Genomic DNA, 57,671 nt, shown 5'->3' with positions numbered 1-57,671 from the left:
TGTTAATCCTCGAGAAATGGTTATTGAAGTAGATTTTGATGACTCGATTGACGTAGATTGGGGAGATGAAGAAGAAAGAGAAAAAGACGCCGAGGAAGAACTTGATTGGCGCGAAAGTACAACCATTTTTAAAGAGAGTTTCAAGCCAAACTTATTGGATCAGGGTCGAAAAGGAAGGAATTCAGAGTACTTTCTCGAAGTGATAGAAGGACCCGATATTGGTCAATCATTTGCGCTGAAGGATACGGAAGTTTTCATTGGTCGCCATGGGCAATGTGAGTTGGTACTTCATGATCCTGAGGTTTCGCGGCGGCATCTTAAGATTTCGCCTGGAGAGAATGGTTGGTGGTTGGATGATTTGGGAAGCACAAATGGTTCACTTGTGAATGGACAAAGAATTAAGCATCAGTTGGCAGCTCCTGGGGACCGTATTCAAATCGGACAAAGTGTACTGGTCATACAAAGATCACCTCGGGGGGCGTGAATTTAAACTGGGAGTTTGTGAGTTTAAGTCGCTGACTTCTGGCTTCCGACTTCCGACTTCCGATTTCCGGCTAGGAGGGTTGTATGCAATTAGTATTTGTCATTGGACGGCTGGCTTTTGTCGCCCTTATCTATCTTTTTATATTCCGCATCTTTACAGCACTGATGGCTGATCTCCAAATGAAGGGGATTTTTCAACGTCCGCTTAATGAATATGGACGGCTAGAGGTACTGACCGGGGCAGAAGGGCTTTCTCGAGGGAGTGTTTTCCGTGTGGATGGCAAAGGGTTGCGTTTAGGGCGTGGCAAGCACAATGACATTGTTTTACCGGATCATTTTGCTTCTATTGACCATGCTGTTTTTAGGTTGCAAAAAGGACAAACCATTGTGGAAGACCTAGGAAGTACGAATGGAACCTGGGTTAATGGAGAGCAAATTCATTCTCCAGTTCAATTGGTTGCAGGAGATTATGTGAAAATTGGAAGTATTACATTCCAATACTCGAGGTGGCAAAATGAGAGTACTAAGCTTTAGTGAAAAAGGGTGTATTCGAAAAAATAATGAAGATTCTTTTTTGGTGTCGCCTGCACAAGGCCTATATGCTGTGGCCGATGGCATGGGGGGGCACCGTGCGGGAGAAGTGGCCTCTTCGACCGCTTTGCAAGAGTTGGAAAAAAGGGCACCTCGTTTTGTTGAGTTCGAGGACCAGGCGCTAGAAAGCGAGTTGACTGAGGCCTTTGTTCAAGCGAATCGTGTCGTTTATGAATCTTCAACAACTGAGCCGGAAAATGCTGGGATGGGAACGACTCTGACAGTTTTGCTGGTGCGCAGCAAGACAGTCGTTATTGCTCATGTTGGCGACAGTCGCGCTTATTTATGGCGCGATGAGGTGTTAACTTCCTTAACAACAGACCATTCGTTGGTTGGTGAACTTGTGCGGTTAGGACAGATCTCCCAAGAAGAAGCTGAAAAACATCCTCAACGGCATGTGCTGATGCGCGCAGTAGGAGCGGAACCTGAGATTGAACTGGATTGCAGGAGTATGAGTTTGCAGATAGGCGATGTTTTCCTTTTGTGCACTGACGGGTTTTCCAATATGATCAGTAATCAAGAACTTGCCGAAGCATTTCTCGAAGCGGGCTCCTGGGAAGAAAGATTTGAGAGATTGCGTAAGCTTACCTTAGAACGAGGTGCGCCGGATAATTTCACAGCCTTGTGCTGTATTTTGGAGTAAGCTGATGATTCAACGTTTAACCTCGCGCAGTTTAATTTTAGGAATGATGTGGATAGGGCTTGGCCTGCTTAAATGGGGAGGCGTGAAAAACCAGCTTCTCTGGCAAGCGTTAGTTTTTACTGCCATAGTTCTGATGGGGAGCTTGATGGAGCAAGTTTTCCATTACCAAGGAGATCCCTATATTCTGCCTGCGGTTCAAGCCATTATGGCCTTGGGGCTTGTATTTGTGGTTCGAATTAGTCCGGAAATCGCATTGCGTCAATTTTGGTGGGCTAATATTGGGCTTCTACTCTTCTACGCGGTTTTATGGATGATCCGAGATTATCGACAGTTAGGAAAGTTTAGATACCTCTGGGGGCTATTAGCAGTTGGCTTGTTGTTGGTGACTCTGCTGTTTGGTTCCGCGGCTGGTGGAGCTAAAAGTTGGCTTCACCTGGGGGGAATTGGAATTGAACCGGAGGAATTTGTTAAACTAGCCTTGCTTTTATTCATGGCAACCTACTTGGAAGAGAATGAAGAATTGTTGCGGGTAGGAACTGTACAATGGGGTAGATTCTCATTACCTGACTCGCGGACTTTAGGTCCATTTATAATCATGGTAGCTTTTGTGCTTGGAATTCTAGCTGCCCAAAAGAGCTTGGGGACGGCATTGGTGTTTTATATGCTCTTTGTGCTCATGCTTTATGTGGTGACGGAAAGGTCTCTTTATTTGGGAATATCCCTACCGATTTTTCTGCTGACAGGAACTTTAGGCTATATGCTCTTTAGGCACGTACGAGTCCGGGTTATGGTGTGGATGAATCCTTGGCAAGATCCTACCGGTGGAGGCTACCAAATTGCCCAATCTCTGTTTGCTATTGGGGGAGGAAAAATCTTGGGGACTGGATTAGGCAACGGAATCGGAGCATCAACTGTCCCTGCGGCCAGCACTGACTTTATCTTTTCAGTTATCGCTGAAGAACTTGGCTTTGCAGGAGCCATGGCCGTATTAGTCCTCTTTCTCATTGTTGTCATGAGAGCCTTTGCGGTAAGCTTGAGAGCCAAAGATCGGTTTGGGCAAATCTTAGCCGCTGGAATTGGAATTCTCCTAGGAACAGAAACCTTAATTATTCTGGCTGGGGTCACTAAACTACTTCCTTTAACGGGCATACCACTTCCCTGGGTAAGTTATGGTGGAAGTTCTCTCATTGTTCACTTTATCTTGCTAGGGGTGTTGTTGAATATCTCAAATGCCACTGCGGTAAGTTATCGCAGCACCAAGAATAAGGGAAGGGAGTATGCAACATAATGCGAGGGGTACGTCGAGTAGCACTTGGTATGGCCTTTAGCTTTTTCATTCTAAGTCTCGGTTTAGTTTATTGGCAGGTTGTTCAGGCAGATACTCTGTTAAAGAACAACGCTAATCGCCGCTTAATTCTTATGGAAAGCCGTGTAACTCGGGGAGGAATTTTTGATCGTAACGGCGAAATTATAGCACAAACTAAAGTTTCTAAGGATAAGAAGGTACGTGAGTACCCGCAAGGAGAAATGTTTGAGCCGTTAATCGGCTATTCTACTGTGCAACTTGGTGCTTCCGGCCTTGAAGGCAACTCGGCAGATTGGTTGCTGGGAATTAAAGATGCAACAACTACTCAAGCAGTTCAACAGCTCTTTGCACTTCCTCGTCAAGGGGATGATGTGGTGCTCACCTTGGATTCACGTTTACAAAGCATCGCTTATAACGCGCTCAAAGGGAAAATGGGGGCTGCTGTAGCCATCGATCCTCGGACAGGAGAAGTGTTGGCGTTGGTGAGTCAACCTAGTTTCGACCCCACAAACCTAGAACAGGACTGGAAAGACATCATTAGTCGCACGCAGGATAGGCCACTTGAAAATCATGCTTTTTCTCTTTTCCCGCCGGGGTCAATCATGAAGGTGGTCACGTCTGCCGCCTTGTTCCGAGGTGGGATAAATACGACGGATCTTTATGATAGTACAGGTTCGGCAATTATTAATGGACAAGTCATTAACGAACAAAACGGTAGGGCATTTGGCTGGGTTAACTATAATATGGCTTTAGCTGATTCCTGTAACGCATACTTTGCGACGTTTGGGGTACAGGCAGGAGATAAAAATTTTCTTACCGCGGTTAAAGGTTTCGGTTTTGGACAGAAAATCCCCTTTGAACTTAATGTCCCAACAAGCTCAATTACTAAGGCCGAGAAAATTCCTGAGAATTTGACAACAAATCTTCTGGCTGCCAGTGCTTTTGGTCAAGGCGAGGTTCTAGTCTCACCATTTCATATGGCGTTGATAACGGCTGGTATCGCCAACCATGGGGTCATTATGGCTCCACATCTCGTGGAACGTGTCTTAGACCCCGCCCAGACGGTTGTCTATGAACAGAAACCACAGCCTTGGCTGACTGCCCTAACTAAAGAAGAAGCAGATAAAATCACAAGTGCAATGGTAACCGCCGTGACCGATGGGACGGCTGCTCCAGGGGCATTACCCAATGTTCAAGTTGCAGCGAAAACAGGTTCAGCAGAACCAGGAGGAAACGTCTTGACTCATGCCTGGTATATTGCCTTTGCACCCGCTGAAGCTCCACAGATTGCGGTAGCCGTTCTCGTGGAACATGGTGGAACCGGAGGAGGGGCGGCTGCTCCGATTGCCCGACAAATTATTCAAGAAGCTTTGAGCCAGAAAGTAGGTGAAAAATAGTGAGTAAAATCTTCGGGGGACGATACGAAGTCTTGGAGCGAATCGGTGCTGGTGGTATGGCAATTGTTTATAAGGCCAAGGATATTCTCCTTAACCGTGTTGTGACGATCAAGGTGCTCCGGGAGCAGTTTGTCACAGATGAAGACTTTATTCGCCGTTTTCGGAGGGAAGCCCAATCTGCAGCGAGTTTATCCCATCCCAATATCGTCTCAGTTTATGATGTGGGCAAAGATGGTGATACTGAGTATATTGTCATGGAATATGTAGAAGGTCGTAATCTCAAAGAAATCATCCGCGAGTATGCCCCTCTGTCTACAGATCAATCCATTAACTTGGGGCTGCAAATTATAGAAGCCATTAAAAATGCCCATGAGCACCATATTATTCATCGAGATATTAAGCCACACAACATCTTAGTGACGGTAGATGGGCATGCTAAGGTCACAGACTTCGGGATTGCTCGGGCAGTATCTTCGGCAACGGTAACTCATACGGGGGATATCATAGGTTCGGTTCACTATTTATCCCCTGAACAAGCAAAGGGTCTGCAAAGTAATGAGCAATCAGACATTTACTCATTGGGGATTATTCTCTACGAATTGATTACTGGTAAAGTCCCCTATGACGGTGAAACGCCGATTACTATTGCGCTTAAGCATCTTCAGGAGCAGCCGGTCTTACCAAGTAAGATAAATCCGCGGATCGAAAGGGAATTCGAAGCTGTTATTATGCGAGCAATCGCTAAGTCGCCTGAACAACGATATCTGTCGGCCAAAGATCTGCTGGAAGATCTGAAACATATCCAAGCTGGTCGGCCAATTACGCAAATGGAAACCTCTCCGACAGATGACCCGGAAGCGACTCAGACGCATAAAGGGATGGGCAAAGTTCTGGCGCCGATCACGGTGAAAAATTCAATGGAGAAAAACCCTGTATTGAAAGACTCTCCACTCACTAAACTCAAAAAAATGAAACGTTTGAGTTGGATTATGAGTGGACTTATCTTAGCATTTCTCTTGCTTATTGGATGGATGGGATGGAGTTATATTAGGGTAGAAACAACCAAGGTTCCTGATGTAATCGGCAAGACAGTACCTATAGCACAGGACTTTTTAGCACAAGCCAACCTAAAGCTCAGTCCGGATGTTGATTATGAGTATAATGATGACGTCGAGAAAGATCGTATTGTTGATCAGGATCCTAAAGGGGACGCAACAGTTAAGGTTGACAGAGCAATAAAAATTGTGGTCAGCAAAGGCCCGGATGTGGCGATATTTCCTAATGTTTCTACTGGGCAAATGTCTAAGCTCGATGCGGCGAACCTTATTGCTAAGGCTGGATTTACTGCAAACATAGATTACGACTCCAAACCTAGTTCGATTGTACCTAAAGATTATGTTTCCGGACAAGATCCTGCAGCAGATGCTACATGGCCGAAAGACGGTCCTATTAAGTTAACTATAAGTGAAGGACCGGAGCTGATTCCGATCTATATGCCAAATGTGATTGGTAAGACATCCGCTGACGCTACTAAAATACTTAGTGATGATAATAAATTGGTTGTTCGAGCGGAAACCCAGGATTCTACGACTTTCCCGACAGGCGTCGTGATGAGTACAACTCCCAATCCGGGAGAAGCCGTTAAACAGGGTGATACAGTTACGATGATTGTTTCGCGTGGCCCTGGACCTGTTGCCTATGGAAGTGAAGCCAATGTAACTCTCGCTCAACGTTAAGTATTAAACTAAAATGATCATCACCTACAAGATGGTAAGTAAGGAGTATATATGATCGTAGGAGTCTTACTTAAAGGATATAGTGGATTTTATTATGTCTTTGCGGAGGACCGAGTATGGGAGTGTTCCCTGCGCGGTCGCTTTCGTGTTAAGGACCAAGACTTTTTGCCGGGAGACCGAGTGAGAATTTTACCGGAAGAGGGGGACAAGGCGACGATTGAAGCAGTAGAGCCGCGGCGCAACGCTTTGAGCCGGCCTGTGATTGCTAATGTAGATCAGGCTCTTTTGGTTTTTGCCATGACGTCTCCTAAGCCGGATCTTAATCTTCTGGATCGCTTGTTGATCCAGGTGACGGAAGCTGGTATTGAGCCTATTATAGTTTTTACCAAATTAGATAAATATGAAGCCGCCTTAACTACTGGTGCCGAGGAACCGTCAATTACGGATGTATACCGCCAAATAGGATATACTGTGTTCGAAGTCTCAAATGAAACAGGTCAGGGAATTGAGGAAGTAAGAGCCCAGTTGGTGGACAAGGTTAGTGTGCTAGCAGGGCCTTCTGGTGCTGGAAAATCTAGTCTCTTTAATGCCTTATCTCCCGGAAAAAAACTCAAGACAGGGGAAATTAGCTTAAAGTCTAAGCGAGGCCGCCACACCACACGTCATGTGGAATTAATGGTCTGTGCTGGTGGGCTGGTGGCGGACACACCAGGATTCTCTTCCCTTTTCTTGCCTCCTATGAAACGCGCGGAGTTAGCAGGCTGTTTTCCGGAATTTATCGACCGCCGCAGCAGTTGTCGTTTCAACAGTTGCCTTCATGATAAAGAACCTAACTGTGCTATTAAAGCAGCCTTAGAAAACGGAGAAATTTCGGCTGGTCGTTATGAACACTACCTAATATTTTTACAAGAAGTAATTGAAGCTGAGAGGAGATATTAATGTGATTCAAATTGCCCCTTCTATTTTGTCTGCCGATTTTTCTCGTTTAGGAGAACAGGTGCGTTTAGTTGAGGATGCTGGCGCGGAAGTCTTACATATTGATGTTATGGATGGGCACTTTGTCCCTAATCTAACGTTTGGTCCGGCTTTGGTTAAATCTCTAAGGGCTCATTCACGTATGCGTTTTGATGTTCATCTGATGGTTGAAGAACCGGAGCGTTTCATTGCTGATTTTGCCGCTGCTGGTGCTGATCATCTCACATTTCATTTAGAGACGACTCTCCATGTGCACCGTGTGATTCAACAGATCAAAGAGCAGGGGATGACTGCTGGAATTGCTCTCAATCCCGCGACGCCGTTGGATGGTATTAAATATATTCTGGAAGACTTAGATATGGTGCTGTTGATGACCGTCAACCCCGGATTTGGGGGCCAAAAATTTATACCAAATGTTATTCCAAAGATTAAGGTCCTTCACAGCCATCTTGAACAGACAGGGTCCGCTTGTCTTATTGAAGTGGATGGGGGAATTAATCTAGAAACGGCACCGGTGGTTACGAAGGCCGGAGCTCATATTTTAGTTGCCGGGGCTGCTGTTTTTGCTCAGCCTGAACCAAACCAAGCAGTGGAAAAGCTTCTTCAAGCAGCGAAGTCTGTAGATTCGTCTAGCTAATGCTAAACATCTAGTCTTAGGATATGAAGGGCAAGTTATGAAAATTGCAGTATTAGCCAATGGTGCATGGGATTTAGCTTGGGGGCAACAGGTCCTCAGTGATGTTGATTTTTTGATATGTGCAGATGGAGGGGCGAACTATGCGGTTCTCTCTGGATGTAGGCCTAACCTTCTTATTGGGGATCTAGATTCAATTTTACCGGAGAATTTAAAGCAATGTGCAAATGCAGGGTGCGAGATTGAACGTTACCCTCGCGAAAAGGATGAAACGGATCTTGAATTAGCGCTAAAACGTGCTGAGGAGCAGGCCCGTTTTGTTGGTCAAACGGATATTTGGTTGTATGGGGCGACAGGAAAACGAATTGATCATTTCTTGGGAAACGTAGCGCTTATGCTCGCTTACGCTAAGAAGGGGTACCGAATTCGCTTGGTCGATCCTGAACATGAGATGTGGATTCTTCAAGGTCGTGAACTGATAAGGGGGGCACTTGGGCGGGAAATCTCCTTGATTACTTTGTCGGAGAAGGCGATTGTCACGACTGAGGGGTTATGCTATCCGCTTGGGCATGATGTTTTATATCAGGCCTCTCCGCGTGGCGTGAGTAATGTTTTCCTCGCAGAGGAGGCTGTGATACAGGTTCACGAGGGTTGGGTGCTCGTCGTTTTGCCCAAATAAATTCTAAGCTGGGAAGGGTGTTAAATTGCTCCGTTCACCCACAGCGCCGTCGCTATCACGCTGATTACGAAGCGAGCGTGGCAAACCTCTGGGTTGTTCTGCATGTGTGTCGCTCTTTGCCATCCTTGGCACCGCGACATCAGTCCATCACGGCACCTCGCCATCCATGGCGGTGCTCTAACCTCAAACGTCCTGTTTGAGTCATGGACAAGTCCCGCTGCCACGCAGCGCGCTTCGTAATATAAGCGTGATTGACGCGACTCTGCTGAATGGGTTCTCTCCGCAAATTAACACCCTCCTGGAGTTGAGTACCAATTTGAGCAGGAAACGACTTAGGCTGGGGACGATAATAAATATATGATGATGATAAAAGGAAGACGATTATGCAACATGATGAACTTTGGATTGGAACGATGCTGGAGGGGAAGGCTCGTTGGGTCGCGGTAAGGACGACGGATACCGTTGAAGAGGCTCGCAGGCGCCACGGGATGTCACCAGTTGCTACGGCGGCGTTAGGCCGCTTGATGACTGGAGCACTTATTTTGGCTAGCTCTCTCAAGGGAGAAGAGAGTATTACCTTGCGGTTATTAGGAGACGGTCCTTTAGAGGGGGTTGTTGCCGTGGGAAATGCGCAGGGTAACGTTCGGGGTTATGTTAGGGAACCTAGGGTGGATTTGCCGTTAAAGGCTACGGGGAAACTTGATGTGGCAACGGCGGTCGGACATGGCGAGTTGGCTGTCAGTCGAAGTTTACAGAATGGTGAAGTCTATACAGGAATGGTTCCGTTGGTTAGCGGCGAAATTGCAGAGGATCTTGTGCATTATTTGTTGACATCGGAACAGATACCTTCAGCTATGCTTCTCGGGGTGTTGGTGGAAAAAGATTATCATGTTGCTGGGGCGGCAGGGTTTTTGATCCAACCGTTGCCAGGAGCGACTGAGGAGGATATCCAAGCAATTGAAAGGCTGCTCGAGCAGTTACAGGTAGGAATTAGTGAACTAGTAGCTCAGAGCCTAGGTATGGAAGAATTACTAGATCATTTGATGGGAGAACTCCCTTATCATGTTTTGGAACGCCGAGCAGTTGGATTTTCTTGTACTTGCTCAAAGGCTCGTCTAAGTGATACGTTGGTTTCTTTAGGTGAAAAAGAAATAGCAAACCTAATCTCAGATGGGAAAGCTGAGCTGGTTTGCCATTTTTGCAATGAAAATTATTTATTTAATAAGGACGAACTTCAACAGATTTGGGAGAGGGCGTGATATTGCTCCGCTCACCCACGGCGCCGTCGCTACCCTGCTTGATTACTCGGCGAGAACAGCAAACCTCTGGGCTGTTCTGGATGTAAACCCATGCCGTTCTGACGCCGAATAATCTAAGCATGGTTAAACGCGACTCTGCCTAAAGGGTTCGCTCTGCAAAATCACACCCTCCGGGCTGGGAACGAATAAAAGTGTGATTTTAGGACTAGAAATGTGGGGGAAATGAAAAAAGTCCGACAGATGTCGAACTTTTGATTCATTAGCTAGCGCGCTGAACTTTGCCGGAACGTAAGCATCTGGTGCAAACTTTGATCCGGGCGGGAGCCCCGTTCACAATTGCATGAACGCGTTGCAAGTTTGGTTTCCAAGTTCGTTTTGTTCGTATATGTGAGTGGCTGACTTGAAATCCAGTGACTACTCCTTTGGCGCATATCGCACAAACATTAGCCATGCTCTAAATCCTCCTTTGCAACCGAAATGACACTTATATATTCTATCAAAAGTCTTGCGTGTTGGCAAGGTGTACTTCATGAATTTCTCGATGCGGGGGGAAGACCTATTTGAACATTTTCTTTATAATTGATAGAATAGGGTCAGTGTGGGTGATACCGAAAGGGGAGGTTTCTTTTTAATGGGAAAAGAAATTATAAATAGCTTAGGAAAGATTGATATTTCTGAAGAAGTCATATCGACAATTGCTGGTGCTACGGCAGTTGAATGTTATGGCTTGGTAGGTATGGCTTCGCGCAAAATCACGGATGGATTTGTAGATTTACTTGGGCGGGAAAATTTAGGCCGTGGTGTTGTGGTTTCGATTCAAGACAACGAGGTCATTATTGACCTGTATATCGTTGTTGGATATGGTGTTAAAATTTCTGAAGTTGCCGCCAATGTAATGGAGCGCGTCCGTTATACTACAGAGAAGCTTACAGGATTAACCGTGTCCCAAGTAAATGTGAATGTTCAAGATGTTCGCATTTTAGAGTAGTGTAAAAAGATTAGGGGGATATGGTTTTGAGACCAGGGGCAGACACAATTAGTGTTCTCAATGGAGTACTATGGAAACAAATGATGGTGGCTGGTGCGCAGGCCTTGGAACAAAAAAAGCAAGCGGTTGATGCTCTAAACGTTTTTCCAGTGCCCGATGGTGATACAGGAACGAACATGTTTTTGACCATTCAATCGGCAGTTAGGGATTCAGAGAGAGTATCCAACCTTTCAATCAGTGAAGTGGCAAGTGCAGCTTCGATGGGCTCCCTAATGGGAGCTCGCGGAAATTCAGGGGTTATTCTTTCTCAGCTCTTACGGGGAATTGCCAAGGGTTTTGAAGGATTGCAAATGGCAAACCCTCTTCAAGTGGCGCAGGCTTTGCAAGCAGGTGTTGATACTGCGTACAAAGCGGTTATGAAACCTGTTGAGGGTACAATCCTGACGGTTTCAAGAGAAACAGCTCGGGGTGCGTTGACTAGAGCCAAGGGGGGAGGATCACTTCTCGATACCCTCCTCGAAGGTCAACGCAAAGGCTTAGAGGCCCTCTCAAAAACCCCGGATTTGTTGCCAGCCTTGAAACAGGCGGGTGTTGTAGATGCTGGGGGACAGGGTTTCCTGATCATATTAAGTGGTTGGATCACTGTTTTAACTGGAGAAGCAATCAATCCTAATACGCTAGTCGAAGTGGGAGAAAAGCCGACTTCGTTTGAGCACAGACACACTGAAATTCAACGGAAATTCGAGCAAATTGAAAATCTGGACTATCCCTATTGCACTGAATTTTTAGTTAAGGGAACTGATTTGCGCGTTGAGCAGATGCGACAGGATTTAAACGACCGCGGAGAGAGTTTGTTGGTTGTCGGGACACCTGAAGTGGTAAAAATTCATGTGCACGTTAGAAATCCCGGTAAAATTTTAGATTATGCTATCCAGTGGGGTTCGCTCCATGAAGTTCAAATTCATAACATGCTTGAGCAAAATGAAAATATGGCTCACGCGATGAAAACCGAATCAAACGATTCACTACAAGGGCCGATGAATGTTAACAATGCAGGTCAAATGCTGAAAGATTATGGTATCGTTGTTGTTGCAATGGGACAAGGAATTGCGGATGTATTTACTAGCTTGGGTGCAGATGAAGTAGTGTATGGCGGTCAAACTATGAATCCCAGTACAGAAGACCTGGCGGAAGCTGTTCGTAAAGTTCCAGCGCGTCAAATTTTTATTTTACCCAATAATGGAAATATCGTGATGGCTGCCAGTCAAGTTAAAGAGGTTGTACAAGATCGTGAAGTCTATGTGATATCCAGCAAATCGATTCCTCAAGGGATTTCTGCTCTACTGAATTTTAATTCAGAAGGGGATGTGGAGGCGAACATCCAAACTATGAGCAGAGGCCTGAGTGCCGTTTATTCTGGAGAGGTGACTTATGCAGTTCGCGATTCCCAGTATGGGACTTTAAAGATATCTGAGGGAGATATCTTGGGGTTGGTAGAAGATACGATTGTCACTTCAGGCCAAACACTATTTGAAGTTGCAAAGGCAACATTGGAGGAAATGGATTGGCAAACGCATGATTTGGTTACCATCTTCTATGGTGAAGAAACAAAAGAAGAAGAGGTTGAACAACTTGAAAATTGGCTTGGTGAGGTTAAACCGAGTGTTGAAGTAGAGGTTCATCCGGGTAGGCAACCGCTCTATTATTATATTTTTGGTGTAGAATAGGTTATCCTCCGGAAATTTTTCCGGGGGTTTTTTTATATAGGGGGGTATATCGTGGGTAAGGGCAATGTCTTTGATCTTCTTGGACCGATCATGGTTGGTCCGTCTAGTTCACACACCGCCGGTGCGGTTCGTTTGGGTGCCATGGCCAGAAAGATATTGGGCGAAGAACCTATCAGAGGAACAATTATTTTGCATGGCTCTTTTGCAACAACTGGGAAGGGGCATGGGACAAACTTAGCGTTAGTTGCGGGGCTTTTAGGCATGGCCCCGGATGACGAACGAATTTCAGAGGCCCCCGAGATTGCTAAGGAACGTGGTCTGGGTTTTGTTTTTGAAACAGCGGACCTGGGAGATATCCATCCGAACAGTGTGAAATTTAATTTATTAGGTAAGAATGGGTGTAATGTTCAGGTTCTTGGGTCGTCTATCGGGGGAGGAACAATTGTCATTCGAGAGATCAATGATTTTCAGGTGGAGATCAGGGGAGACTATCCCACCTTAGTTATCCTGCATCAGGATCTGCCAGGGGTCGTGGCCCAAGTGACGCTCCTCCTGGCGACTGCCCAGATCAACATTGCGCATATGTGGGTATCCCGCGAAAAGAAGGGAGCGCAAGCCTTAATGGTTTTGGAAACGGATCAGTTAATTGACGATTCAGTTCTTGGTTTATTGCGGAAACTACCCAGGATCTATCAGGCCTTAGCTATTGAGCCGTTGGAATAGGAGGAGTTAATTATGCGTGCCTACGAAGACTGGGTCATCGAGGCTGAAGCTAGAGGAGTTAAAATAAGTCAAGTCGTATGCCAAAACCAGATGGAAGAATTAGAACAATCGGAGCAAGCTCTTTTTCAGCGTATGAGCAAGAACTTAAGGGTTATGCGAGAATCCGTTGAAGCAGGTCTTAGCGGCGAGCGTCGTTCTTTATCTGGTTTGGTAGGGGGAGATGCAGCGAAAGTCGAGGCCAGGTGGAAAAAGGGGGAGAGCCTGACCGGCGGGCTAATGAGTAGTGCAATTGCCAGAGCTTTGGCAGTGGCCGAAGTTAACGCTTGTATGGGGAAAATTGTTGCTGCACCGACCGCGGGTTCCTGTGGGGTACTTCCTGCTGTTCTTTTGACGGTTGAGAAGGCTCTTGAAGTAGTAGAGCATGATCTTGTACTTGCTCTATTTACTGCTGCAGGATTAGGAATGATCATTGCAGAACGAGCGAGTGTTTCTGGCGCTGAGAGTGGATGTCAGGCCGAAATAGGATCTGCAGCGGCAATGGCTGCGGCGGCGGCAGTGGAATTAGCCGGAGGCTCGCCTAGCCAGACGGCGGACGCTGCAGCCATTGCTATGAAATCGATGCTGGGTTTAGTCTGTGACCCTGTGGCAGGGCTGGTGGAGGTTCCCTGTGTCAAACGAAATGCAACGGGAGCCTCGATCGCTTTGGTAGCTGCTGAGATGGCTCTTTCAGGAGTGAAGAGTGCAATTCCGATTGATGAGGTTATCGATACTATGGGTTTAATAGGTAAACAAATGCCTTGTGCTTTAAAAGAAACTGCGCAAGGTGGCCTTGCAGTGACGCCGACGGGACGACGAATTCAGGCTGATTTTTTATGAAGCTTACTCAGATGCAACTCGTTTTGAATAATTTCCGGAGAGCTCTGTTAGCAGAAGAAAAGCAAGGATTTACGAATACTGGAGTCTTGGGGGGATTTAACAGTTTCTTACGAGGAATCCTTCCCAGACTTGAACAGCTATTTCCTGGTAATGATATGGAGCTTTTGAGACAATTGGCTCAGAATTATTCAACATGGAGTCCGCTGCGACGAAGAGAAGCCTTTTCGGAACTGCGCCGGTTTATGCAAGAAGTGACGTCTGAAGCTGCCGATTGTTTGCCGCAAAGTGTACCCCTAATCGAGGATTTGAGTATACCTGAGAAACAGGAGATATCGGATAAACGGAAAAACACAAATAATGGAGGAGTAAATGAAAATCGAGGAGCCGAAGAAGCCCAAGAAAACAAAGAGATACATAAAGATCATCTAATTCAGGAAAAAGACAGGCAAGAAATACTCATAAAAGGGGTGTCGAAAAGGTTAAATACTGTTTCCGAGCGATCGAGGCCCTTACAATACTTAAGAGGGGTTGGTCCAGAAAGAGCCAAGCAACTTGAAAAGCTAGGGATTCATAACGTATTTGATTTGCTCCTTTATTATCCCCGCAGGTATGAAGATCGCCGCAAGCGCTTAATTGCGGAGTTAAAAGATGGAGAAACGGCAACAATTGCCGGAGAAGTCGTGGCAGGTCAGGTAATGAATGGAAAATTGAAAGTGGTTAAATTAAGTATTCAGCAGCAAGGGCGCTTGTTTCAGGCAACATGGTTTAACCAAATTCACATTCTTAAGCAATATCCAGTAGGAACTCAAGTCGTTGTAACGGGAAAGGTGCGTTGGCAGCAACAGGTACCAGAAGTGTTGGCAACAGATATTGAAAAGGAGAATGTCAGTCAAGTAGATGTCCCTGATCGTGGGTTGCAAACGATTCTCCCGGTTTATTCAGAAACCGCACGCTTATCCTCAAAAGTAATACGTAACTTAATTAATAGTGTTTTGGATCAAGTAGATTCGTGTTTTCAAGAGATTATTCCCCAGGAAGAACTACAGGAATGGATGGGGCGGACTCAAGCCCATCGAGAAATTCACTTTCCGGTTAATTACACCAGTCTGTCCCAAGCAAGGGAGCGCCTAGTTTGGGAAGAAGTTCTCTTTTTGCAATTGGCAGTCGCTGGACTTCGCCAAGGTATGGTGCGACTTGAAAGTCCGGTGCTATCGGGAGGGGAGGAACAGATCCGACGGTTTTATAAAGCTTTGCCCTTTCGACTAACAACGGCTCAACAACGAGTAATTAGTGAAATATTTCAAGATCTCGCTCGACCTCATGGAATGGCTCGCTTAGTCCAAGGGGATGTCGGATCCGGTAAGACGGCGGTTGCCATGGCAGCGCTGTTACGTGCGGTGGGGTCAGGTTACCAGGGGGCAATGATGGCTCCTACGGAAATTTTAGCGTTACAGCACCTTCAAGCGCTGGAAAAAGCGTTTACTCCTCTGGGAATTACGGTTGTTTGTTTATTGGGTAGTCAGGGCAAAAGTGTGAGGGAGGAAACATTGGCCCAGATAGCGGATGGTCGGGCACAAGTTATAGTAGGAACACATGCCCTTATTCAAGAAACGGTGGTATTTAAGGCTTTAGGACTTGCTGTTACCGATGAACAACATCGTTTTGGTGTCCGGCAGCGTTCACTTCTTCAAGGCAAAGGCGAAAATCCTCACGTTTTGGTCCTCACTGCGACCCCAATTCCACGGACGCTGGCCTTGACACTCTACGGCGATTTGCAGCTCTCTGTACTTAATGAGATGCCTGCTGGGCGAAAGCCTATTATTACTCGTAAATTGACGGAACGTGCCCGCTCGAAGATGGAAACATTTCTCGAAGAGCAAATCAATCTTGGAAGGCAGATTTTTGTTGTTTGTCCTTTAGTGGAAGAATCAGAAACGCTTGATCTTATTTCAGCGACCCAGAGAGCCACAGATCTCCAGCTTAGGTTTCCTAAGTGTCGTGTTGCCCTTCTGCACGGAAGAATGAAGGGGGCCGAAAAAGAAGCGATTATGACAGCGTTTCACGACGGGGAAATTGATATTCTGGTTGCAACGACCGTGGTTGAAGTCGGAGTAAACGTTCCAAATGCCTCTGTTATGGTCATTGAAGCGGCAGAACGTTTTGGCCTCGCCCAATTGCACCAACTCAGAGGGCGGGTTGGTCGAGGGAATGAACAGTCTTACTGTCTTTTGTTGTCAGGAAACAAAAACAGTCGTCGTTTAGATATTCTATGTCAAACAGAAGATGGGTTTAAAATTGCCGAAGAAGATATGCGTCTGCGCGGAACGGGGGAAATCTTAGGGACGCGGCAACACGGTTTAGCTCAACTGAATCTTACGGATCTTTCTCAAGACGGGCATTTGGTGGAAAAGGCATATCAGATGGCGCAGAAAGTATTACAGAATCCGGAAAAGTATGAATTGCTTTTTCAGGAAGTTCAGCGAACATTCCCGCCGGAAAAAATAGGCGTTCATTAGGGAGAAAGCACGAAAAAACAAGAGCCAGGAAAATATTTCGGCGCTCTTGTTTTTTCGTGCTTACGATAAGTATTTAAAGTAATTACTCGGAATAATGTATTTTTGATCGAAAAATTAAGAAAATATCTTGTCAAACATTAAAGGAATAAATAGGTTGATGTTGAAACAATAGTACTAAATAACTAGATATTGAATATTCAGTTATTTAGAATTAATATTATATGGAACTGTCATTTAACTTGTGATAATATAAAAACACAAAAAAGCTAATACAGATAAAATACATAGGGATCACTTTTTAGTGTGTTGAGAAATTCATTGAAGGGGTTTGGATCTATGTTGGAAAAAAACCAAAAACACAATATTTCGGCCGATTTCATGTTCGATAGCTGGAAAAAAGAATATACTCATAAGTTGAAGTTCCATGAGTTTTCGTCAATCCAAGCATCTCAAACATCGAAGGAAACTAGCGATTTATTGAACCTTTCCGATGAGGTCAACGGCATTAGTGGAAAACGAATCAGAGTTCATGAAAATTTAGCTGCCCAAGCATCCAATGCCCTTAAAGGAGCGAAAAGGCGGCGACGGCTTGCAAATTACCGAATGTTATTTGAACATTCGTGTGACAGCTTCCTATTTATAGATTTAAAAGGTCACATTTTAGAAGCTAATCTGGCGGCCATGAAGGTTTATGGTTACACACATGAAGAATTATGCACTATGAAAATTCAAGATCTCAGAGCTGAGAAAACCATGGACCTAATCGACATGCAACTGCAAGCCGCTTATAATAGTGGAATAATCTTTGAAACTTGCCACGTGAGAAAAGATGGAGAACATTTTCCAGTAGAAGTAAGTTCACATCAAGTTGTAGTCAAACTTGAAAAAATACTATTAAGCGTTGTACGAGATATAACTGAACGAAAGCATTTGGAAAAAGAGTTAGTAAAAACAGAGAGTATCAATGCAATCGGGAAGGTTGCATCTGGCCTGGCACATGAAATTAGAAATCCTATTACTAGTGTCCACGGATTTCTTCAACTTGCCGCTAGTCAGAGAATGGATCAGATAAGGTTTGCTGAAAATTGCAATTTAATGCTCCAAGATCTTGAGCGTGCTAATTCAGTAATAACTGAGCTAATCTTAGTTTCCAATGAAAAGGGAATGGAATTAAAATTTTGGAATCTCAATCAACTTTTATTTTCTTTGCTTCCTACAATTCAGACTATAGCGAAATCCCAGGATAAAACAGTGGAAATTTTCCTTGAAGAAACTCGAGGAATCTCTTTGGATGCCATCGAGATTAAGAAACTGGTCCTTAACTTAGTCAATAATGCTCTTGAGTCAATGTTACCAGGTGGTAAAGTCACTCTGAGGACCCAGATGATGGAGGACGCTCTGGTTTTATCCATTACGGATAATGGTTCTGGAATAAACCCGGAAATCCAAGACAAACTAGGAATCCCATTTTTCACAACTAAAGATACAGGGACCGGCCTGGGTTTGGTTATTTGTAATAGTATTGCAACTCGGCACAATGCCACGTTGAGCATTGAAAGTAACCAATTTGGCACCACAGTACAGATAAGATTTAAGGGTTGACCTACTGCAACATCAAGTTCCTGCATCTCAAATGAATGAAAGGTAGGGTGTAATTGGATATGGGCGAAACGTTTTGCTCTGAAAATCCTAAAATTACAGAATATAGGTTCTCTAAGCTCTTTGATTTGAAAGAAATTCAAAAACTTCAGGATTCATTTTCTGTTGCCATGGGTGTTGCCTCACTCATCACAGAGCCTGACGGAACCCCAATAACTACACCCAGTGGTTTCTGTAGTTTATGTAACGAAATACGAAAAACGGAAATAGGTCTAAATAATTGCTTGATTTCAGATTCGGTTATTGGAAGTTCAACAAAGGATGGACCTAAAATCCAGAGATGCTTAAGTGGTGGTTTGTTGGATGGGGGAGCCAGTATTATTGTTGAGGGGCGGCATATTGCAAATTGGTTGATTGGGCAAGTCCTCGATGAAAATTATAAAGTAGATGATTTAATAAACTACGCAGATGTCATTGGGGTACAGCGCAATATTTATAAAGACGAATTAAATAAGGTTAAGCGCATGACTAGGATGCAATTTGAAAATGTTTGTAATTTCCTTTTTCTGAATGCCCAACAGCTCTCCAAGTATTCTGTAAAGAATTTTGAGTTAACTCGAGAAATAAAGAAAAAGACGCTGGACGAATTAGAGATTAAGAACTTAAACCGAGAACTTGAAATAAGGGTCAAGCGCAGAACGACACAACTTGAAGAGATCAATGCTGAGTTAGAAGAAACCAATGCGATGTTAGAAGAGACCAATGCTGAGCTTGAAGAAACCAATGCGATGCTGGAAGAGGAAATCACCAAACGTCTAAAAGCTGAAGAAGAAATAAAGAAACTAAATGAAGAATTGGAAAGCAAGGTTATAGAGCGGACAAATCAGCTACAAGACATAAACACAATGCTTGAAGAAGAGATCATTGAGAAAATACGGGCAGAAGATGAATTGCAAAAAGAAAGAGTATTTACAGATGCGATATTTAATAGTGCACCGGGCATGATTTACCTCTATGACGAAAGTAGTAAATTGGTGAGATGGAACAATAATCACATAGAGATGACAGGCTATTCTTCTGAAGAACTCGCTTGCATAAGTTTATTAGACTGGTATAAAGGAGATACGGCTAGTCAGACAGCTGTAATAGAAGGTATTAAGAGGGCTAACAATAATGGATTTGGGGATGCCGAGGCGAATTTGCAGAAGAAAGATGGTACGAAAATACCGATGTATTTCACTGCCAGTCCAGTAACAATCGAAGGCAAACAATATTTTGCTGGAATAGGAACTGACATTACCGAGCAAAAAAGGATGCAGGAACGGCTAGAAAAATATCGAATTCTTGCTGAAAAAGCTAACGATGCTATGCTATTCCTAGATAAGGAAGGAAATATTCTCGAAGCCAATGACGCTGCGCTAAGAATCTATGGTTATTCTTCTCAAGAATTTTCAGCAATGACTATTTTTGATTTAAGGCATCTGAACAAAGCGTCCTACATAACTATGCAGATGGAAACGGCAGATAAAGAAGGAATTATTTTTGAAACAGTGCATTATTTAAAAGATGGCACGCCTATTAATGTCGAAGTGAGTTCACAAGGGACTTTCATAGGAGCTAAAAGGGTACTCCTCAGTATTGTGAGAAATATTACCGACCGCAAAAAGAAAGAAAATGAAAACCTGTACTTAAGTTATCACGATGTCTTAACAGGACTTTATAACCGAAGATTCTATGAAGAAGAAATTAAACGCTTAGACACGGAAAGAAATCTTCCTATTTCCATAATTATAGGAGATGTAAATGGGCTAAAACTGGCCAACGATGCTTTTGGCCATAATGCCGGTGATGAACTGTTGCAAAAAGCAGCAGACGCTATTCAAAATGCGTGCAGAGCTGAGGACTTGGTTGCTCGCTGGGGTGGTGACGAGTTCGTTCTTCTTCTGCCAAAAACTAAAATTGAAGAAGCAGAGGAAATTGTTAAAAGAATCAAGGAGCTTTATGCCAACGTATATGTTAATGCTATTCGTCTCAGTATTTCATTTGGTTGGGATACGAAGAGAGACACTGATGAAGATATTCTCAAAGTCCTCAAGAGTGCCGAGGACTATATGTATAAACATAAATTCATTGAAAGTGAAGGTATGAGGGGGAATATAATCAGCACAATCATTAATACCCTGCATGAAAAGAATCCAAGAGAGGAACAACATTCTCAAAGAGTAAGTGAAATATGTCAGAATATCGGCAAAGCAATGGGTTTTTCTCAAATTAAAATAAGCAAACTCAAAGTAGTGGGTCTCCTTCATGATATCGGAAAAATTGCTATTGAAGAAAGGATACTTAATAAACCAGGAAAACTTACCGAGCAGGAACGAGACGAAATAAAGCGGCATCCTGATATTGGTTATAGAATACTAAGTTCATCTTATGAGATGTTAGAATTAGCAGATTGTGTATTGGCACATCACGAACGATGGGATGGTACGGGTTACCCAAAAGGTTTGAAAGGTGAAGCTATCCCCAAGATAGCTAGGATTATTGCTCTTGCAGACAGTTATGATGCCATGACCAGTGAGCGATCATACCGAAATGCTTTGAGTGAAGAAGAAGCACTTGCAGAAATACGAAATAATGCTGGTACCCAATTTGATCCTGTTATCGCAAAGATATTTATTGAAAAGGTCTTAGGTAAGCGCTGGGGAGAAAACAAGGTATAATTTTTCTTGCCCTTAAAATGAAACTGAATACTTAAATTTCTGGGATGATTTGCCGGGTATGCGTGAACTCAAATAGTCCAATAATAAAACCAGACTGAATCACAGATCTTATAAAATGCAGCAGCGAAGAAGGTCTGCTGCTTACACAAATAATTCTAAGGAGGTGTAAGCTTTGACTGAATCCAAAAAAACAATGGTCCAACTGACACCCGAATTAGAAAAGTTCAAGTATGAAGTCGCGCAAGAAATTGGGATTGCTAATCGGAAACACAAAAGTTTTCCCAATTCGCCACAACAATAATCTGTAAAGAAATGGGTCAAGTAGGTGTAAAACCGACTTGACCCATTTCTCTATTTGTCATTGTAAATAACGCTCATAGTCTTCACGGTCAATTCCGGGATGCAGGCTAATCGCCAAAGCGCCAGCAATAATTTTGGCCGACGTTTGAATGAGTGAGTCGATTTCCTTGGGTGTAACCATCAAGTTGCCTTGAAAAGGAGAAAGCACATCATCAATGATTTGACTGAACGTTTCAGGTTTTATGCCCTTATAAAGTTTATATAATGTTGGACTAGTTACGAACTGCTGAAAGACACCTTCCACTACATCATGAGCTATTACGGCAGCGTTAACTACTGTAGGGAGCCCAATAGCAATTACTTTACAGCCTATGGTTTCTTCATTGATGCCAGAGCGCCGATTTCCTACTCCTGAACCAGGATGAATGCCAGTATCAGCGAGTTGAATGCTTGTGCCAACACGTTCTAAGGAACCAGCTGCCAGGGCGTCGATTGCAATGACCAAATCCGGCTTGACATGTTCCACGATTCCATGAATAATTTCAGCCGTTTCAATTCCGGTGATTCCCAATACGCCTGGTGAAAGAGCACTGATTTTTCGCATTTGACCGTGTAATTCATGGGGAGCCAGTTGAAAAAGATGACGGGTAACCATAGTTTTGTTTATGACTTGAGGACCTAAGGCGTCGGGTGTAGCGTTCCAGTTTCCTAAGCCGATTAATAAAATGCTGGCATCTTCTTTAAGATTCATCAGTTCAATTAATCTATCTGCTAAAATGTGGGTAATTTCTTCATGAATGACATAATCATTATTTCGAATCTCAGGAGCATCAATGGTAATATACTGTCCTTTAGGTTTGCCAATCTGTTCAACTCCTTCATCGGTCTTGACAGTAATTATTGTGACCTTGGCATGTTCGAGTTCTTGTTCATCCATTAGGACGCCGGGAATTTCTTCCCCACTTTCCCCACGAAGGAGTTGATGAGCTTCAACCGCTAAATCAAGCTGGACATTAAGGTGGCGATAAAATTCTGATTTTTTCATTTCGCTGCTCCTTTATATATATATTTATACAAAACTTAAAAAGTCACTGAGGCTTTATAGCTCCAGTGAACAGAGAGGGAAAACAAAAGTAACGAAAACAGATAGGAAAAGGCACCATAGCTAGTATAGGCAAAAACTAAAATGATATGCATGATATTCAGAGAAGAAATTCACACTCGCTATGGTATACTGATAGATGAAGGTATTTTCTAAATATCTATATTGGTGGCTGTAAAGCTCAATAAGCTCTGCTATAATATAATATGGAGGATTTATGAGGATTATTGCAGGTGAGATGCGTGGTCGTCAACTTAAGGCGGTAGAAGGAACGCTAACGCGCCCGACCTCAGATAAAGTGAAGGGTGCTATTTTTAATGTTTTAGGGGATAAGGTCTTGGATGCCCGGGTATTAGATCTATTTGCTGGAACCGGAAATCTAGCGATTGAAGCACTTTCCCGTGGTTCGCGGGAAGCAGTGCTGGTAGAGAAGAGTCTTAACGCTCATAAGGTCATATGTGAAAATCTTGAAAAAGTTGGGGTAAGCCCAAAGGCCAAACTTTTATTGATGGACGCCTTTAAGTATATAAACCGATACCCTGCTGAAGTTTTTGATCTTATTTTTCTGGATCCGCCTTATCATAAGGAACTTGTTTCTAAGGCAATCTTGACTTTTAAGGAGCACTCTTATTTAGCACCATTCGGCGTTATCGTCGCTGAAACAGCTAAAGACGAAGAATTAAATGGTGATATTTTTCCGTTTGAGATTCGTAAAACAGGCGAGTATGGCGACACAAAGGTATGGTATTTACAGAGAATGGATGTATGACGAGGGAGAGGATATAAGTGGAAAGTGATATCTTAAGTTTACTTAATGAAGTGGAAGAAATTGTAGACCATGGGCCTAAGATCCCGATGACGGGGAAAGTTTTGGTCGATGATACAGTCGTCTTTGAATTATTAGATCGCGTACGTGCGGCCTTGCCTGAAGAGTTGACGAATGCTAAATGGGTTTTGAAAGAACGAGAAAGGATTTTAAATGAAGCTCAAGTGGAAGCCCAGAGAATCATGGAGCGAGGTAAAAATTACGTCGATAAGATGGCAGTAGAAAATGAAGTGGTTAAACAGGCTCAGAGCTATGGAGAAGACATTGTTCGACAGGCACAAACATTTGCCCATGAAGTTAAAATTGGAGCTGTCCAATACGCCGACGAAATGCTTCAGCATGTAGAGCAGAGTTTGTACGAAACGCTTCAAGCATTGCGTAAAAATCGCGAGCAATTAAAAGGGTTAGCCAAAGAAGAACGCGATCAGCCGGGTAACTACGAAAGAGAGAAGGGGGAATAACGCCCTTCTCTCTTTCGTACGACTTGCCAGAGTCAAAACAAGGTTGCTTTAGCGCACTGATTGTCGAATCAAGGTGAACATTAGAAAAATAGTCATGATCCCAACAAAGATCAGGGAGCTTAAGTGCCATGTATTCCACCAGAGAGCCGATGTGCTTGGAACTTGGGTCGGAAAAAAGGAAAAGGTCGGCACTTTGGCAACTAAGAGGAAGAGTTGGCTTAATCCTAGAGCAATAATTGCTTGAAGGGCCCGAGCAACCACAAATGAAGAAAAGCGCAAATCAGTTCCGCTAATTAATCCAGCGACTTGGGCGAATACTGAAAGCCCCCCCCAGCCCATCAGGAGGGTTATAAGTGCCACCTGTTGATGAAGTGAAGAAAGGGCTTGGATTGTCTCCTGGCAACCTAACGTCATTTCGAAAAGACCATTGAAAAATGCTAGGAAAACAGGAATCTGAACAATACGGATGACACTGTGACTAAGAGTGGCTAATATCAGGGTAATATGCCAGGTGTTTAAGAGTCGTAGGATCACTGAAAAAAAGGCCATAAAACCAGCAACCATAAGGACAGTCGTTGTACTTTGTCTGATGGCATCACCAAGAATTTGTCCAAAAGCCCGGTTGTCTTTGGCCTGGGCGTTTTTCATTTCATACCATGCTCTTTTGAATGAAGGCAAATGGGTTGCTTGCCGAGAACCCGGTGTCACGCGATAGAAACGAAAAAGAATTCCAACAATGATGTTTGCAAGATAAACAGAGCTGGCCAATAAGATGCCAAGCGTAGGTTTACCCAACATCCCAGAGGCTACAGCACCAAACATAAATCCAGGGCTAGGGTTATTAGTAAAGGCTAAAAGACGTTCCCCTTCTTCACGGGTGATTTCTCCAGCTTGGCGAAGCCGCGCAGTCAGCACAGCTCCCATTGGAAAACCTGATGTGTATCCCATGGCCACAACAAAGGCCGCCTTGCCGGGAAGACGAAAAAGCGGACGCATGAACGCTTCCAGAAGAATACCGAGAAAGTGGACAAATCCTGCCGCCATCAGGAGCTCGGAAAGGATGAAAAAGGGGAGTAAAGCGGGGAGGACAAAACGCCACCATAAGGTCAAGCCTTCGCCTGCCGAGCTAAGTACTTCCTGAGGATAGATAAACATGCTGAGGGCAAGGAGACTTAAGGCCAACGCACGGGCAACTGTGGACATGAAAATATCACCTTCCTTCATAATTTATATGGAGGAATTTTGGTCCCTAGAAGTCGGACTTTTCAGTTTGAACAAGTTATAAAATTAAGGCTTAAACCAAAGCCTTAATATTAGAAATTTTCTGAAATTAATTTAATAATAATCATGTTGGGGCTTGAAAACACCTAAAATTTTGTGCTACACTCATGGAGTAAGCAAACTCAAAAAGGTTACATCTGGTAAAAGTGGAAAACTAGTTTTGTTATTTGGGTCAAGTTACTTCTAAATGCTAGTGGAAAAGTCATGGATTGGTAGAAAAAATATAAGGGGGCATAATACTTGAAAATTCTTGTTGTAAATTGTGGGAGTTCTTCACTAAAATATCAATTGATAGACATGACTACAAAGGACACAGTCGGTATAGGGTTAGTTGAACGCATCGGTCTTGAGGGCGCTGTACTTACACATCGCACGGCTTCTGGAGATAAAGAAGTTATTACAACTGAAATCCCGAATCATACTGTTGCCATTGAGCTCGTGTTAAAGGCCTTGGTGTCCCCTACATACGGGGCGGTTAAAGATTTAAAAGAAATTGCGGCGGTTGGACATCGAGTTGTACATGGCGGAGAGAATTTTGCAAAATCTGCATTAATTGATGATGCAGTTATGCAGGCCATCCAAGACTGCATCGAGATAGCTCCACTTCATAATCCTCCTAATATTGCAGGAATTGAAGCATGCCAGAAACTTATGCCAGGGATTCCACAAGTAGCAGTCTTTGATACCGCTTTCCATCAAACTATGCCTGATTATGCGTATCTCTATGGATTAACTTATGAACTTTACGAAAAATATAAAATTCGCAGATATGGTTTCCATGGAACATCTCACAAATATGTCAGTCAGCGTGCTACCGCTCTGCTCGGAAAACCAGCAGAAGAACTAAAGATTATTACCTGTCATTTGGGTAATGGTTCCTCTATTACCGCCATTAAAGGTGGAAAATCCATTGAAACTTCGATGGGCTTCACTCCATTGCAAGGGCTTTTGATGGGAACACGCTCTGGAGATTTGGATCCAGCAATTGTTACCTATATTATGCGAAAAGAAAATCTAAATTCCGATCAAATCGATAATTTCCTAAATAAAAAATGTGGTGTTCTTGGGGTTTCAGGGGTAAGCAGTGACTTTAGGGACATCGAGAAGGCTGCAGAAGAAGGAAATTACCGTGCTAAGCTGGCCTTAGAGATTTTTGCTTATGACGCTAAAAAATATATTGGTGCTTATGCCGCAGCGTTAAATGGCGTAGATGCTATTATATTTACGGCAGGACTGGGAGAAAACTCATTTACCATGCGAGCAGCTATCTGCGCTAATATGAGCTACCTAGGTGTAAACATTGATGAAGAAAAAAATAAGGTCCGGGGTGTGGAAGCGGATGTTTCCGCAACGAATGCCTCTTGTCGGGTTTTGGTTATCCCGACCAATGAAGAACTGATGATTGCTTTAGATACGTTTGAATTAACTCGCTAAGGTGGAGAAGAAGTTTCTTAGCATCCTACGGCGATAAGTGTTCGTTATGGGTTAGCGCCTTCGGCGATACTAATCCTCAGCGCGATAGTATTCGTTATGGGCCGTGCGCTTTCGGCGATAATCTCCACTGAGACTATCGTCACTGGAGACTATCGTGTTCGCGCACGCTGCATTGTTATTCGCTTGTCGATTTGACGTTTTGTGCTCTCTAAGCTTTTCTCTGATTTGGGTCTCGTGAAGAGTAAGAAGTACGTATTTAAACTACCTGTGCAAACGAAACCCCCATTTAAAAGAAGTAAGAATCCTAGAAGTGGATTAGGAGTATAATATACTAAGTAAAGAGTTTTCACTTGACAAAGAAAAATGTGCCAACTATAATAGTGGATGTGTATTGGGGTGGATAATATGAAAGTGAATGTAGCCCAGGTTCGTAATAAGGAAGGTGGAAGTGCCCGTTTCGATTTGGTCGAAGATTTTTCTTCCTTCGATTTGGGAATAGAAGCCCTTTCGTTTCAAGCACCGGTACATGTTCAACTTCAGGTAAACAACACAAGTAAAGCTTTGTTGGTTCACGGGACGATTCACACGGATCTTAAAGCTACGTGTGGACGTTGTCTAGAGACGTTTGTTTATCCATTTAGTCTCTCCTTCCAAGACGAATGGGTTTTCCGAACACTGGCAACCGAAGATCAGCTTGAGACAGCACTTCTTTTGGACAAAGATGAGGTCGAGATCAAGGATCGAATCTTTGAACAAATTGTGTTAGCTTTGCCGATGAAGTTTATTTGTTCAGCAGAGTGTCAGGGATTATGCCCGACCTGTGGTGCGAACCGAAATCAGACTCCGTGTCATTGCGGGGAGAGCAACATTGACCCTCGGTTAGCGGCACTGGCCAAGTGGCAATTCAATGACTAATTAATTTTAGAGAACCTAAAGGGGGTGTAATTATGGGTGTACCGCAACATCGCCAATCAAAATCAAGAGTACGCAAACGTCGGGCTATGTGGAAAATAACTGCACCAAACCACATCGAATGCCCCCAATGCCATAAACCGAAAATGCCTCATTATATATGCCCTAGCTGTGGGTATTATAATTCAAAGGTAGTTATTGCTGTAGAATCTTAAGGTTTAGCGCGCAAGAACAAAGAGCTCTGAAACAGGGGCTCTTTTGTTTTACCACAATGTAGGGGCACGATGTATCGTGCCCCTACATTGTCTATAAGCTATTATTCCATTTTCCATCTACCTTCGACAGGGTTATTTATTGATAAGTGAAGCGCGATGGTTTATAATTGTGACCAGGTCGTAATTCCGATGGAATGTTCGAGGTGTGAGCGCGAACTTAGGTCCTCGAACCGCGACATGGTATTGTTAGTCAGAGAATATTAATCAGGAAATTGTAAGTAGGGTGAGAAATGGTGATATAGATGGCCCGATATAGTAAAGTAGATCGCCGTAAAGTATTAGGAGAAGCACTTTCCAAGCATCCATTCTTTACCGACGAAGAGCTTGCAGAGCGATTTAAAGTGAGTGTCTCAACCATTCGTCTAGATCGTGGTGAACTGGGTATCCCAGAACTTCGAGAAAGAACCCGGGTGGTAGCTCAAGAAGCTTACTCAACATTAAAGTCTTTAGATGATCAGGAATTGATCGGGAAACTGTTAGAACTGGTTATTGGAGAGAGAGCCCGTTCTGAGTTGCTAATTGATGAAAGCATGGTCTTGACTAAGGCGAGAGTTGCTCGCGGACATTATCTGTTTGCCCAGGCTAATTCTCTAGCCATTAGCTTAGTGGATGCGCCGATGGCCTTGACGGGGAGTGTCGAACTAAAATTTTTACGACCAGTTCAGTTAGGTGAGATCGCTGTTGCTGAAGGAACAGTGCTCAAACGTAAGCAGAGTAAATATTGGGTCCAAGTATCGGTAAAAGTTGATGCGGAGGAAGTGCTCCGAGGAACCTGGGTTCTTTTTGCAATTGTTGGGCTTGAGGATGTACGGGAAACGGAGATGGAATAAATGAGAATTGCTGTGGATGCAATGGGTGGCGATTATGCCCCGGAGGAGATTATAAAAGGGACACTGATGGCTGCAGAAAAGAATCCTAAAGTAGATCTCATTTTGGTGGGGCCAAAAGAGCGGGTGCTTCCCTCCTTAACAGGCACGAGACCTAAGAACATATCGTTTGTTGAAGCTACGGAGGTCATCGGGATGGACGAGCACCCTGCCAATGCCGTTCGTAAGAAAAAGGATGCTACGATAGTGGTTGCGACCCGATTAGTAAAGCAAGGAGAAGCGGATGCCGTCGTGAGTGCGGGAAGTACTGGAGCACAAATGGCTGCTGCACTTCTCGGTTTAGGGCGCATAAAGGGAATTGAAAGACCTGCTATTGCCACAGTGCTTCCGACTGTGGAGGGAGGGAAGCTTATTCTCGATGTCGGAGCTAATTTAGATGCGACACCAGAGCAACTTTGCCAATATGCACTGATGGGCAGCATTTATGCAGCAAGAATCTTGAGGATTCCAAATCCGCGCGTTGGTCTGCTCAATGTAGGCAGTGAAGAAGGGAAAGGAAATGAACTGACCCAGAAAGCCTACCTGTTGCTTAAAGAAGCGCCCATCAATTTTCTCGGAAATGTCGAAGGACGGGATGTCCCCTATGGGCGTGCTGATGTGGTTGTTTGTGACGGTTTTGTGGGAAATGTATTACTTAAAACGGCTGAAGGGCTGGCAGGGGTATTTGTTCAAGTCATTAAGGAAAAAATTACTTCAACCACGATCCGTAAGCTAGGGGCAATGGCCGTCAAACCGGGTTTAAAAGAGTTCGCTCAGATGATGGATTATGCTGAGTATGGCGGGGCCCCTTTGCTTGGGGTCAATGGGATTAGTATTATATGTCATGGAAGTTCAAAAGCGAAGGCGATTTTAAATGCCATCCGGGTAGCCCAGGAATGTGTGCAAACGCATTTTATTGAACAGATTCGGGAAGAGCTTCCTAAGTGAGTCTGATGTTTAATAAACAGAAAAGAGGACATGTGACTATGCGAAGTGTTGGTATTGTGGGGACAGGATCATATCTTCCCGAAAATGTTTTAACTAATGCGGATTTAGAGAAGATTGTGGACACAAAGGATGAATGGATCTCTACACGCACTGGAATTAAGGAGCGGCATATCGCCTCGAAAGACACCCCTGTCTCGGAATTGTGTTACTTTGCGGGCTTGAGAGCTTTAGAGGACGCTCAGATTGACCCTGAAGAGGTTGATCTCATTATCGTGGCGACGATAACACCTGACTATGCATTTCCGGCGACTGCTTGCCTCGTGGCAGAGCGTTTAGGGGCAAAAAATGCCGCGGCTTTTGATCTGGAAGCAGGATGTACTGGATTTATTTATACAGTGGCAACCGCTAGTCAGTTTGTTGCTACGGGAATGTATAAAACCGTACTCGTCATTGGCGGAGAAACAATGAGTAAAATTCTGAACTGGGAAGACCGTTCAACGTGTATTCTCTTCGGTGATGGGGCGGGGGCTGCAGTTTTACAACCGGTCCAAGAAGGATTTGGCTTTTTGAGTTTTGAATTAGGTTCGGACGGTTCTGGCGGTATGTTGCTTAGTCAACCAGCGGGCGGTTCAAAGTGTCCGGCAAGCTTGGAATCAGTAGGCAAGAACTTACATACTCTCCAGATGGAGGGTAAAGAAGTCTATAAATTTGCTATTCGGATTATGGGGGATGTTTCTCTAAAGGTTCTTGAGAAGGCCGGTTTAACGAAAGAAGATGTGGATCTGCTAGTCCCACATCAAGCAAATATCAGGATTGTCGATGCTGCGATTAAACGTCTGGGAATTTCACCAGAAAAGGTAGTTGTAAACCTGGACAAGTATGGTAATATGTCGGCAGCATCCATTCCTGTGGCCCTTGATGAAGTGATTAAAGAGGGACGCCTTGCCGAGGGGGATATCATCGTTATGGTTGGATTTGGTACAGGGCTTACTTGGGGAGCTTGTGTGTTGAAATGGACGAAAGTAGGGTTAAAAGAATGATTAAAACAATGATAAAAACGAAAATTTGCGAACTGATCGGGATTGATTATCCGATTTTCCAAGGCGGAATGGCATGGGTTGCAACTGGAGAATTAGCTGCCGCTGTCTCGGAAGGTGGCGGTTTAGGCATCATTGGTGCGGGACATGCCCCAGCCGACTGGTTGCGGCAAGAAATTCATAAAGTGAAAGCAGTTACCAATAAGCCATTTGGAGTTAATGTTATGCTGATGTCTCCATTTGTGGATGAAGTCATGCGGGTTATTATTGAGGAACGTGTCCCGGTGATTACGACAGGGGCAGGAAATCCCGGTAAGTATGTGCCCATGCTTAAAGAAATTGGCACCAAGGTGATTCCTGTGGTAGCCTCTGTTGCGTTAGCCAAGCGGTTGGAAAAGGCCGGGGTAGATGCTTTAATTGCCGAAGGAATGGAGTCTGGTGGACATATTGGTGAGATAGGAACCTTACCTTTAGTTCCGCAAGTGGTTGACGCAGTTAAAATCCCAGTCATTGCTGCCGGAGGGGTCGTGGATGGTCGAGGCCTCATAGCAGCCTTAGCCCTCGGCGCTGAAGGGGTGCAGATGGGGACACGTTTTATGTGCGCAGAAGAGTGTACAATCTCGCCTCTTATCAAAGCTAAAATTATTCAAGCTAAAGACCGTGCTACTGTAATTACAGGCCGTTCAACTGGTCATCCAGTTCGTTGTTTGGATAATCACTTTACCCGTGAAATTGATGAATATGAACGGGAAGGGATGGCGCCTGAAGAGATCGGGAAGTTGGGCGTCGGAAGATTACAATTAGCTATGGTAGACGGAGATGTTGAGAACGGTTCAATTATGGCTGGTCAAATCGCTGGGGCGGTTAAACGTGTTGAGCCTGCAGCCGATATTATTCGGGACATCATGCAATCTGCAGAACAAGAATATGAGCGTCTTTCTGCACGGTTTGGGGAGAGGGGGGCCTAAATTTTGGGTAAGCTGGCCTTTGTTTTTCCAGGACAAGGATCTCAGTATGTCGGAATGGGAAAGGAACTATTTCAGTCTCCTAGCGGAGTCGACGCGCGGGAGACTGCACTGGAGATCTTAGGGAATAAATTCATCGCTGTACTAGAGGAAGGACCAGAAGAAGAACTTCAACAGACCGCTAACACCCAACCAGCAATATTACTAGTAAGTGCAGTGGCTGGGTTGCTCCTGCGTGAGGCAGGCATTGAGCCGGATTATGTTGCCGGGCACAGCCTCGGCGAGTATTCTGCCCATGTAGCTGTGGGTAGTCTAACCTTGGCTGAGGCCTTACGGGTCGTTAGGAAACGTGGAGAAATCATGCAAGGTGCTGTTCCGGCTGGTGGAGGTGGTATGGCTGCGATCTTGGGGCTTTCGGCTGAGCAGGTGGAAGAAGCCTGCCTTAGTGCTGCAGAGTTAGGCGTGGTTGCCCCAGCGAATTATAATTGCCCGGGACAGGTGGTTATTTCTGGAGAACCTAAGGCGCTTGCTTTTGCTATAGAGAGGGCGAAAGAGTTGGGGGCGAAACGAGCAATACCGCTCGTAGTGAGCGGGCCATTTCATTCACACCTTATGGACAAAGTTGGTGCAGATCTACAGCCGGTTTTAGAGAGTGTGTCTTGGAATACTCCTCGTTGCCCTGTGATTGCGAACATTGACGCCAGAGAGGTAATTTCGCCTGAGCGTACTGTGAACACGTTAATTGAGCAAGTTAGCGGTGCTGTTCGATGGGAGCAATCGGTTCGTTATCTGTTGGACGTAGGGGTCGATACCTTTGTAGAGTGCGGACCCGGCAAAGTCCTAACTGGTTTAATTAAAAAAATAGCCCCAGGTGTTAATCTTCTCCGCGTCGAGGATATGGCGTCTTTAAAAAAGTCACTTGCATATTTGAAGGAGAGTCGTTAAAATGATGCTGAATGATAGCGTTGCGATTGTTACGGGGAGTGGGCGTGGGATCGGGCGCGCCATTGCTCTGGAATTAGCAGTTGCGGGTGCGAAAGTTGTTGTTAATTACGCAGGACGTTCCGATAAAGCAGAGGAAACGGTCGAGCTGATCCGTAAAGCTGGTGGGGAGTGTCTGGCCGTTCAAGCGGATGTTAGTCAAGCAGATGATGTTGATCGGTTAATTCAAACCACCTTAGACCATTACGGGAAAATTAATATTCTGGTCAACAATGCCGGGATTACTCGAGATTCTTTACTGCTCCGCATGAAAGAAGCAGATTGGGATGCGGTTTTGGCTACAAATCTCAAAGGAGTTTTTCTCTGCACCAAAGCAGTAAGCAAAGGAATGCTCAAACAACGGTCAGGTGTTATTGTTAATATTTCCTCTGTAGTGGGTCTTTCCGGAAACGCAGGGCAAGCCAATTATGCGGCAGCTAAAGCCGGGGTTATCGGCTTTTCAAAGTCCATTGCCAAGGAGCTGGCACCCCGCGGAATTCGCGTCAATGTGGTTGCTCCTGGGTATATTATTACAGATATGACGGAAACCTTACCAGAAGGGGTCCAAAGTGAAGTCTTGCGCGGAATCCCGCTCGGCCGCTTAGGAAAGCCTGAAGACGTTGCCAAAGCAGTTCGTTTCCTTGTGTCCCCAGAGGCATCTTACATAACAGGTCAAACCTTTTGTGTCGATGGAGGTATGGAAATATAACCAATCTGATCTGTGAGAGGAGGTGAAGAAGCAGCATGGGAGTTTTCGATAAAGTAAAAGCCATCGTCGTCGAACAACTTGGGGTAGATGAAGCCAATGTTACCCCAGAGACCTCCTTTGAAGAGCTAAATGCGGATTCTTTGGATATCGTTGAATTGATTATGGCTCTTGAAGAGGCATTCGACTTGGATATTCCGGACGAGGAAGCTGAAAAGATCCGGACAGTTGGAAATGCAGTGAGCTACATCCAGGATAACAAATAACCAAGAAAAGGTCCCGTACTCTGATGCGGGGCTTTCTTTTAGGAAGACAATCTTTCTCCTGAATACTTGTTTGTAATGAAACTTGCTCCTGTTGAAGTTTTGAATTTCAGCTGAGTTTAGTAAGTTTATGTAGGGGTATATTCGTTATTCGAACATCGAACATCGAACAACGAACCACGATTCTGGGGGAGAGTTCAGATAGATGTTTAGAAGTTTTGCTACTCATACCTGACTATAGTTCAGGTAGAACCTGACAGGGAGGAAACATTGTGAAAATACCCGAACTTCGTATTGGCAATTTAGTGGCTAAAATTCCTGTTATACAAGGAGGAATGGCCGTAAGGATATCCATGGCTCCTCTCGCAGCGGCTGTTGCTGAAGAGGGCGGAATCGGAATAATTGCAGGTAGTGGTTTGTCTGTGGAGGAACTGATTACAGAAATTCGTGAAGCACGTCGGCGCACTAAAGGGATTATTGGGGTAAATATTATGTTCGCTGTCCGTGAGTTCGCTCAGTTGGTTCACGCCGCGTTTGACGAGAAGATTGATCTTTTGGTTTCCGGAGCTGGCTTTTCTAGGGATATGTTCACTTGGGGCAAGGAAAAGGGCATTCCGGTCGTGCCGATTGTCTCCTCTGCTAAACTTGCTAAACTATCTGAAAAGTTGGGGGCCGCTGCAGTGATTGTGGAGGGAGTTGAGGCTGGCGGGCATTTAGGTACGGATCGATCAATACACGATATCCTCCCAGAAGTAATAGCAGCGGTCAGTATTCCTGTAATCGGTGCGGGTGGCTTTATTGATGGACAAGACGTCGCCAAGACACTGAAACTCGGCGCTGATGGGGTGCAAATGGGAACTCGCTTTGCGCTAAGCGAAGAGAGCAGTGCAGCTCTAGCTTGGAAAGAAGAAATGCTAAAAGCTACTGAAGAAGACATCGTGTCCATTCATAGTCCTGTCGGAATGCCGGCCCGGGGAATAAAGAATCCCTTTACCCAATTACTCGATGATAAAATTGATGTCAAGCCGACGAAATGTAGGGGTTGCCTTAAGCAGTGTGAGGGGAATTTCTGCATTATCAGTCGCTTAGTTATGGCCCAAGAGGGTGATGTGCGGGAGGGTCTTATATTTTCTGGGGCTAATGTTCATAAAATTAAAGAAGTTTTATCGGTGCATAAAATCTTTGAGGATATCAAAAAAGGTATACTCAGCTTTAAGGAGGAAGAGTGTTGAAACACCGTGCAGTTATTACAGGGATGGGTGTTGTCTCTCCCGTGGGAAACCAACTGGATGAATTTTGGAACAACTTAATCGAAGGAAAGTCCGGAATCGGCCTGTTAACCCGTTTTGATACTGAACAGTTGCCAACTAAGGTTGCGGCAGAGGTTAAAGATTTTGAACCAACTGAGTGGATCAATAAAAAGGAAAGTCGCCACATGGACCGTTTTGCTCAGTTTGCCATTGCAGCAGCAAAGATGGCCTTGTCAGATTCTGGGCTGGACTTAGAAAAAGTGAATAAAGAACGGGCTGGGGCTGTTATGGGCTGCGGGATTGGTGGTGTGATAACGTTCGAAGAACAAAAAGAGGTGCTCATGAATAAGGGAAGTGGTCGGATTAGCCCATTTTTTGTTCCTATGCTGATTAGCAACATGGCGGCTGGACATTTATCGATAGAGTTCGGTTTACAAGGATCTAGTATGACCGTTGCCACGGCTTGTGCTTCAGCAACCAATGCGATTGGAGAAGCGTTGCGAATGATCCAACGTGGAGAGGCTGATGTTGTGTTTTGTGGAGGAACAGAGGCCCCAATTACAAAGTTAGCGTTTGCTGGTTTTTGTGCCATGAAGGCGATGTCTACAGAAAAAGACAATCCAGAACAAGCGTGCCGCCCTTTTGATAAACGACGTAGCGGTTTTGTCATGGGTGAAGGAGCAGGAGTTTTGATCTTAGAATCGTTAGAGCACGCCAAGGCACGTGGTGCGCGTATTTATGCTGAACTGGCCGGTTATGGAAGCACATCAGATGCCTATCATATTACGACTCCGGTTCCTGGTGGAGCTGGAGCAGCTCGTGCTATGCGCCTTGCCTTAGAGGATGCAAAAGTAAGTGCAGAAGATGTTGATTATATTAATGCTCATGGAACTGGCACTGGGCCTAATGATGCAACGGAAACGGCTGCCATTAAAACCGTATTTGAAAGTTATGCAGCCAAACTGGCGATTAGTTCGACCAAATCAATGACTGGACACCTAACCGGAGCTGCCGGAGCGATTGAGGCCATTATTTGTGCTATCGCTATCGAGCGGGGCGCGATCCCGCCGACGATAAACTATGGAGAGCCAGATCCAGAATGTGATCTGGACTATGTCCCTAATAGTGCTCGAAAACAAGAGCTTAATGTGGTAATGTCTAATACCTTTGGTTTTGGTGGGCATAATGCAACCATCGTCTTAAAAAAATTTGCCTAAAGGTAAGGAGATCTAAATAAATGGTCGAAAAGAGCCGTAACGCGACTACGAATCACATGAAGACGGAGGGAAGGTCAGGACGAAAAAAATATGTCGTGACCTCTCTCAAACAGGAACCAGGACTAAAGTTAGCAAAGCGATTGGGACTGCAGACCCTGCCGAATCGCTTGTTCAGTACAGCCTTGACTCATCCTTCGTATGTATTTGAAAATCCGCAGTTCGGCAAAGAAAATAACCAACGTCTTGAGTTTTTAGGCGATGCGATTTTGGACTTTGTGATTGCGGAATATCTGTATTTGAGTTATCCAGATCGGCCAGAAGGAGAACTAACAAAAATGCGGGCTGCTGTTGTGAATGAAACGACGTTGGCTCACAAAGCTCATGAAATAGAGCTGGGGCAAGAGCTTTTATTAGGGAAAGGGGAGCAGGTATCCGGTGGACGTGAACGCCCCTCTATCTTAGCTGATGCCTGGGAAGCAGTGGTAGGAGCAATCTACTTGCAATACGGATTACAAGAGGCGCGGAGGGTTATTTTAGAGTTACTCAAACCGTCTATCAACGAAGTTGCCGAAGGGAATTACGGTGACTATAAAACCGTATTACAGGAAAAAGCACAACGGGAAGAAAAAGAAGTAAATTATCAAATCCTAGCGGAAGAAGGACCTGATCACAATAAATGCTTCACGGCGGGTGTTTTCCTACAAGGCAATTTAATGGGAAAAGGTGTGGGCCGTACCAAGAAAGAGGCCGAGCAACATGCCGCTCAACAGGTGTTAGAAGTCTGGGGGAGGGAGAACGATGGCTAAACCTGAGAATTTCCCAGCTTTCTTGAAGGGAATTCATATTCAGGGGTTTAAGTCGTTCGCTGATCGTGTCAAGTTAGAATTGGGTCATGGTTTAAGCGTAATTGTTGGGCCGAACGGGAGCGGAAAAAGCAATGTCGCTGATGCGGTTCGCTGGGTTCTAGGGGAACAAAGTGCTAAGAGTCTGCGCGGAGCAAAGATGGAAGATGTAATTTTTGCGGGGAGCGCACAGCGACGTCCTGTCGGCATGGCAGAAGTTTCCCTTATTTTTGATAACTCAACAGGGATTTTCCCGTTAGACTTTCGGGAAGTCACTATTACACGGCGAGTCTACCGTGACGGTGAAGGGCAGTATTTAATTAACAAAGCTGCCTGCCGGCTTAAAGATATTCAGGAACTATTTATGGACACAGGATCTGGAAAAGAAGGATTTTCGATCATTGGGCAGGGGCGGGTTGAGGAAATCTTAAACCTGAAATCGGAAGAACGTCGATCATTGATTGAAGAGGCGGCTGGGATAACCAAGTATCGTATCAGAAAGCGCGAAGCCTTGAAGCGTCTTGATGCTACGATACTTAATTTGCAACGTCTCGAAGATATAGTGCGGGAAATTGAGGGGCAACTGACTCCTCTGGCTGCCCAAGCCCAAGTGGCCGAACAAAGCCTTGCTCTCACGCTTGAGCAAAAACGCCTAGAAATCCAGTGGGTTGTTCTAGACATTACGGAAGTAAAGCAGAAATTGTCAAAAGCTGCACAAGAATCGGAAACCCTGCAAACCAGTGTGGTAGAGGCTCAAGCAGTTTTGGGGCTCAAAGAAAGTCGGAATATTGAAGATAAGTTTGAACTAAAAAAGTTAGATGAAGAGATACAGCGGAAGCAAGGTGAGGTTTTTCAAGCTGAGCAAGCTTTCAATGCCTTAAAACATGACCTTAGTATTCGTACTGAACGTTTCCGATATTTTGATGAGCAAACCATGAGGCTGAACCAGGAGATTCTTGAGGATGAGAACAAACTTAATCATTTACATGAAAGGATTAAAACTCTTGCTGCCAAGCGAGCGGTTTTAACGCATACAGTTGAAGAATCTCAGCGCAAGGTTACAGATCAAGAGCAACAACTTAATGTTGTTCGAGAGAATAACTTAGCTGAAGATATAGATAGAATAAAGGCTGACCTCTTTCAAGCCTTGACTGAGCAAGCCAATTGGTCCAATGAGTTGACTGGAACTCGTCATACTCTTGCTTCACTAGAACAACAAGTCCTTCAATGTGAGCAAGAGAAAGTGATCAAAAAGCATGAGCTTGAATTATTGAATGAAGCTTATGAAGCTCAGGAAAAAGAACTGGTTCAGATGGAAGCGCAAGCTCGCATTTTAGAAAATGAAGGTTTAAGACTGAGGGTAGAACGGGATAATCTAAAAGGGCTTCATCAAGAGAAAAATCTCGAACTACAAAAACATAAAACTCTTATCAATCAAGCTAGAGCACGGACGCAGGCTTTGCAATCTTTAGAAGATTCCTTTGAAGGGTATCAACGTGGGGTGCGTGAGCTGATGCTCGCCAAGAAAAAAGGAAGAACGGAATGCTTAAGCCTCTGTGGGACGGTTGCTGATCTGATTACAGTGCATGAAAAATATGAAACGGCCTTGGAAACAGCTCTTGGAGCAGGGATGCAAAATGTTGTGGCTGAAAATGAACAGGCAGCTAAAACCGCGATTGCTTATTTGAAGTCCCATCAATTGGGGCGAGTAACTTTCCTTCCCCTCGATGTTATTCAAGGGAATCGGATGTCCGTAAGCAGGGCAGTGGAGAGGGACCCTGGATATATTGGGATCGCTGTTGATCTTGTAACGCATGACAAATTGTATCGAACGGCGATTGAATTTCTCCTCGGGCGTATTGTGGTGGTCGCAGATATGGACGCTGCGACTCGGATCGCGCGAACATCCGGATATAAACTGCGCATTGTAACCTTGGAGGGGGACCAAGTCCATCCGGGGGGATCTCTCAGCGGAGGGAGTATTCAACGCAAGGGTGGAAATCTGCTGGCTCGCTCTCGAGAAATTGAGACCCTGCGAACGTCCTTAAGGCAAATGGAAAAAGACTTAGAGGTGGAACAAAGGGGATTATTGGAACTTGAGACGCGTCAGCGTGAAATACAGGAGAGTTTAGAGCATTTAGCCTTTAAGCAACAGGCAGATAAGGAACAGCAGATCATGCTTGGGGCGGTACACGAGAACGTTCTGAGGCAACTCCAGCGATTAGAGAGCGATTTAGCTGGGTTAGGTCTTCGACAAGAGGGAATTATCGTCCAGAAAGACGAGTTAGTTCAAGGGTTAAGGAGCTTGTCGGATCGTTTAGAAACTGCGGAAAAAATAGCGCACGATTTACGTGAGGAGTTCAACCAGAGAGAGCAAGAAGCCAAATCTGCGGCAGGAGAGATCGAATCGTACGTGGAGCAGCTAACCCAAGAGAAGGTTCGCTTAGCCAAGTGGGAGCAAGAATTAACGCAATGCATGGAGCAACTTGACCAGGAACATCGGGTCTACCGAGAAAATGAATCGGATCTAGGACATAAGAAACAAAATAGGACTAATCTGCAAGAAAACCGTCAAGTGCTAGAAAAAGAGCAAGAGGTGTTGAACCAACAACTGGAAGAACATTCACTTGCCCAGGAGGCACAGCAATATGCTTTAATGCAATCTAGACTCGAGCGGGAGGGTCTAGGGGCCCGTGTCCTTGATCAGGAACAAGAGATACAGTCCAAGCGTCAGGGAGCGCATGCGCTTGAACAACGTCTGCATGCCAACGATATCAGAGTTGTGCGTTGGGAAACCGAATGTGAAGTAGGGTTAACCCGATTGGCAGAGGAATTTTCCCTTACTTGGGAAGAGGCGATGCCTTATCAGACCGAGGAAGAAAGGGCAGTTTTAGAGCGGAGGCTTCAAGAACTAAAACATCAAATTGAAGCGTTAGGCCCAATTAACCAAGCAGCTATTGAAGAATACCCAAAAATGCAGGCAAGGCAGGAGTTTATGTTGGCTCAACAGAGTGATTTGGTTGAGGCTAATCATACCTTGCGTCAACTGATTTCCGAACTAGATAAGACTATGACTGAACGATTTGCAGAAAGTTTTCATGCGGTCAATGCAGCTTTTCAAGAGGTTTTTAAAGAACTCTTTCATGGCGGAAATGCTGAACTCCATTTGGTAGACCCTGATCACTTACTGGAAACAGGGGTCGAGATTATTGCTCAGCCACCCGGTAAGAAACCACAGCTTCTTTCCCTTTTGTCTGGGGGAGAACGAGCTTTAACGGCAATTGCAATTTTGTTCGCTCTCCTGCGAGTTAAACCAAGTCCGTTTTGTATTTTAGATGAGATTGAAGCTTCGTTGGACGATTCTAACGTCCAGCGATTTGCCCAATATATTCACCGTTTATCGAATGCTGTCCAATTTGTTGTTATTTCTCACCGCAAAGGAACTATGGAATCAGCCGATGTATTATACGGCATTACGATGGAAGAATCCGGGGTGTCTAAATTGCTTTCTGTCCAGCTTGATGAGCGACTTGCATAACACAGCGCTCGGTGCTTACGACGCAGAGCAAACTAGTCGTTCAAGCTCCTTCTTTGAGGAGCGGGGTTCATCCTTCGGCGATAGAGCATTATTTTAAAGAACCCGCCTACGGCGATAATCTCCACTGGAGACTATCGTGCCAAAAGTGCCATCCGACGACCCACGAAAACACTGTTTTCGCACGTATTAACCTTCTTGCAGGATGGCGAGAAGGGACCTTGTGCCCTGCCCCGTATTTGGGGTCGGTCGCTTTCACGGAGTTTGCTAATTCTGCTTACGTAAAGACCTCGTGCTCGTGTTATACTGCGTCCTGGGCTTGGGTCGAAGAACGAACGGGAGAAGCGGGAGAAGGGACGGTTCTTGAGTTGCATGCTTGAATTGCGCTAGGATCGGGAGACGGCACATTTCATGTGCACCGTCTTGAGTTTTGGGTGGTTTGCATGAGGTTTGCTGATTCTTCTTACATAAAGACGTTGCACTTGAGTCACACTGAGTCCTGGGCTTGGGTATTCGAATCTCGGATTTCGAACCACGATTAGGAGGGAAGGAACAATATGGCAGGATTTTTCGCGAAGCTTAAAGAAGGTCTTACAAAAACACGGGAAAATTTTGTGGAGAAGATAGAACAGGTTTTTACAGGACGCAAGAAGATTGATGAAGAGTTATATGAAGAATTGGAAGAAGTGTTGATTCGTTCTGACGTCGGTGTCAATACATCCTTCGAATTGGTTGAACGGTTGCGCAAAGAAGTTAAACAGCGTAAACTTTCAGAGTCTAGTGAACTTACTGAGGTTTTACAAGAATTGATTGCAGAGTTATTGGGGGAGGAAGAAACAATTTCCTTTGCCAAGCAAGGTCCAAGTGTTATTCTTGTAGTTGGGGTTAATGGAGTTGGCAAAACAACCACGATTGGCAAGCTTGCAAACCGGTTTAAAAAAGATGGAAAAAGAGTTATTATGGCTGCAGGCGATACCTTTCGGGCAGCAGCCATTGATCAACTGGAGGTTTGGGGAGAACGCTCCGGGGTTGAGGTTATTAAGCAACGCGAAGGTGCAGATCCGGCAGCTGTCGCCTATGATGCAGTACAAGCTGCAAAGTCCCGAAATGTTGATGTTGTTATTGTAGATACCGCTGGTCGTCTTCACAATAAGGTGAATTTGATGGAGGAATTACGCAAGGTTAAGCGTGTAATTGAACGGGAAATCCCGGAGGCGCCTCATGAAGTGTTACTTGTATTGGATGCCACTACAGGACAGAATGCCCTGCAACAAGCCAAGCTTTTTCAGGAAGTGGCCGGAGTTACCGGAATTGTTTTAACTAAACTGGATGGGACGGCTAAAGGGGGAGTTGTTTTGGGAATTCAAGGAGAAACCAAGATTCCTGTGAAATGGATTGGAATTGGTGAAGGCATGGAAGACTTGCGTCCTTTTGTGCCGAAGGATTTTGCCGCAGCACTCTTTGGCCAACCTGACGAGGAGGGGGAATTCTGATACACTATGCACTTATTGGGGGAACCGGAGTAGAGCATTTTAAGTTGACCGAACAGCGTGTCATCAAGGTGGAAACTCCTTATGGATTGGTTGAATCCGTTGTTGGTCGACTCGCTAATCGTGAAATGGTTTTCTTGAGTCGACATGGATGTGATCACGCTACACCTCCGCACCTCGTGAATTACAGGGCTAATATATGGGCGTTACATGAACTAGGAGTGCGAAAGGTCATTGCTACAGCGGCTGTAGGTTCCTTATCTCCAGATTTTCGGTTAGGTGAGTTGGTGCTTCTTGACCAGTTTCTTGATTTTACCAAAAGCCGTCCTCAGACGTTCTACGAAGGAGGGCAAAAGGGCGTACTTCATGTGGACATGACTGAGCCTTATTGTTCCGCTGTGCGGCAAGTGATCATTGATGCGTCAGAGCATCTAGGGCTTCAGGTTAAGAATGGGGCATGTTATATTTGTACAGAAGGTCCGCGTTTTGAAACCCCTGCTGAAATTCGGATGTTTCAGCGTCTTGGAGCTGATCTTGTTGGTATGACGAGCGTTCCAGAAGTCGTTTTAGCGAGAGAACTTGGAATATGTTATGCCTCCATCGCAATGGTTACGAATGAAGCGGCTGGAATTGCTACACATCCGTTAACCCATTCCGAAGTAATGGAGAGTATGAAGGAACTGGGAGCAAAGGTCGCCCAACTCATTCAAGCGACCGTGGAGTTATGGTCTCCCGATCAGAATTGTCTATGTGCCTCGGCGAACGGAGAAGTCGGCAAGTTTTAGAAAGGGGTGGGACGATGAAATCGATTGAATGGCTAGGAAATTCTTTGCGAATATTAGATCAGAGCAAACTTCCAGTAGAAACTGTATATCGTAATGCTTTGTCCTATAAGGATGTGGCAGAGGCTATTGAACAGATGGAAGTACGTGGCGCGCCTGCTATTGGTGCTGCAGTTGCTTATGGATTTGCGTTAGGCGCAATAGAATATCAAGGGGATTTAGAAGGTTTGCCAAAATACATGGAAGAGGTCCAAAACAGGCTTGCTGAAACCCGGCCCACAGCTGTCAATTTATTTTGGGCACTTCGGCGCATGGAAGATCGATTGCGGGAATGTTGGGATGTCGAAGACTTGGATGAGGTGCGGCAGATTTTAGTTGAAGAAGCGGGTCGCATTGCCGAGGATGATCGCCGAATGAATCGTCTTATTGGACAACATGGGAATGAGATTGTCCCAGAGAAGGCCAATGTACTCACCCATTGTAACGCGGGAGCATTAGCCACAGTAGAGTATGGAACTGCCCTCGGTGTAATTAGAGCTGCTCATGAGGCTGGCAAGTCTATTCATGTTTATGCAGATGAAACACGACCTTTATTACAGGGAGCGCGTCTTACAGCTTTGGAACTTCTGCGAGACAAGATTCCAGTAACGTTAATTACAGACAATATGGCCGGATACTTGATGCAGCAAGGTAAGGTTGACCTCGTGATAGTCGGTGCGGATCGAATCGCGGCAAATGGTGATACAGCGAACAAGATTGGGACATACTCCGTAGCGGTCTTAGCTCAAGCTCATGGCATCCCTTTTTACGTAGCGGCACCAACCTCCACCATTGATTTAAAAGTAGCTAGTGGTCAGGAAATACCGATAGAAGAACGACCGTCGAAAGAAGTTCGTGAGTGCTTCGGTTCAGCTGTCGCACCGGAAGAAGTAAACGTATACAATCCAGCGTTTGACGTTACTCCGGCGAAATATATCACTGGGATTATTACAGAAAAAGGAATTGTGACTGCGCCTTATTCTGTTAATCTTCTTAAATTGTTGGTGCGTTCTTAGCATCAGAGCAAGATGTCTTGAGCAGCTTCGCTAGGTTTTCTTTACACTAATCAGAAAGTATAACTTTCGTTGTATACTTATAATCCTTTGACAACGGTTGTGAGGAGATGAAAGTGTGTCTAAAATCTTAATTCGGGCTATGGTTTTGCCTATGACCGGGCAGGATATGTTTTATCCCCAAGGAGAAATTGCCATAGAAAATGATCGGATTGTTTCGGTAGGGGAAAGGGGTTCGGCTCCGGTAGGATTTGCACCTGATCGTATTCTGGACTTGCCAGAGGATGTGGTTATGCCCGGCTTGATTAACACCCATACCCATGCAGCGATGACATTACTCAGAAGCTATGCTGATGACCTACCTCTAATGCCTTGGCTTAATGAAAAAGTTTGGCCTTTTGAAGCCAAGCTAACAGAAGAGGACATTTATTGGGGGACTGCCTTAGCGCTTTGCGAAATGATTCGCTCGGGAACGACCACAATGCTTGATATGTATGCCTCAATGGATCAAGTTGCAGAAGCAGTACTCAGTGCTGGGACACGTGCAGTCCTTTCACGGGGGTTGATCGGGAATGCTCCCAACGGAGAGCAGGCTTTCCAAGAAAATATTGATTTAGTTCAACGTTACCATGGAGCTGGTGAGGGGCGAATAAACGTTATGTTTGGCCCCCATGCCCCTTATACATGTTCAGGGGAGTATCTCCAGAAAGTGAAAGCTGAGGCGGATCGCCTAGGTGTAGGTATTCATATTCATGTGGCCGAGACTCAAGATGAGATAAACATCATTCGTGAGCAGCATGTAAAAACTCCTGTTCAGTGGCTGGATGAACTTGGGATTCTTGGGGGGCATGTTGTCGCAGCGCACTGTGTACACTTGAACCAGGTGGATATAGAAATCCTGGCAAATAGACACGTCTGTGTCGCGCATAATGCGGAAAGTAACATGAAGTTGAACAGCGGGACCGCCCCAATTACCGAGTTGTTGGCCAAAGGTGTTGTTGTGGGGTTTGGCACAGATGGTGCGTCAAGCAATAACAATCTCGACCTTTTTGGAGAGATGCGTTCGGCAGCACTCCAACAAAAGCTCCGGGTGGATTCAACCGCTCTTCCAGCGTATAAAGTGTTGGAAATGGCAACGGTTGGTGGAGCTCAGACGCTCGGACTAGAAGATGTCGGGATGATTGCCCCCGGTTTTAAGGCAGATCTCATCACCATAGATATGGATCAACCCCATTTTTATCCGCGTTTTTCTGTCCCGGCACACTTGGTTTATGTTGCTCATGCTGGGGATGTACGAACGGTGATGGTAGACGGCAAATTTCTCATGGAAGAACGAAAACTTTTGACAATGGACGTGGGTACAGTTTGTAAAGAAGCGGAAACTCGGGCGAAGCGGATTTCAGCAGAATTGAATGGATAATTACGTGTTGCTTTATGGATTTGATTTGTAAATTCGCGATTCGTAATTCAGTAGGGCTCTTGATGAATTGCCCTACTTGACAAACTCTTAGATTTAGTCTAGAATTCGGTTGTAAAGTAAAATTACTTTACAGGAGGTTGGGATGGAGAAACTCGCCAAAATGGCTCTCTTAGCAGATTTCTATGGCCCACTTCTTACAGAAAAGCAACGGAACGTTTGGGATCTTCATTATCAACAAGATCTTTCTTTGGCTGAAATTGCTGAGGTGGAACATATCAGCCGTCAGGCTATTCATGATTTAATCAAACGCACAGAGCGGATTCTTGCAGAATACGAGCAGAAATTAGGGCTTGTACAGAGATTTTGGGCGGAACGTGAGAAATTGATGGAGGTAAAAACCCTGTCACAGCAATTGCAAGAGCAAGATTTTACCAACCAATCAGCATGGGTACGTCACCAACAACTGCGCGCCATGATTGATGAAGTATATGTCAATATTTTGGATATTTAATAGCAGAAGATGGCCTACAGATACTGGAAGACGAAATTTGAAGTCTATAGTTTTACTGGATCAAAGCGAAAGCGGGGACAGGTATGTTTCAAGGACTGAGCGAAAAACTCCAAGAAACATTTAAAAGGCTCAAAGGAAAGGGCAAATTAAAGGAAGCAGATGTCAATGAAGCTATGCGCGAAGTTCGTATTGCGTTATTGGAAGCGGATGTTAACTTTAAAGTGGTTAAAGATTTTGTGGCCAAGGTTAAGGAACGTTCGATCGGACAGGAGGTTCTGGAATCCCTGTCTCCTGCACAATATGTCATTAAGATCGTGCATGAAGAAATGATTGAACTTATGGGTGGCGCGACAGGCAAAATACCCATTGCCTCAAAACCGCCAACTGTGATCTTATTATTAGGCCTTCAAGGAGCAGGGAAGACAACCCATGCTGCGAAATTGGCCAATATGCTAAAAAAACAAGGCAAGCATCCATTGCTGGTTGCCTGTGATGTTTATCGTCCTGCTGCTATTAAGCAATTAGAGGTTTTGGGAGAACAAGTGAAAGTACCGGTGTTCTCTATGGGTCAGGTTTCCCCAGTAGAAATTGCTAGAGCCAGCATTAAACACGCCAATTCGAATGGCCAAGATGTGGTTATCATCGATACGGCCGGACGTTTGCATATTAATGAAGAATTGATGACGGAACTTCGAGACATTAAAAATGCTGTAAAGCCCCACGAAATCTTATTAGTAGTTGACGCTATGACGGGGCAGGATGCAGTTAATGTGGCAGAATCGTTTCACAAAGATCTGGGCCTTGACGGTGTCATTCTTACAAAGTTGGATGGAGATACTCGCGGTGGGGCTGCACTCTCTATTAAAGCAGTGACTGGGTGTACTATCAAGTTTGCTGGAATAGGCGAGAAAATGGATGCCATAGAGCCTTTCCACCCAGATCGTATGGCTTCTCGAATTTTAGGGATGGGTGATGTTTTAACCCTAATCGAGAAAGCGCAAGAGTCTTTCGATGAGAAAAAAGCGAAAGAAATGGAACAAAAGTTGCGTAAACAGGAATTCACTCTCGAGGATTTCCTAGATCAAATGCAGCAGATGAAAAAAATGGGACCTCTCTCCTCAATTTTAGAGATGATTCCTGGCGTAGGGAAGCAGTTAAAAGATGTACAAATCGACGAAAAAGACACAGCCCATCTAGAGGCTATCATTCGCTCGATGACGCCAGAAGAACGACGAAAACCATCGGTCATTAAAGATTCGCGTAAAAAAAGGATTGCCAAGGGAAGCGGAACATCGGTTCAAGACGTGGGACGCCTTCTAAAACAGTTTGAACAAATGCAGAAAATGATGAAACAGTTTGCCAGCCCCGGCGGAATGCTTGGGGGCGGTAAAAAAGGCAAAAAGGGAAAGAAATCGGGAATGCGATTTCCTTTTGGGTGAGGGACTTGTGTGGCACAGCCCTCGGTGCCTACGATGCAGAGCAAACTAACCGTTCAAGCTCTTGTCTGGGGAGCGGGGTGCATCCTACGCCGGAAAGTATTCCTTTCAGGATCGCGGCTTCGGCGAAACTCTCCACTGGAGACTATCGTGCCAAAAGCGCCATCCTTGGCGCATTGGCGGCAGTGCACATCCTTGTGCACTGCCCCGTGTGTGGGGTCGCTTTCACGGAGTTTGCTAATTCTGCTTACGTAGAGACCTCGGGCTCGTGTCACACTGCGTCCTGTGCTTGGATCGAGGAAACGTTTAGTCCTGCTTTATAGGATGGTTGGGATTCGTGTTTGGGCGTAAGGTTAGGGAGACGGCACATTTCATGTGCACCGTCTGGTGTCTGGGTTGGCTTATGTAGAGCTATTGCGCTTGCCACGCATCCCTAGCTTGGAACGGGGAAAATGTGCTATTACTATGATGGACACACGCTATACTATAGCGTTGTTTATATAATAAACTTGCTTTAAACGGAGTTTTCAACTCCATCTTGAAGTTTAGTTAATCTAATCTAGGGGCAAAATGAGCGATGTACGATATTGAATGAATGACATTCAACCTCGGATTTCGAACTTCGAACCTCTATAATACGATAAGGAGGTGAAAACATGGCTACGAAAATTCGTTTATGTCGCATGGGAGCAAAAAAGAATCCTTTTTACCGTATGGTTATTGCTGATGCTAAAGCTCCTCGTGATGGACGTTTCATTGAACAAATTGGATATTATGACCCGACAAAGAGTCCTGTAGTTTTGAACATTGACGAGGAAAAGGCTTTAAAATGGCTCTCAACAGGGGCACAGCCTTCAAATACTGCTAAGTCTTTGCTGAGCCAATCTGGTATCTTAACTAAATTCCACGAGTCCAAGAACTAAGTGTAGTGTGTGGGGGGTGGTTCCTGTGAAGGAACTTGTAGAAATCCTCGCGAAAGCGTTGGTCGATCATTCTGACCAAGTTCTCGTTGCCCGGTCTGAGACAGACAAGAGTGTGCATTTGCAACTGACTGTCGCACCTGAAGATATGGGGAAGGTTATTGGGAAACAGGGGAAGATTGCAAACGCTATTCGTACGCTGGTTAAAGCGGCAGCCGTCAAAGATGGTCGTCGAGTTCATATGGACATTGATCAATGACGTTGAGAAGGGCTTAGTGCCCTTCTCAACGTCTTAAATCTATCTGCTGCAAGAAGCTTAATTCGTGCGAAGACAGTGTCTTCAAGTAGGGCTAATACGTGCGAAGACAGTGTCTTCGTGGAAAGGGGCAACGGATATGGATGAAGTGCTGATTGGAGAAGTTTTGCGTCCACATGGGTTAAACGGGGAACTGAAGATTTACCCATTAACGACAGACCTTGAGCGGTTTCTAAAACTGCAGGCCGTCATCTTGCGGCATGGGGAGATCAGTCAACACTTCAAAATTATTAAGGCCCGCGTGCAGACGGATTTAGTCTTTCTCACTATTGAGGAGATAGATTCCATAGACCAAGCGGAAAATTATCGAGGGTGGGAAGTGCGGATTGATCGCTCAGAAGTTCCTCCTCTTAAAGAAGGATGGTACTATTTCGAGCTTGAAGGGATGCAAGTCTACGAAGGAGATAAGCTGTTAGGTACTTTGTCTCAGGTCTTGGAAACTGGAGCGAACGATGTTTACCTTATCAAGGGAAGCAAAGGTGAAATATGCATCCCGGCGCTTAAAAGTGTTGTTCAGCATGTAGATGTTTCAGGTCGACGCATGGATGTGATACTTCCCCCAGGGTTGTTGGAGGATTAAATAACTGATGATGCAAATGACTGTCTTAACGCTATTTCCAGAGATGTTTGCACCCGTGCAAGAAAGCATTCTGAAACGAGCACAAGAAGCTGGATTACTGCAGATTAACCTTATTAATTTTCGAGATTATGCTATCAGTAAACATAAGAATGTCGATGATGTTCCCTATGGCGGGGGGGCTGGAATGCTCTTGAAGCCTGAACCGATTTTTGCTGCGATACGAGATTTGCCTCAACCTCGCGGTAAGAGAAGGATCATCCTCATGTCTCCGCAGGGCCATGTTTTTCACCAAGAAAAAGCTAAGCTTTGGTCGAAACAAGAAGAGCTGGTTTTTATATGCGGGCACTACGAAGGATTTGATGAGCGAATTCGTGAGTTGGCTGATGAAGAGGCCTCCCTCGGAGATTACGTATTGACTGGGGGAGAACTGGCAGCGATGGTGATGATCGATGCAGTGGCGAGACTTATTCCGGGAGTGCTTGGAGAAGATGCATCTGCTGAGGAGGACTCGCATTCGACTTCACTCTTGGAGTATCCACAGTATACGCGTCCTGCTGATTTTGAAGGGCGGCAGGTTCCAGACATATTGTTATCTGGGCATCATGCTCTGATCAAGCGATGGCGGCGTAAAGAGTCTCTCCGCCGCACTTTTCTGCGACGCCCAGATTTAATTGTGGCGGGTATTTTTGGGACAGACGATTATCCGCTTTTGGAAGAACTTGCCCTTGAACACATAGAAATCGCATCATGGAAAGCGTTGTGGGAACATCTCTGTCCGCAACCTAAACGTCGGCGACGTTCCCCAACTATTTCTGAGCAAAAGTAATATAAATTAAATCTGAGAGGCCTTTGATTTAAGGTTAGCAGGTTGGGAGGAATCTCCATGGCGGACATTTATTTAGCTTTGATCCATGCCCCTGTCTACAATAAGAATATGGAGACAGTCGCGACTTCAATCACAAACCTAGACCTCCATGATATTGCGCGTTGTTCAACAACCTACGGCATAAAACGTTATTACGTGGTCCACCCCGCTGAAGCACAGCGCAAGTTGGCTGGTCGAATAATGGGATTTTGGCAAGAAGGTTATGGCGCGGACTATAATCCAGACCGGCAGGAAGCGTTCTCGCGGGTAAAAATCGCAGAGAATCTAGCTGAAGTATATGCCGAGATTGAAGCAGAAAACGGGGTAGCCCCTATCAAAGTGGCGACTGATGCTCGAAAATATTCCAATACGGTCACTTATGTTCAGCTCCGTAAGGACATAGAAACTTCAGAAACACCGATTCTTTTATTGTTTGGGACGGGTTGGGGACTGCTCAAAGAAGATGTTGAATCTATGGATCGAATTCTGGAGCCAATCTATGGACCGACGGATTATAATCATCTGTCCGTGCGTTCTGCAGTGGCGATTATATTAGATCGTCTACGCGGACACTGATGTTCTGTCACTCATACAGGCAGTTTATGTCACTAATTTAAAAATCATTGCATAACTAAATAGGTTGTGATAATATAAATAGGCCTGAAGATAGATGGTCCGCTCGCTGAGAATTAGTGAATGAACATCTAGGCAAGGAAGGAGGGAATTTAATAATGGACTATATTCGAATGATTGAAGAAGAACAAATGAAAAAGGATCTTCCTCACTTCCGTCCAGGTGATACTGTACGTGTACATGTGCGCATTGTTGAGGGAACCCGTGAACGTATTCAACTTTTTGAAGGGCTTGTCATCGCGATGAAAGGTGGCGGCATCAGAGAGACATTCACTGTTCGTCGTGTCTTCGCTGGCGTCGGAGTAGAACGCACTTTCCCGTTACATTCGCCTCGTTTGGATAAGATTGAGGTGTCTCGTCGGGGCGTGGTTCGCCGGGCTAAGCTTTACTATTTACGTGCACTTTCAGGTAAAGCGGCGCGGATTCGCGATCGTCGCAGCATCTAAGGTTAAAAATGGGCTGGAGCAATCTAGCTCTTTTTTTTTACTAGTTTGGAACTTATAGCTGACAGTTATATACTTTTCTCGCCATGATAGAGCTTTGCCATCCTGCAAGAAGGATAATACGTATGAAGTCTGTGTCTTCGGGCAGCGTTCTAATCTCGAACGTCCTGTTCGAGTTTTGGGTACAGATACTCAGTATCACGACATCTTGTATCCATGGCGATGCTCTGACATCGAACATGCCTGTTCGACTTACGCTAGCACATAACCGTAACTAAGGCTGCTGCCGGTGCCCGAAGGCTAACAAGAAGGTTAATTCGTGCGAAGACAGTGTCTGCAAGAAGGGTTAATACGTGCGAAGACAGTGTCTGCAAGTAGGGCAATCCGTGCGAAGACAGTGTCTTCGTGTGTGTGTGGGCGCCAGCCAAGTTTTTTTATACTGCTCAACATGTATTACTTGCACCGGAATATGTTTAAATAGCCTACCTCCGTCTAAGGACAGCCGAGTGTCGTGGTAGACGAGTTCTCTATATATCGGTTAGCAGGTATTTTATCTAGTAGGATTTATATTTTTTTCTACACTTTATTATGGTTCTTGGTGTATGCTCTGCCGAATCTTGTTCATACTAAAAAGAGTAGTGCAAGAGGGGAGCGTAACGATGGAACATAAGAAATCAAAAAAAAATGGGTTTTTGGTATTATTGCCGCAGTTCTGCTAATTGGCGGGGTTTTACGTTGGGGAGTATGGCAACCTTATCTTATTCCGTCGCCTTCAATGGAACCTGGGATGATCCCTGGAGACCGCATTCTTGTTAACCGCCTTGCGTATCGCTGGTGGGCTCCAAACCGAGGAGATATTATTGTGTTCGCGTTTCCGATGGATACAAAACGAACTTTCATTAAACGAGTTATTGCTGTCGAAGGTGAAAAGGTAGAACTTCGTGACAATAAAGTATTTGTGAACGAGAAAGTTATTCAGGAACCTTATGTTAAACCAGGTGATTACCCTCCTTTTGGCCCAGAAGTTGTTCCAGAGGGGAAGGTATTTGTCTTAGGGGATAATCGGCGTCAGAGTGAAGACTCGCGAGAGTGGGGACTTCTCCCCAAAAACTACCTTTTGGGAAAAGCGTGGTTGCTATACTACCCTTTCCAGCGCTTTAGATTTTTTGGACAATAGCGCAAACCTCGAATTTTCTTGTTCGTGTCATGATTGATGCATAAGCGCAACTAGGCGATAGCCGGTGCGTCGAAGCTAACAAGAAGGCTAATTCATGCGAAGACAGTGTCTGTAAAAAGGGTTAATACGTGCGAAGACAGTGTCTTCGTGTGGGCTTAAGCTTTCTTTTAAAAGATATGAGGGATAATCAATGACTATTCAGTGGTTTCCAGGGCATATGGCTAAAGCAAGACGCCTTTTAATTGAACAAATTCGATGGGTAGACGTTGTTTTAGAACTTGCCGATGCTCGTATACCGATTAGTAGCCGAAACCCGATGCTCGATAAATTACTCGGCAATAAGCCCAGAATATTACTGCTTAATAAAGCGGATTTGGCGGACACTAATTGGACATCAAAATGGCTTACCCAGCTTAGAGCATCCAGCCCTGCCTTTGCTGTTAGTGCGACTACAGGGACTGGCGTTAAACAGATTGTACCAGAATTAGAACGGATGGTACTGGCTAAACAAATAAGGCAGGCCAATAAGGGCATTAGACCCCAGATGATTAAAGTCATGATTGTAGGGATACCTAACATTGGTAAATCATCCTTGATTAATCAATTGACAGGTGGAGCTCAAGCCAAAGTGGGTAACAAGCCAGGCGTGACCCGTGGAAATCAATGGGTTAGAATTCATGAACGTGTTGAACTCCTTGATACACCTGGAATGTTGTGGCCAAAATTTGAAGTGCCTGAGGTTGGACAAAAGCTCGCCGCACTTGGAGCTATAAAAGACGATGTTCTTGATATAGAAGAATTATCCCTTTGGATTATAGATTGGCTTAAGGCGTATTCTCCGGATGCCTTGCTCCGTTATCAAATTTCGGACGCAGAGGTCACGTTGGAGACGTTGGGACGAAAACGTGGGTGTTTGATTCACGGTGGGCGTGTTGATACACTAAAGGCCGCTCAAATTCTCCTGCGTGAACTACGAATGGGACAACTTGGTCCAATAACCATGGATCGTTTCTAAATAAATAAATTTTAGCTTGTGCATCTATAATCTGGTATCAGTGAATATTATACACTGATTAAAGGAAATTGACTTTATATGTCGAAGTGAGAATTAGGGAGAGAAGAGGAGAAAAGTGTGGAACCGTTATCCCAGATGAATATACGGGAAGTTGAAGAAGCACTGTATAAAAATCCTTCCCCTCGAATGCTTTCTGCATGTCAGAACGATCCGCGGCAGGGAGTTCGACAGCTTGCAGTGCGATTGGTTAAATATCAGCAAGCCCAGGCTCTTGAAGAGACCCGTATCCAGAAACTACTTGTGGAAGAGCAGAAATTATGGAATCAAGGATATCTGTTGCTGGCGGGAATTGATGAAGCGGGCCGCGGACCGTTGGCTGGACCAGTCGTTGCTGCGGCATGTATTCTACCGGCACAGTTCGATTTATCCGGTCTTAACGATTCGAAAATGCTGACGGAGAGTAAACGAGAGAAATTATACACTCAAATTCAAGCCCAAGCGATTGATTATGCTATTGGAAGTGCTGAACCAGCCGAGATAGACGCCTTGAATATTTTACAAGCTACTAAGTTAGCTATGAAACGCGCGGTCGAAGGGTTGACAGTTCGTCCCCATTATTTACTGATTGACGCGTTAAGACTTCCTGGGATTCATATTCCGCAGCTTCCCCTTGTCAGGGGAGACCAAATAAGTGCCACAATCGCAGCAGCCTCGATCTTAGCAAAAGTGACAAGGGACCGATTGATGGTAGAGCTTCATGCCCTTTATCCGGAATATACATTTTCCAAAAATAAAGGGTATGGAACGAGCGAACATATGCAAGTTTTGCGGCGTTTAGGACCATGTCCTCTTCACCGAAGAAGTTTTGCTCCGGTGAAACAAGGAACGTCGGTTAGTTTAGAAAGAAAGGTAGGTGATGCTGCGGAGTGCTAAATTATTGACCATAACCGATAGTTGTGGCACAATAAGCTTAGCTCATAGAAGCGGGGCATCGGACTTTTTTATGAAGGGAGGTTAAGAAGATGATTGACAATAATTTTGCTGGTGTAGGTGTGTTTCTCGTTGGTGCAATAGCTGTATCGATTATTATGATGATCGTGCCAAAGTTGCTTGCACCCCACAAACCACACAAAGAAAAATGTACGACCTATGAGTGTGGTAACGAGACAATTGGACGGACGTGGCTAGGATTTAAGAGCAATTATTTTATGTATGCCTTAGTATTTACAGCCTTTGACGTTGAAACCGTTTTCTTGTATCCCTGGGCTCTCACATTCCAAAAACTAGGGACATTCGCTTTCGTGGAAATGTTCGTCTTTATTGTCATTCTCTTGGTTGGTTTCTGGTATGCTTGGAAGGAAGGTGCTCTAGAGTGGATGTAGCTTTGGAAAAAAAGCTTCGCGACGATGAAACATTGCTGGAAAAAAACATTTTGGTTACCAACATCGATAAACTTCTCAACTGGGCACGTGGACATTCCTTCTGGCCAGTTACGCTGGGCTTAGCTTGCTGTGCTATCGAGATGATGGCTACGGGCGGGCCTCGTTATGACATTTCTCGCTTTGGGTATGAAGTTTTCCGTGCTTCACCGCGTCAGGCAGATGTCATGATCGTAGCGGGGACTTGTACTCGGAAGATGGCTCCACTTTTACGCCGTATTTATGATCAAATGCCCGAGCCTAAATGGGTTATTGCTATGGGGAGCTGCGCCTGCGCAGGGGGACCCTTTGTTGATTCTTATTCTATGTTGGCAGGTGCTGATAAAATTGTCCCAGTCGACGTTTATATCCCGGGTTGCCCACCGCGACCAGAATCTTTGTTATATGGGCTATTGCAACTTCAATTTAAAGTTTCAAATCCCGCAAAGGTGAGGTTAATGAAACATGGAAAATAAAGTATTAAAAGAGCAAGTGGAAAAACTTGCCGCTCAAGTGAATGGCGAAGTAGAAGAGATCATAGGGGAGCTCGTCTTAAAAGTTAAGGCTTCTTATGTTATTGAAACGCTAAAGGGAGCTAAAAGCTTTCCAAATATTCCATGTGACTTTTTACACGATCTGTGTGGAGTTGATGGCGTAGATCATTTGGAAGCAGTTTATCAGTTGACAAGCCTGCGCGGACCGCAGCGTTTACGCGTGAAGGCTATAATTGACAGAGAAAATCCGGTAATTGATTCCGTAACCAGTATATGGCAGGGCGCAAACTTCTTAGAGCGTGAGGCCTATGATATGTTCGGGATTAATTTTAAAGGACATCCCAATCTCAAACGGATTTATATGTGGGATGATTTTGAAGGTTATCCGTTGCGCAAGGATTATGTGACCGAACCCATAGAGGTTCGCAATATCGTGCGCACACGTATAGAAGGGGAATAGGGGGGAAAAAACCTTGACTATTGAAAAAACCGAAGAACTCCTATTGAACATGGGCCCCCAGCACCCGAGTATGCACGGATTGTTTCGCATGGTGGTCAATTTAGAGGGTGAAACGGTTACAAAAATTGATCCCAAGATGGGGTATCTGCATCGGGGGATAGAAAAACTAGCTGAAAGCCGGACTTATTCACAATTTATCCCTTATACTGATCGTTTAGACTACCTCGCTTCTCCGCATAACAACTGGGCCTATGTCCAAACCGTTGAAAAACTCATGGGTCTTGAAATTCCCGAACGGGCGGAATACCTTCGGGTTATTTTTGGTGAGCTCGCCCGGATAGCCAGTCACCAGGTTTGTATTGCTAGTACGGCGCTTGATATGGCAGGATGGTCGGCATGGTCTTATGCTTTCCGTGATCGTGAACGGATCTGTGATATGTATGAGATGACAGCAGGCAGCCGCCTAACAGTAAACAACATGCGCATAGGTGGCATGAGTAATGAGCCTCCGGCAGAATTTTGGCCGGCGCTAAAATCGTTTCTCGATGATACTCCAGAGATGCTTGAAGAATATAACGGAATATTTTTTGGGAATGAGATTGCCCAAGGTCGCTTGAAGAGCGTTGGTATCTTATCGAAGGAGCTCGCGGAAAACCTGTCTATTACTGGTCCGTGCTTACGGGCGTCTGGTGTCAATTACGACGTACGTAAAGCTGAGCCCTACAGCATCTATGATCGATTTGACTTTAATGTACCTGTGCGATACGGCTGCGACAGCTATGATCGTACTATAATTCGGATGGATGAGATTGTAGAAAGTGTCAAGATCATCAAGCAAGCTGTCCGTGATATTCCGGAAGGTCCGATTATGGCTAAGGTACCTAAAGTTATCAAACCTCCGGTTGGTGAAGTATATCACCGCGTGGAGAATCCCAAAGGGGAATTGGGCTTCTATATCGTCAGTGATGGGACAACTAAACCAGCACGGCTTCGGATTCGCGCGGGCACATTCATTAATCTGCAGATGCTCCCAATTGTGTCTTTAGGATGGAAAATCCAAGACGTTGTTGCGATTTTTGCAACATTGGATGCAGTGTTGGGTGAAGTCGATAAGTAGTAAATTGCAATGAGGGGAGAATAAGATGGACGCTTTAAACACTATAAACAATGTGTTTTTGATAATTGCGGCTGCCATCCGTAGTCTTTTTGCGGATCCCCACTCAGTTTGGGCTAATTTAACCATGGATGTCATTAATTTCATCATCGTGGTTATCATTGTTGTCCTAGCTGCTTTGATCTTGATTTTACTTGAACGCAAAGTGGCAGGGTGGACATCACAAAGGCCAGGGCCCAATCGTCTAGGTCCGCGGGGATGGTTCCAAACTATAGCAGACGCCTTAAAACTCATGGGTAAAGAAGATATCACTCCGGCAGGCGCTGATAAGTTTATTTTCAAAATCGCACCGATGATTATTTTCTCTCTGCCGATGATGACCTTAGCGGTCATACCTTATGGAAATGGTATGGCACCCATTAATCTTGATTTAGGAATTTTTTATTTTCTTGCCATCTCCGCAATCTCAACTGTTGCTTTCGTAATGGCTGGATGGGGATCAAATAATAAATACTCATTACTTGGTGGAATGCGGGCAGTAGCTCAAATGATCAGCTACGAAATCCCCTTGCTCTTCTCTTTACTTGGGGTCGTCATGATCACTCAGTCGTTTAATTTAGGAGTTATTGTGGAGGCGCAAAAAACCGTTCCCTTTATTCTTATTCAACCTCTGGCATTTGTGATCTACATCATTGCTGGTTTGGCAGAAGTTAACCGTGCACCATTTGACTTGGTCGAAGCGGATCAAGAGGTTGTTGCCGGACCGTTTACAGAGTATACGGGACTCCGCTGGGGATTGTTTTTCCTCGGAGAATATGGGAACATGACGGCTGTTTCCGCACTCGCTGCGACCGTGTTTCTCGGTGGTTGGCAGGGACCTGCTCCCATTCCAGGTTGGGTTTGGTTCTGGATGAAAGTCGGGATTATCATCTTCTTTATGATGTGGGCTCGCTGGACTTTCCCAAGAATTCGTATTGATCATTTAATGCACTTAGCGTGGAAGGTCTTGTTACCACTTTCAATTTTGAACATTTTTTTAACGGGTCTGGGGATATACATTTACCGGCTCGTGATGGGAGGGTGACACAGTGTTTGGTAAAGGTCTACTTACAGGTCTAGGCGTCACGTTCAAACGCATGGTCGGTCCCAATATCACGGAGTTTTACCCTGAGCAGAAACCCAAGCTTCCGACTAGGGTCCGTAGTTCCATGGGATTACAACGGGACAAGTGTATTTCGTGCAACATGTGCGCAATGGCCTGTCCGAACGGGGTTATCAAACTAACTAGTGAAAAAGATGAAAACAACAAAAAAGTTCTCAAAACCTATCATATGGATGTTGGGCGTTGTTTGTTCTGTGGTATGTGCACTGAAGCCTGCCCGACGAAGGCTTTGACAGTGACTCAAGAGTACGAAAACGCTGTTTATGAACCGGAAGATATGAATTGGGATATGCTAAAACGGGCCGAACGAAAAGGGAAGGTGGGGTAAGC

61 protein-coding genes (1 of these 61 running past the window's edge) are annotated in these 57,671 nt (G+C 44.9%); 57 read left to right on the top strand and 4 right to left on the bottom strand.

Going from position 1 to position 57,671, the window contains the following annotated elements; all coding sequences use genetic code 11:
- The 9 genes from DOT_RS15025 to DOT_RS14985 all read left to right on the top strand — a co-directional run.
- A protein-coding gene (locus tag DOT_RS15025; protein ID WP_009620381.1) for an FhaA domain-containing protein crosses the window boundary here: on the top strand, positions 1 to 484 show its 3' portion. 320 nt of this gene lie to the left of the window's left edge; 484 of the gene's 804 nt are visible here — the last part of the coding sequence; its start codon lies beyond the left edge, outside the window; its stop codon occupies positions 482 to 484.
- 83 nt (positions 485 to 567) lie between these two features.
- Entirely contained in the window at positions 568 to 1,017 is a 450-nt protein-coding gene (locus tag DOT_RS15020; RefSeq protein WP_009620379.1) for an FHA domain-containing protein, read from the top strand.
- Positions 998 to 1,717 (top strand): Stp1/IreP family PP2C-type Ser/Thr phosphatase, encoded by a 720-nt coding sequence (locus DOT_RS15015; RefSeq protein ID WP_009620377.1) that lies wholly within the window; start codon positions 998 to 1,000, stop codon positions 1,715 to 1,717. The genes DOT_RS15020 and DOT_RS15015 overlap by 20 nt, the downstream gene beginning before the upstream one ends.
- Positions 1,718 to 1,721: 4 nt before the next feature.
- Positions 1,722 to 3,005: an FtsW/RodA/SpoVE family cell cycle protein gene (locus DOT_RS15010; protein ID WP_040412343.1), complete on the top strand. Its 1,284-nt coding sequence runs from the start codon at positions 1,722 to 1,724 to the stop codon at positions 3,003 to 3,005.
- Positions 3,005 to 4,420, top strand: a complete 1,416-nt coding sequence (locus tag DOT_RS15005; protein ID WP_009620375.1) for a penicillin-binding transpeptidase domain-containing protein — start codon at positions 3,005 to 3,007, stop codon at positions 4,418 to 4,420. The genes DOT_RS15010 and DOT_RS15005 overlap by 1 nt, the downstream gene beginning before the upstream one ends.
- On the top strand, positions 4,420 to 6,156 hold the full coding sequence (pknB, locus tag DOT_RS15000) for a Stk1 family PASTA domain-containing Ser/Thr kinase (protein WP_009620374.1): 1,737 nt from the start codon (positions 4,420 to 4,422) through the stop codon (positions 6,154 to 6,156). Before DOT_RS15005 ends, pknB begins: the two co-directional genes overlap by 1 nt.
- A 51-nt stretch (positions 6,157 to 6,207) precedes the next feature.
- On the top strand, positions 6,208 to 7,095 hold the full coding sequence (gene rsgA, locus DOT_RS14995; protein WP_009620373.1) for a ribosome small subunit-dependent GTPase A: 888 nt from the start codon (positions 6,208 to 6,210) through the stop codon (positions 7,093 to 7,095).
- Between the two features lies 1 nt (position 7,096).
- Positions 7,097 to 7,768 carry a ribulose-phosphate 3-epimerase gene (gene rpe, locus DOT_RS14990; RefSeq protein WP_009620372.1) on the top strand — a complete coding sequence of 224 codons (672 nt, stop codon included), beginning with the start codon at positions 7,097 to 7,099 and terminating at the stop codon, positions 7,766 to 7,768.
- 37 nt (positions 7,769 to 7,805) lie between these two features.
- A complete protein-coding gene (locus DOT_RS14985) occupies positions 7,806 to 8,444 on the top strand; it encodes a thiamine diphosphokinase (protein WP_009620371.1) in 639 nt (212 codons plus the stop codon).
- A gap of 139 nt (positions 8,445 to 8,583) precedes the next feature.
- Here DOT_RS14985 and DOT_RS30520 read toward each other — a convergent pair whose 3' ends face one another.
- Positions 8,584 to 8,730 (bottom strand): hypothetical protein, encoded by a 147-nt coding sequence (locus DOT_RS30520; RefSeq protein WP_157998466.1) that lies wholly within the window; start codon positions 8,728 to 8,730, stop codon positions 8,584 to 8,586.
- A gap of 97 nt (positions 8,731 to 8,827) precedes the next feature.
- Between DOT_RS30520 and hslO the strand changes: the two genes are divergently transcribed.
- A complete protein-coding gene (hslO, locus tag DOT_RS14980; protein WP_009620370.1) occupies positions 8,828 to 9,703 on the top strand; it encodes an Hsp33 family molecular chaperone HslO in 876 nt (291 codons plus the stop codon).
- Positions 9,704 to 9,962: 259 nt separating this feature from the next.
- Here the strand turns inward: hslO and rpmB are convergent, their stop codons facing one another.
- Entirely contained in the window at positions 9,963 to 10,154 is a 192-nt protein-coding gene (gene rpmB / locus DOT_RS14975; RefSeq protein WP_040412341.1) for a 50S ribosomal protein L28, read from the bottom strand.
- A 180-nt stretch (positions 10,155 to 10,334) separates the two neighbouring features.
- Here rpmB and DOT_RS14970 point away from each other — a divergent pair, with 180 nt between their 5' ends.
- The 8 genes from DOT_RS14970 (at position 10,335) to DOT_RS14935 (ending at position 21,153) form a co-directional block, all read left to right on the top strand.
- On the top strand, positions 10,335 to 10,691 hold the full coding sequence (locus tag DOT_RS14970) for an Asp23/Gls24 family envelope stress response protein (protein ID WP_009620369.1): 357 nt from the start codon (positions 10,335 to 10,337) through the stop codon (positions 10,689 to 10,691).
- A 26-nt stretch (positions 10,692 to 10,717) separates the two neighbouring features.
- A complete protein-coding gene (locus DOT_RS14965) occupies positions 10,718 to 12,418 on the top strand; it encodes a DAK2 domain-containing protein (RefSeq protein WP_192807819.1) in 1,701 nt (566 codons plus the stop codon).
- Positions 12,419 to 12,469: 51 nt separating this feature from the next.
- Positions 12,470 to 13,141 (top strand): L-serine ammonia-lyase, iron-sulfur-dependent subunit beta, encoded by a 672-nt coding sequence (sdaAB, locus tag DOT_RS14960; protein WP_009620366.1) that lies wholly within the window; start codon positions 12,470 to 12,472, stop codon positions 13,139 to 13,141.
- A 12-nt stretch (positions 13,142 to 13,153) separates the two neighbouring features.
- On the top strand, positions 13,154 to 14,017 hold the full coding sequence (gene sdaAA, locus DOT_RS14955) for an L-serine ammonia-lyase, iron-sulfur-dependent, subunit alpha (protein WP_009620364.1): 864 nt from the start codon (positions 13,154 to 13,156) through the stop codon (positions 14,015 to 14,017).
- Positions 14,014 to 16,533, top strand: coding sequence for an ATP-dependent DNA helicase RecG (recG, locus tag DOT_RS14950; protein WP_009620362.1), 2,520 nt, complete (start codon positions 14,014 to 14,016; stop codon positions 16,531 to 16,533). Before sdaAA ends, recG begins: the two co-directional genes overlap by 4 nt.
- Before the next feature lie 336 nt (positions 16,534 to 16,869).
- Positions 16,870 to 18,135, top strand: coding sequence for a PAS domain S-box protein (locus DOT_RS14945; protein ID WP_009620360.1), 1,266 nt, complete (start codon positions 16,870 to 16,872; stop codon positions 18,133 to 18,135).
- Between the two features lie 59 nt (positions 18,136 to 18,194).
- On the top strand, positions 18,195 to 20,852 hold the full coding sequence (locus DOT_RS14940; protein ID WP_009620358.1) for a PocR ligand-binding domain-containing protein: 2,658 nt from the start codon (positions 18,195 to 18,197) through the stop codon (positions 20,850 to 20,852).
- 172 nt (positions 20,853 to 21,024) lie between these two features.
- Positions 21,025 to 21,153, top strand: a complete 129-nt coding sequence (locus DOT_RS14935; protein ID WP_009620355.1) for a small, acid-soluble spore protein, alpha/beta type — start codon at positions 21,025 to 21,027, stop codon at positions 21,151 to 21,153.
- A 57-nt stretch (positions 21,154 to 21,210) separates the two neighbouring features.
- On the opposite strand, the gene gpr is transcribed toward DOT_RS14935, so the two are convergent.
- A complete protein-coding gene (gene gpr, locus DOT_RS14930; protein ID WP_009620353.1) occupies positions 21,211 to 22,197 on the bottom strand; it encodes a GPR endopeptidase in 987 nt (328 codons plus the stop codon).
- 274 nt (positions 22,198 to 22,471) lie between these two features.
- Between gpr and rsmD the strand changes: the two genes are divergently transcribed.
- Both rsmD and DOT_RS14920 read left to right on the top strand, forming a co-directional pair.
- A complete protein-coding gene (gene rsmD, locus DOT_RS14925) occupies positions 22,472 to 23,023 on the top strand; it encodes a 16S rRNA (guanine(966)-N(2))-methyltransferase RsmD (RefSeq protein ID WP_009620351.1) in 552 nt (183 codons plus the stop codon).
- A gap of 17 nt (positions 23,024 to 23,040) precedes the next feature.
- The gene (locus tag DOT_RS14920; protein WP_009620349.1) at positions 23,041 to 23,541 is read left to right on the top strand and encodes an ATPase; all 501 of its coding nucleotides are present in this window, start codon (positions 23,041 to 23,043) and stop codon (positions 23,539 to 23,541) included.
- Positions 23,542 to 23,589: 48 nt separating this feature from the next.
- Here the strand turns inward: DOT_RS14920 and ylbJ are convergent, their stop codons facing one another.
- On the bottom strand, positions 23,590 to 24,744 hold the full coding sequence (gene ylbJ / locus DOT_RS14915; RefSeq protein WP_009620347.1) for a sporulation integral membrane protein YlbJ: 1,155 nt from the start codon (positions 24,742 to 24,744) through the stop codon (positions 23,590 to 23,592).
- A gap of 318 nt (positions 24,745 to 25,062) precedes the next feature.
- On the opposite strand from ylbJ, the gene DOT_RS14910 reads away from it, so the two are divergent.
- The 37 genes from DOT_RS14910 to DOT_RS14745 all read left to right on the top strand — a co-directional run bounded on the left by DOT_RS14910 (position 25,063) and on the right by DOT_RS14745 (position 57,669).
- Positions 25,063 to 26,256: an acetate kinase gene (locus DOT_RS14910; protein WP_009620345.1), complete on the top strand. Its 1,194-nt coding sequence runs from the start codon at positions 25,063 to 25,065 to the stop codon at positions 26,254 to 26,256.
- A 405-nt stretch (positions 26,257 to 26,661) separates the two neighbouring features.
- Entirely contained in the window at positions 26,662 to 27,171 is a 510-nt protein-coding gene (locus tag DOT_RS14905; RefSeq protein ID WP_009620343.1) for a DUF177 domain-containing protein, read from the top strand.
- Positions 27,172 to 27,203: 32 nt separating this feature from the next.
- Positions 27,204 to 27,383, top strand: a complete 180-nt coding sequence (gene rpmF, locus DOT_RS28770) for a 50S ribosomal protein L32 (RefSeq protein ID WP_083236817.1) — start codon at positions 27,204 to 27,206, stop codon at positions 27,381 to 27,383.
- Positions 27,384 to 27,685: 302 nt separating this feature from the next.
- The gene (gene fapR / locus DOT_RS14900) at positions 27,686 to 28,273 is read left to right on the top strand and encodes a transcription factor FapR (protein ID WP_009620341.1); all 588 of its coding nucleotides are present in this window, start codon (positions 27,686 to 27,688) and stop codon (positions 28,271 to 28,273) included.
- A complete protein-coding gene (plsX, locus tag DOT_RS14895; protein WP_009620339.1) occupies positions 28,274 to 29,257 on the top strand; it encodes a phosphate acyltransferase PlsX in 984 nt (327 codons plus the stop codon).
- 38 nt (positions 29,258 to 29,295) lie between these two features.
- Positions 29,296 to 30,297 carry a beta-ketoacyl-ACP synthase III gene (locus DOT_RS14890; RefSeq protein ID WP_009620337.1) on the top strand — a complete coding sequence of 334 codons (1,002 nt, stop codon included), beginning with the start codon at positions 29,296 to 29,298 and terminating at the stop codon, positions 30,295 to 30,297.
- An 8-nt stretch (positions 30,298 to 30,305) separates the two neighbouring features.
- Positions 30,306 to 31,262, top strand: coding sequence for an enoyl-[acyl-carrier-protein] reductase FabK (fabK, locus tag DOT_RS14885; protein WP_009620335.1), 957 nt, complete (start codon positions 30,306 to 30,308; stop codon positions 31,260 to 31,262).
- Between the two features lie 3 nt (positions 31,263 to 31,265).
- Positions 31,266 to 32,204 (top strand): ACP S-malonyltransferase, encoded by a 939-nt coding sequence (fabD, locus tag DOT_RS14880; protein ID WP_009620333.1) that lies wholly within the window; start codon positions 31,266 to 31,268, stop codon positions 32,202 to 32,204.
- A gap of 1 nt (position 32,205) precedes the next feature.
- Positions 32,206 to 32,949 carry a 3-oxoacyl-[acyl-carrier-protein] reductase gene (gene fabG / locus DOT_RS14875; RefSeq protein ID WP_040412337.1) on the top strand — a complete coding sequence of 248 codons (744 nt, stop codon included), beginning with the start codon at positions 32,206 to 32,208 and terminating at the stop codon, positions 32,947 to 32,949.
- Positions 32,950 to 32,984: 35 nt separating this feature from the next.
- Entirely contained in the window at positions 32,985 to 33,212 is a 228-nt protein-coding gene (acpP, locus tag DOT_RS14870; RefSeq protein WP_009620329.1) for an acyl carrier protein, read from the top strand.
- A 269-nt stretch (positions 33,213 to 33,481) separates the two neighbouring features.
- Complete coding sequence (locus tag DOT_RS14865; protein WP_009620327.1) at positions 33,482 to 34,441, top strand: nitronate monooxygenase; 960 nt, start codon at positions 33,482 to 33,484, stop codon at positions 34,439 to 34,441.
- Positions 34,435 to 35,676: a beta-ketoacyl-ACP synthase II gene (gene fabF, locus DOT_RS14860; protein WP_083824124.1), complete on the top strand. Its 1,242-nt coding sequence runs from the start codon at positions 34,435 to 34,437 to the stop codon at positions 35,674 to 35,676. The genes DOT_RS14865 and fabF overlap by 7 nt, the downstream gene beginning before the upstream one ends.
- A 56-nt stretch (positions 35,677 to 35,732) precedes the next feature.
- Positions 35,733 to 36,482: a ribonuclease III gene (gene rnc, locus DOT_RS14855; protein WP_242833847.1), complete on the top strand. Its 750-nt coding sequence runs from the start codon at positions 35,733 to 35,735 to the stop codon at positions 36,480 to 36,482.
- The gene (gene smc, locus DOT_RS14850; RefSeq protein ID WP_009620322.1) at positions 36,475 to 40,056 is read left to right on the top strand and encodes a chromosome segregation protein SMC; all 3,582 of its coding nucleotides are present in this window, start codon (positions 36,475 to 36,477) and stop codon (positions 40,054 to 40,056) included. Before rnc ends, smc begins: the two co-directional genes overlap by 8 nt.
- Positions 40,057 to 40,067: 11 nt before the next feature.
- Positions 40,068 to 40,433, top strand: a complete 366-nt coding sequence (locus tag DOT_RS29770; RefSeq protein ID WP_139024216.1) for a hypothetical protein — start codon at positions 40,068 to 40,070, stop codon at positions 40,431 to 40,433.
- 177 nt (positions 40,434 to 40,610) lie between these two features.
- Positions 40,611 to 41,546 carry a signal recognition particle-docking protein FtsY gene (gene ftsY, locus DOT_RS14845; protein WP_009620320.1) on the top strand — a complete coding sequence of 312 codons (936 nt, stop codon included), beginning with the start codon at positions 40,611 to 40,613 and terminating at the stop codon, positions 41,544 to 41,546.
- Positions 41,546 to 42,328, top strand: coding sequence for an S-methyl-5'-thioadenosine phosphorylase (mtnP, locus tag DOT_RS14840; protein ID WP_040412335.1), 783 nt, complete (start codon positions 41,546 to 41,548; stop codon positions 42,326 to 42,328). Before ftsY ends, mtnP begins: the two co-directional genes overlap by 1 nt.
- A 14-nt stretch (positions 42,329 to 42,342) precedes the next feature.
- Complete coding sequence (gene mtnA / locus DOT_RS14835) at positions 42,343 to 43,380, top strand: S-methyl-5-thioribose-1-phosphate isomerase (protein WP_009620316.1); 1,038 nt, start codon at positions 42,343 to 42,345, stop codon at positions 43,378 to 43,380.
- Positions 43,381 to 43,495: 115 nt separating this feature from the next.
- Positions 43,496 to 44,797, top strand: a complete 1,302-nt coding sequence (locus tag DOT_RS14830) for an amidohydrolase (protein WP_009620313.1) — start codon at positions 43,496 to 43,498, stop codon at positions 44,795 to 44,797.
- Positions 44,798 to 44,939: 142 nt separating this feature from the next.
- Positions 44,940 to 45,308 carry a putative DNA-binding protein gene (locus DOT_RS14825; protein WP_009620310.1) on the top strand — a complete coding sequence of 123 codons (369 nt, stop codon included), beginning with the start codon at positions 44,940 to 44,942 and terminating at the stop codon, positions 45,306 to 45,308.
- 83 nt (positions 45,309 to 45,391) lie between these two features.
- Positions 45,392 to 46,747, top strand: a complete 1,356-nt coding sequence (gene ffh / locus DOT_RS14820; RefSeq protein WP_009620308.1) for a signal recognition particle protein — start codon at positions 45,392 to 45,394, stop codon at positions 46,745 to 46,747.
- Entirely contained in the window at positions 46,744 to 47,067 is a 324-nt protein-coding gene (locus DOT_RS29765) for a hypothetical protein (protein WP_157998465.1), read from the top strand. Before ffh ends, DOT_RS29765 begins: the two co-directional genes overlap by 4 nt.
- A gap of 333 nt (positions 47,068 to 47,400) precedes the next feature.
- On the top strand, positions 47,401 to 47,667 hold the full coding sequence (gene rpsP / locus DOT_RS14815) for a 30S ribosomal protein S16 (protein ID WP_009620299.1): 267 nt from the start codon (positions 47,401 to 47,403) through the stop codon (positions 47,665 to 47,667).
- Between the two features lie 25 nt (positions 47,668 to 47,692).
- Positions 47,693 to 47,923, top strand: a complete 231-nt coding sequence (locus DOT_RS14810; protein WP_009620298.1) for a KH domain-containing protein — start codon at positions 47,693 to 47,695, stop codon at positions 47,921 to 47,923.
- A 136-nt stretch (positions 47,924 to 48,059) separates the two neighbouring features.
- Positions 48,060 to 48,560, top strand: a complete 501-nt coding sequence (gene rimM / locus DOT_RS14805; RefSeq protein WP_009620297.1) for a ribosome maturation factor RimM — start codon at positions 48,060 to 48,062, stop codon at positions 48,558 to 48,560.
- Positions 48,561 to 48,567: 7 nt separating this feature from the next.
- The gene (gene trmD / locus DOT_RS14800; protein WP_040412332.1) at positions 48,568 to 49,386 is read left to right on the top strand and encodes a tRNA (guanosine(37)-N1)-methyltransferase TrmD; all 819 of its coding nucleotides are present in this window, start codon (positions 48,568 to 48,570) and stop codon (positions 49,384 to 49,386) included.
- 57 nt (positions 49,387 to 49,443) lie between these two features.
- Entirely contained in the window at positions 49,444 to 50,001 is a 558-nt protein-coding gene (locus DOT_RS14795) for an RNA methyltransferase (RefSeq protein ID WP_009620295.1), read from the top strand.
- A 155-nt stretch (positions 50,002 to 50,156) separates the two neighbouring features.
- Positions 50,157 to 50,504 (top strand): 50S ribosomal protein L19, encoded by a 348-nt coding sequence (gene rplS, locus DOT_RS14790; protein WP_009620294.1) that lies wholly within the window; start codon positions 50,157 to 50,159, stop codon positions 50,502 to 50,504.
- Positions 50,505 to 51,174: 670 nt separating this feature from the next.
- A complete protein-coding gene (lepB, locus tag DOT_RS14785) occupies positions 51,175 to 51,678 on the top strand; it encodes a signal peptidase I (protein WP_040412329.1) in 504 nt (167 codons plus the stop codon).
- Positions 51,679 to 51,868: 190 nt separating this feature from the next.
- On the top strand, positions 51,869 to 52,693 hold the full coding sequence (gene ylqF / locus DOT_RS14780) for a ribosome biogenesis GTPase YlqF (protein ID WP_009620292.1): 825 nt from the start codon (positions 51,869 to 51,871) through the stop codon (positions 52,691 to 52,693).
- 117 nt (positions 52,694 to 52,810) lie between these two features.
- Positions 52,811 to 53,626 carry a ribonuclease HII gene (locus tag DOT_RS14775; protein WP_009620291.1) on the top strand — a complete coding sequence of 272 codons (816 nt, stop codon included), beginning with the start codon at positions 52,811 to 52,813 and terminating at the stop codon, positions 53,624 to 53,626.
- 92 nt (positions 53,627 to 53,718) lie between these two features.
- Entirely contained in the window at positions 53,719 to 54,075 is a 357-nt protein-coding gene (locus DOT_RS14770) for an NADH-quinone oxidoreductase subunit A (protein ID WP_192807820.1), read from the top strand.
- Complete coding sequence (locus DOT_RS14765) at positions 54,066 to 54,587, top strand: NADH-quinone oxidoreductase subunit B (protein ID WP_040412327.1); 522 nt, start codon at positions 54,066 to 54,068, stop codon at positions 54,585 to 54,587. The genes DOT_RS14770 and DOT_RS14765 overlap by 10 nt, the downstream gene beginning before the upstream one ends.
- Positions 54,577 to 55,065, top strand: coding sequence for an NADH-quinone oxidoreductase subunit C (locus DOT_RS14760; protein WP_009620288.1), 489 nt, complete (start codon positions 54,577 to 54,579; stop codon positions 55,063 to 55,065). The genes DOT_RS14765 and DOT_RS14760 overlap by 11 nt, the downstream gene beginning before the upstream one ends.
- A gap of 13 nt (positions 55,066 to 55,078) precedes the next feature.
- The gene (locus DOT_RS14755) at positions 55,079 to 56,182 is read left to right on the top strand and encodes an NADH-quinone oxidoreductase subunit D (RefSeq protein ID WP_009620287.1); all 1,104 of its coding nucleotides are present in this window, start codon (positions 55,079 to 55,081) and stop codon (positions 56,180 to 56,182) included.
- Between the two features lie 25 nt (positions 56,183 to 56,207).
- On the top strand, positions 56,208 to 57,263 hold the full coding sequence (nuoH, locus tag DOT_RS14750) for an NADH-quinone oxidoreductase subunit NuoH (protein WP_009620286.1): 1,056 nt from the start codon (positions 56,208 to 56,210) through the stop codon (positions 57,261 to 57,263).
- A gap of 4 nt (positions 57,264 to 57,267) precedes the next feature.
- Positions 57,268 to 57,669 carry an NADH-quinone oxidoreductase subunit I gene (locus tag DOT_RS14745; protein WP_040412325.1) on the top strand — a complete coding sequence of 134 codons (402 nt, stop codon included), beginning with the start codon at positions 57,268 to 57,270 and terminating at the stop codon, positions 57,667 to 57,669.
- The last annotated feature ends 2 nt before the right edge of the window (positions 57,670 to 57,671 follow it).

It is taken from the genome of Desulfosporosinus sp. OT, assembly GCF_000224515.1.
In the GTDB taxonomy this organism is placed as follows: domain Bacteria; phylum Bacillota; class Desulfitobacteriia; order Desulfitobacteriales; family Desulfitobacteriaceae; genus Desulfosporosinus.
Note: the sequence above shows the minus strand (reverse complement) of the source record. Positions and strands in the feature narration are given on the sequence as shown.

What these genes read in the sequence shown, in the direction of transcription:
- rnc (WP_242833847.1), top strand. Translation starts at nt 35,733, where the DNA reads ATGAAGACGGAGGGAAGGTCAGGACGAAAAAAATATGTCGTGACCTCT.
- DOT_RS15015 (WP_009620377.1), top strand. Translation starts at nt 998, where the DNA reads ATGAGAGTACTAAGCTTTAGTGAAAAAGGGTGTATTCGAAAAAATAAT.
- ffh (WP_009620308.1), top strand. Translation starts at nt 45,392, where the DNA reads ATGTTTCAAGGACTGAGCGAAAAACTCCAAGAAACATTTAAAAGGCTC.
- rsmD (WP_009620351.1), top strand. Translation starts at nt 22,472, where the DNA reads ATGAGGATTATTGCAGGTGAGATGCGTGGTCGTCAACTTAAGGCGGTA.
- ftsY (WP_009620320.1), top strand. Translation starts at nt 40,611, where the DNA reads ATGGCAGGATTTTTCGCGAAGCTTAAAGAAGGTCTTACAAAAACACGG.
- mtnA (WP_009620316.1), top strand. Translation starts at nt 42,343, where the DNA reads ATGAAATCGATTGAATGGCTAGGAAATTCTTTGCGAATATTAGATCAG.
- DOT_RS14905 (WP_009620343.1), top strand. Translation starts at nt 26,662, where the DNA reads ATGAAAGTGAATGTAGCCCAGGTTCGTAATAAGGAAGGTGGAAGTGCC.
- rpmF (WP_083236817.1), top strand. Translation starts at nt 27,204, where the DNA reads ATGGGTGTACCGCAACATCGCCAATCAAAATCAAGAGTACGCAAACGT.
- fabG (WP_040412337.1), top strand. Translation starts at nt 32,206, where the DNA reads ATGATGCTGAATGATAGCGTTGCGATTGTTACGGGGAGTGGGCGTGGG.
- gpr (WP_009620353.1), bottom strand. Translation starts at nt 22,197, where the DNA reads ATGAAAAAATCAGAATTTTATCGCCACCTTAATGTCCAGCTTGATTTA.
- rplS (WP_009620294.1), top strand. Translation starts at nt 50,157, where the DNA reads ATGGACTATATTCGAATGATTGAAGAAGAACAAATGAAAAAGGATCTT.
- rpsP (WP_009620299.1), top strand. Translation starts at nt 47,401, where the DNA reads ATGGCTACGAAAATTCGTTTATGTCGCATGGGAGCAAAAAAGAATCCT.
- DOT_RS14940 (WP_009620358.1), top strand. Translation starts at nt 18,195, where the DNA reads ATGGGCGAAACGTTTTGCTCTGAAAATCCTAAAATTACAGAATATAGG.
- ylqF (WP_009620292.1), top strand. Translation starts at nt 51,869, where the DNA reads ATGACTATTCAGTGGTTTCCAGGGCATATGGCTAAAGCAAGACGCCTT.
- DOT_RS14890 (WP_009620337.1), top strand. Translation starts at nt 29,296, where the DNA reads ATGCGAAGTGTTGGTATTGTGGGGACAGGATCATATCTTCCCGAAAAT.
- trmD (WP_040412332.1), top strand. Translation starts at nt 48,568, where the DNA reads ATGATGCAAATGACTGTCTTAACGCTATTTCCAGAGATGTTTGCACCC.
- ylbJ (WP_009620347.1), bottom strand. Translation starts at nt 24,744, where the DNA reads ATGTCCACAGTTGCCCGTGCGTTGGCCTTAAGTCTCCTTGCCCTCAGC.
- DOT_RS15020 (WP_009620379.1), top strand. Translation starts at nt 568, where the DNA reads ATGCAATTAGTATTTGTCATTGGACGGCTGGCTTTTGTCGCCCTTATC.
- rimM (WP_009620297.1), top strand. Translation starts at nt 48,060, where the DNA reads ATGGATGAAGTGCTGATTGGAGAAGTTTTGCGTCCACATGGGTTAAAC.
- DOT_RS14945 (WP_009620360.1), top strand. Translation starts at nt 16,870, where the DNA reads ATGTTGGAAAAAAACCAAAAACACAATATTTCGGCCGATTTCATGTTC.
- fabK (WP_009620335.1), top strand. Translation starts at nt 30,306, where the DNA reads ATGATAAAAACGAAAATTTGCGAACTGATCGGGATTGATTATCCGATT.
- plsX (WP_009620339.1), top strand. Translation starts at nt 28,274, where the DNA reads ATGAGAATTGCTGTGGATGCAATGGGTGGCGATTATGCCCCGGAGGAG.
- DOT_RS14795 (WP_009620295.1), top strand. Translation starts at nt 49,444, where the DNA reads ATGGCGGACATTTATTTAGCTTTGATCCATGCCCCTGTCTACAATAAG.
- rsgA (WP_009620373.1), top strand. Translation starts at nt 6,208, where the DNA reads ATGATCGTAGGAGTCTTACTTAAAGGATATAGTGGATTTTATTATGTC.
- rpmB (WP_040412341.1), bottom strand. Translation starts at nt 10,154, where the DNA reads ATGGCTAATGTTTGTGCGATATGCGCCAAAGGAGTAGTCACTGGATTT.
- DOT_RS14825 (WP_009620310.1), top strand. Translation starts at nt 44,940, where the DNA reads ATGGAGAAACTCGCCAAAATGGCTCTCTTAGCAGATTTCTATGGCCCA.
- sdaAA (WP_009620364.1), top strand. Translation starts at nt 13,154, where the DNA reads ATGCGTGCCTACGAAGACTGGGTCATCGAGGCTGAAGCTAGAGGAGTT.
- smc (WP_009620322.1), top strand. Translation starts at nt 36,475, where the DNA reads ATGGCTAAACCTGAGAATTTCCCAGCTTTCTTGAAGGGAATTCATATT.
- hslO (WP_009620370.1), top strand. Translation starts at nt 8,828, where the DNA reads ATGCAACATGATGAACTTTGGATTGGAACGATGCTGGAGGGGAAGGCT.
- fapR (WP_009620341.1), top strand. Translation starts at nt 27,686, where the DNA reads ATGGCCCGATATAGTAAAGTAGATCGCCGTAAAGTATTAGGAGAAGCA.
- DOT_RS15010 (WP_040412343.1), top strand. Translation starts at nt 1,722, where the DNA reads ATGATTCAACGTTTAACCTCGCGCAGTTTAATTTTAGGAATGATGTGG.
- nuoH (WP_009620286.1), top strand. Translation starts at nt 56,208, where the DNA reads ATGGACGCTTTAAACACTATAAACAATGTGTTTTTGATAATTGCGGCT.
- DOT_RS15005 (WP_009620375.1), top strand. Translation starts at nt 3,005, where the DNA reads ATGCGAGGGGTACGTCGAGTAGCACTTGGTATGGCCTTTAGCTTTTTC.
- recG (WP_009620362.1), top strand. Translation starts at nt 14,014, where the DNA reads ATGAAGCTTACTCAGATGCAACTCGTTTTGAATAATTTCCGGAGAGCT.
- DOT_RS14760 (WP_009620288.1), top strand. Translation starts at nt 54,577, where the DNA reads ATGGAAAATAAAGTATTAAAAGAGCAAGTGGAAAAACTTGCCGCTCAA.
- DOT_RS14985 (WP_009620371.1), top strand. Translation starts at nt 7,806, where the DNA reads ATGAAAATTGCAGTATTAGCCAATGGTGCATGGGATTTAGCTTGGGGG.
- DOT_RS14970 (WP_009620369.1), top strand. Translation starts at nt 10,335, where the DNA reads ATGGGAAAAGAAATTATAAATAGCTTAGGAAAGATTGATATTTCTGAA.
- acpP (WP_009620329.1), top strand. Translation starts at nt 32,985, where the DNA reads ATGGGAGTTTTCGATAAAGTAAAAGCCATCGTCGTCGAACAACTTGGG.